Here is a 57,671-nt window from a genome sequence, read left to right on the forward strand (position 1 = left end):
TTTTCAGTTTTGCTTCTTCGGCTTTTAAGCGCTCTTCTTGTTTAACACGCTCAGCTTCTGAGGTTTCACGCGCACGCACGGTTTCGATTTCACGTTGCTGTTTAGCCTGCGCATCTTCTTTTTGACGTTCAATTTCTAGTGATTTCTCAAGTGCTTCTTGGTTTTGGATCTCGATTTGCGCTTTTTCATCACACTTTAATTGATTGGTTTTAACATTCTGCTCAGCGGTTTTTTCGGTGATACGGCGAATACCTTCTGCATCAAGAATGTTATTAGGATCTAGTTTATTGATTGAGGTTTGCTCAAGATAATCAATGGCAACGTCTTCAAGGGTATAACCCGATAAATCTTGACCAATGACTTCTTTGATTGAATCACGGAACTCATTACGGTGAGTAAATAGCTCTTCAAAATTCATTTGTTTGCCCACTGTTTTTAAGGCTTCTGAGAATTTAGCTTCGAATAGTTCTTGTAACGTTTCTGGCTGAGAAGCGCGTTCACAACCTACTTGCTTTGCAACGCGAAGAATATCGTCTTTGTTTTCGTTGACACGAATATAGAAGGTAATAGCAATGTCTGCACGAATATTGTCTTTACAGATCAGGCCGCTATTTTCACGGCGCTCTAGCACCATGCGCTTGGTTGAAATATCCATCACTTCCATTTTGTGAATAACCGGGTAAACAATGCCGCCTGTAGTAGTGACATCTGGCTCATTTTTCATTTTATTGATAATAAGCGCATGGCCCTGATCGACCTTACGGTAGAACTTACCAACAATCATAATAACGGCAAAAATAACCGCGATTGCAACGCCGACAACTGTTAAGATCGGTCCTAAATTATTAAGAAATTCCATGTTTTCTTCCTAAGTTGTGTTTTCTTGACTGGTATAAATCCAGTCTATTTTCCCAAGTGTTTAATTTTGTGTTTTAAAAGTGTGTTACCAAGGCTTTTCAACCACGGTGTAAGTGTTAGCGACATCGTTGTGTTCAATTAACACCGCAATATCACCCAGTGAGAAGGCTTTATCTTCATCACATCTAATTTCTATTAATTGCTCTGTGCCATTGATTTGAACTTTGCCCTGACCAAAGCTTGTTGTGACTTTGCCTGTAGCTATGACACATTCCAGACCAATAAAATCGCTCTTAGACGCAGCCTCTTTACTTTGAAAGAACTTACGCAATGGCTTTACTAATATGGCTGTGATAAGGAGTGAGATAAAAAAGCAGCCCAACATCATCGCAATACCCAGCACATAAAACATCACACCCTCACCTAATAAATAGGCAAAGAACTTGTGCGCATAGAAGCTACAGAACCAGCTAATCACAATCGCTAAACTTAGCGACACGGTCAGTGGTACGCCGCCGAATCCTAATGAGCCTGTATCTGACTCACCTACATCAACATCGACATCACCTTCAAGCATGTCGATATCGGCAAACCCCAATAAGGCAATTGACCAAAAGCCAATCACTATCAGTAACAAGGTACTGAAAATGGCCGTGGGGAAAGTGAGTGCAATGTTTAAAAATTCCATAAGCTCCCTATGTATTTATTAATTTTCAGAGGTTAGGTTTGTTTATTTTGCTCTGTAAATTGGATCAACAAGTCGGCCACTTGTTGCTTGATTAAGCGCTTTTTACGCGCTTCATCCGGTTCAACAATGCCGAACTGCGCTCCGAGTTGATTTAGCTCTTCATCGCTTAAGTTAAAGCTCAAACGTTGTCGGGTCTTTTTTGATTTGACTTCAAGGCCAAGAATTCGACGGATCATGTCTGAGGGAGTCACCTCGTCGTCGATCGCCTGCTTCTTGATATGTTTTTGCACCTCTGAACTAAGGTCAAAGGCAAGCTGTGTTGCCCTGACCGCACGCTCCTGCTTTTGCCAAGTATCCTTCTTGATGTTCATGGTATTTAACTATTTTTTTTCGCTTTAATGCGGGCAAGAATGTCGGCACTGCTATCATTGGCTTCACCAATACCGGCGGCTTTCATTTTCTGTTCTAATGATTGCGCTTCATCGGCTAGCTCTCTTTCAGCAGCCAATCTGTCTTGACGATCAGCTTGGCGCTGTTTGATTCGTTCAAGAGACTCTTTTGCCGAAGCCATTGAAGAATCACCCGCAGTCAGTGTATCGCTCACAGCTAATGTTGCTTGCTGTACACTCTCTGTGGTCTTAACAATACTCAGTTGGCGCTGATTTTCTTGTAGTTGCTTTTCCGCATCTTTGATCTGTTGCTTCAATGACGCAATATGCTGTTGGTACTGGCTTAGAGTGGGCGATTGCGCAGCCTTTTCTTCTTCAAACTCAGCAATTTTACCAGCAATTTCTAGTGCTAATGGCTCTTCGCCTTTATCAAGTGCTTGAGAGGCAAACTCTTCATGTTGTGCAATCTTATCTTCTAAAGTTTTGATATGGCGCGTTAGCTGCATTTCTTTAGCCATAACTTCGGTTAAGTTACGCTTGGCAGCGGTAATGGCTTCTTTGCCTTCATGGATCTCTTGTTCAAAAATTCGAATGGCATTGGCATCAACGATGCTTTCACCTGCTTCACGAGCGCCACCCTTAACTGCTGTAAATAGTTTTCTTAACATACTCATAATTAACTCTCCTTTTACTCGACAAAGTATTCGCTAACAGCTTCTAATGCATCAATGGCATTACCTGATAAAGTCACAATTTCATGACTTAGCTGCTCAAAAGTGGAATTGGTAGACAAAGCACCAAAAATGGCGACTTTATTATCTATTTTCGCAAATGCACTGAGTGGCATAGGCACATTTAAACGCAGCAAGGTGTCGTTTAATTCTGCGCGTAGTTCAGCTTTAACTTCTTGCTCTTCAAACAAGTAGCAAATACACAAAACTTGCTCATCGGTTTGAGTAACAAAAATAGGTAATTCATCGTTGCCATCAACAATGACTTGCAGCACATCTTGACCAGTACGATTGATAAAAAATGATTCGAAAGAAGCACCATCGGCTTCTTGCTTAGAAAGTTGTAGGGCGAGTTCATTGAGATCCATGTTCGCGATTCCTTAAATTTCTTTATCCTAAGAAAATAGCAGCAAGGTTTTTATCAATTGCTGCATCCTTGCTTCTCAAATTCGCACAACATGACATATTATGTCAATGCTTTTTTTATGAACAATTGAAGTTTAATTTTTACGCCTTAATGTTAGGTTAAGAATTTTTACTCTAGATCTAACCTAATTATTAGAAACCTATAGTAACCACTTACTTTCGATTGGAATGAACTTACTTGAACTATTAATCAATGAATTTGCTGTAAGTTGTTCAACCCCAATCGCCCATGTTTCAATGCCGTGTTTAGCTGCCACTTTTTGCATCAATAAATCAAAATCACCGTCGCCCGATAGCAAACAGATCACGTCTACATCTGGTGCATGTTCTAGCACATCTATAGTGATCCCCACATCCCAATCACCTTTGGCCGAGCCGTCTTTACGCTGAATAAAAGGTTTAAGCTTTACATTAAACCCTATGTGTTTGAGGGCTTTTTGAAACTTGTGCTGTGAGTCGTCGTTTGGGGCTATGGCGTAGGCGTTTGCAAGAGTAATGTCGCCTTGCTCAGATAAAAACTGCCAAACTTTTCGGTAATTGAGTTGACGTGAAAATGCGTCTCGAGTGGTGTAGTAAATGTTTTGCACATCGACAAAAACAGCTATTTTTTTCATTTGGTGCTCAGAGCAATTTAAAACCCCATGCTAACCAAAAAATTAAGTAGTTAAAACCAAAAGAGGCTCAGTTACCTAAGCCTCAAAGCTATCATGTATTAGTCACACATATTAAAGCGATTTGTGAAAACACAATCTCTGCCATTCCAACATGAAATAGCACCTGTTCTACAGTCTGCTCTATTTGTTGGTAAACAATCTGGATTATCTGAATCTAAATAACCACCAGCCACATTTGGGGTAGCGGCGTTAGCGAGTACTTTTTCAGACGTTAAGTTTTTTAATTTCTTTTTGTTCAGTTTCATAATAAATATCCTTTTAGTGCCGTTATTGGCAAAAAAAGTGTAATAAAAAAGCACGAATTAAGTAAACACTTAAATAAGAACAAGTAATTATAAAGCGAGGTAAGTTCAAGTAATTTAGTGCTATTGAGTATTTAGAATTAATAACTCAATCACACTATGCAGTTAATTAGCTTTCAGCAAAGCTCAGGTTAATTTAGAGAAAATATCTTCAGAAAGGTTTATACTGCGCCGGTTTTAGTTATCAATTTAGTGTCATTATGAAAGAGCAACATTCACCTTACTGCGCCATCGGCCTATTTAACCCTAAATCTCCGACGAATGTTGGCGGTATTATGCGTGCAGCTGGCTGTTATGAGGCCAATGAGGTGTTTTTTAGTGGTAAACGTTATGCCATTGCCGCAAAACATCAAACCGATACTAAAAATGTCAGTGAGAAAATACCGCTTACTCAAGTCAATGATTTAACTCAAGCCGTTAGCCAAGACATTCCTATCGTGTGTGTTGAACTCGTGGAAGGCGCAACGCCACTGCCTTTATTTCAGCACCCAGACCAAGCACTGTATATATTCGGCCCAGAAGATGGCAGTTTGCCACAAGAGTTTGTCGATAAAGCCTGTGCGGTCGTTTATATGCCAACCACTGGCTGTATGAACCTAGCCGCTACGGTTAATGTGCTTTTATATGACCGCGCAGCAAAACAAACTCAGCAGTTTAATAAACAGCAAATACTCGATTCACGAGATAATAATAATCGCTTGAAATTTAAGCCTTAACTTTAAGGTTCAACTAAGCCAATTGAGCTCTCTCTTGCAAGAAGCGTGATGAAGAGTTTTTAAGGTGTGACTTCTTGCAAAAAAGTGGCTTCATTGTGGTTCAGCTTAGATTTGAATGGTTAGTCATCTTGCATCCATTCAGGCATATCGTAGGTATAATCGATATTAAATTGGCCATCAGGATATAAAGTAAATGTGAAGCCCCAAATTTTATCGCCTGTGGTTTCAATTAAGTTATCTTTTAAGAAACTAGCTGCATTTTGAAGATCTGCTTCAGCTTCAAAAGAAATATCATCAATCGTTGGAATATACACTTCATTGTTAAAATACCTGTTTGCTTGACGACCTATAAAACCATCATCTAACTCAATAATTAGTTCAAGCTTGTCAAATACTTCATCTTCTGAAAAGTGTATATAGAGTATATTCGCGACCTTGTTATATGCTTCTTCTGTATTCATAAAATAGCCCAAACCGCTACCAGCTTACTCACTAAATCTATCTTTTTTAGTAGCTTACCTTAACCTAATATCAATACAAAACTAGTTAACTCAACATAAAAGACTTTATTCATATTACTGATTTAAAATTGATAGCAACTTGAAAAAACTTTTACACATAAATTCATATATGGTGCACCTACATGGATAAAATCTGTTATTTAGGTACTTAAAGCACAATAACACCCTTGGCTTTGTGAAATCACTGTTGCACCTAGGTTTTGACCTTGCATTCTTTTAATAAATGGCTCCACTAAACCATTGCCTTGTGTACAAAACATACCGGATGCATAGGGCCCTAAATAGCTTAACTTCCCTTCTTCATCAACGACTGCAACCGCGGGCACTGACGGGATAAAGCGTTTCAATTTTGAGTTCGTTACTAGATTAACTTTGATGTTCCGAAAAGTCTGACGCTCTGCCAATTTTTCTACTGAAGCAATATGGCCCTGCGCTACTGTGTGGCAAAAACAGCTATCAGTTCGAAAATGAAACACCGTGTTGACTAGATTAGCCTCAATAGTTTGTAACTGAGTCAAAAACAACTTATCGAACCGTGTTTGTAAAGCCGCTTGATGAAGCTGATTGTTTGGGTCGAACGATTTTAATTTACTGCTCGAGGCATAAAGGACTGCCAATAATAAACTGGCAGCCCAGAATAAAAATATAATTGTCGCTCGGTCAAACTTCAAATCTCTGCATTTCCTCATTTAGGCTTTTAATTTGCAACTGCATTCGTTGAAACTTTTCACCTACCTCAGCTGAGGCCGTTTGTAAGTGTTTAGAATTGCTCGCTAGAGAATGTGTCGACTCAGAAATGCTATCTGAGACACTGGTTTGTTCATTGGCTGCGCTTGATACTAAAGACATGTTATCCACGATACTTTGGATACTTTGCACCACACCACTCATCATTCCTGATGCTTCATTAGCTTGTGTCACCGTGCATTGAGCTTGCTCTAAACATTTCGCCATTTGCTCAACTGAAAGAGAAGCCTCAGAGGTTAGCGAAGCTGTTATCTCGCTGATCTGCTCTGCATTTTCACGCGTTTTCATCGCTAACTTTCTTACTTCGTCTGCCACCACGGCAAAGCCACGGCCATGCTCACCCGCTCTAGCTGACTCAATTGCTGCATTTAATGCCAATAGATTAGTTTGGTCCGAAATAGATTTAATGGCATTCATCACCTCTTCTATTTGATTACACTTACTGGCTAATTCGCTAATGGTATTTGAAGTGCTGGCGATTTCTTGTGTCAGCTCATCAATATTTTGACCTGAGCTGTCAATAATGGCGCGAGTTTTATCTGTACTGGTAAAGGCATCATTGGCGTTTTCATTGGCACTACTCACTTGCTCAACTACGTTTCCGCTAGCAACTGTCATCTCTTCAGTGGCCGTCGCAATATGGCTTATTTGACTACTGTTATCATCACTTGCTGCTTGCACTTCGGCTGTAAGCTTCGATACTTCTTCTGACATACCACTTATGTAGTCTGAAACTTGCTTTGCTTGGGTTATTAGCCCTGAAAATGAACCAATTAATTTATTAAAATCTGCAAGTTGTTCTGATTCACAGGCTTTGTAGCTGGCTAAATCAAATTTGCCATTATCAGCCAAAATTGATTTCACATTTTTAGATAGTTCATGAGCCGCAATAGCTTCTTCATGAGAGTGTTTAGCAACAAACATTAATACGCCCGCTTCAACTAAAGCGAAAACAGCGTGAATAATTAATATATAGAAAAATAAATGCCCTTCTTCGAAAATGAAGACGCCTGCACCTTGCACTTGCATGAAAAAGAACGCTATGTGGTGAACCGCAACAAATGCCACACTGGCTAAAATCACTTTCCAGTCTCTATAAAAACTCAAGAATGCCAGTACGACGAATATTTCGAAGTGAAGCTCAGTTAAGCCCATGGTTTGTTGAATATGTAATGCCGCAAACACTTGCACAGCAACACCAACACTATAACGGGTAACAGTAGCGTGCGGCGCCGTCTTTATTAAAAAGAAAGGTAACGCCAGTGCAAAAAGGCCTATCACAATAGCTTCTAACCATGTTTGAGTAAAAGCTGCAATAAACAAAGACAAAGCAAACTGCGCAACAAGTACACCCGAAAACACCCCATTCGCTTTATTGATCCAAGGGTAGTCCATTGTGCTCTCCAAAAAGTGGCTAATCACAATAAGTATAAGCTACGTTTTTGAAAGTGCTTAAGATCGTCTCGAATAGAAATTTAATAAAGATAAGTGCCGGTTATCATGTGTTGATAATCGGCACTACATAGATGTGAGTCAAAAATAAAAGTTGAGGGATAGCACTTGGTACTGATTAGTGCTTTTATAACTATTCAACCTCCTTACTTTATCTACTTTTTTAAGCGAAAACGGCGACGGTTTGTCGGCTCAATGCTAATAATTCCCCATCAGGGTGCCAAATTTTAGCCTCTTCAATGGCATATCCATCAGCGCTGTTATGTGTCACCGCTTCGAACCCAAACCACTGGCTTTGTTCTAATTGTACGGGTTTTAAAAATTCGATGTACCAGCTCATAGTACTTGCAGGCGCTGGACGAGGATACATTTGCAACATAGTGGGCGGCCATGCATCGCTCAATGCCAGTAATTGCAGCTCATTTTGAGAACCTTCATGCTCAGCAAAACGCATCCAACCACCTAAGTGAGATGTCATAGCACCCGTAAATGGCATACCACCTTGTTGTAAGCAAATTTCAACATGCTGGAAAAATTCTGGCGTCATATTTGGAATATAAGGAATGCGTTGCTCAGACTTAGGCGCGACTAGTTGGTGGGTTTCATCATTGCTAACCAGTAATTCAGACTTACGAGATTCACCAAAACAAAATTGCGCCAGTACACAAGTGTTTCCGTCTTGTTCAATACGCGCCAATACTTGAGAGGCGCTTTTACCTTCACGTAAAACTTCAACTTTAATATCGAACGGCTGCTCAGCAATCAGCGGGCCGATAAAGTTTGTACTAATAGATAAGACACGACGGGTTGGTTTTACAACTTGTTTTACTGCTTGAAAAAGGAGCGCCCCAGATACGCCACCAAATGCAGTACGGCCTTGGCACCAAGAGCTAGGAAGGACAATCTCTGACAGCCCTTGTTCTAATTGCGAGAGGACAGTTTGTAAGTTCATAGTAAAAACCTAAGGTGGAAATCAGATAAAGTGTATGTGTTTTTTATATCACAGATAAACTGGTACGACCACATTCAAGTTTGATATTTCCTTATGCTTTTTTCTCAATCTCAGGCTCTTATAGTACACACTAAAAATACTACTCAACCATATATAAAATTGCATTTTGCACAATTAAATACAGTGTTTTTATTAGACTAATTCTAAAAAGTTGAAGTTAAAAATGAAGTTATGGAATGAAGAATAACTTTGCCATAAAGGTCCACTTTATTTTAATGTGTTTTTTATAAGAACATATGAAAGTTAAGCGAACCCCTTTAGCAACTCAAAAAGTATTTAACCCCTCGTTATCCCACCATCACTATTTAAAAAATCACAACAAACACAAGCGATGTGAGACTCAAAAAAATAAACTCTTAACCGGTAATTGCAAATGCAACAATTCTTCAAAGACAAACTTGACAGCGATGTCATTCAGCGTCTAATGTTAAAAATAGGTTAAATAACCCCATTTTAGAAACATGCGATTCAAAGGAACTCAAATGAAAAACCATTCTCTCAAACTGCTTGCTTTGCAAGTTGGTTTAATTGCTTCGGCCAATGCGCTAACCATTGTTGACGACCCTAATAACCCAAACGGTTATTTACTATCGCGAGCAGAAATTAATGCTGCCCGCGATGGAAAAGCCTCAGATCCTATGTATCAGATTTGGGCCAAGGCACTAGAAACACGCGACAACAGTATTGTTGAAGCGATCACGCCTAACAATGTCAACAACCCTGAAAACGTAAAACGAGTCGAGCGTGTTTTTGGTCAGCAAGAATGGGATTTTTTAACCGGTATGGCTGCCCCTGAATATACTTATACGCGTTTCTTGCGTGCTATAGGTAAATTCCCTGCATTTTGTGGTGAGTATAAAGACGGCCGTGATTCTGATGCCATTTGTAAGAAGTCTATCATCACAGCATTTGCGCACTTTGCGCAAGAAACTGGCGGACATATTGCCAAAGACAATATTTCTGACAACCCACAGCAGCTAGAAGAGTGGCAACAGGCACTTGTGCATGTACGAGAAATGGGGTGGTCTGAAGGTCAACCTGGTTACACTACAGGGTGTGGGCAAAATGACTGGCAAAACCGTCGATGGCCATGCGCTGATGGGCAAGGTTATTTTGGGCGCGGTGCTAAACAACTTTCTTATCACTTCAATTACGGTGCTTTCTCTGAAGTCATGTTCAACGGTGATGCGACTGTTCTACTAGACAACCCAGGTTTAGTTGCTGATTCTTGGCTCAACTTAGCTTCAGCTATTTGGTTTTTCTTAACACCTCAAGCGCCAAAGCCAGCTATGTTGCATGTTATCGACCGAACTTGGACACCTTCTCAAAAAGAACTGGCAGCTGGTATTGGTTATGGATTTGGCACCACTATAAATGTGATCAATGGGGGCATTGAGTGTGGCGAGCAAAACCGTACTAAAGGTCAGCCAGTAAACCGTATTCGTTACTGGGAAGGTTTATCGAACTATTACAACATCCCAATTGAAGCTGACGAAGAAAATACCTGTTGGCAGCAAACGCCTTTTGGTAGCTTAAACCTAAACGGCTCTGCCGATGTACTTTACACAAACTGGGAAGCTGACTGGACTTATCACTCAGACCGCCCAGGAGGTCAGTCATTCGAGTGTAAATTAGTAGGTTACCAAACTGCTTATTCCGCACTTGTACCAGGCGACTATGAAAAGTGTGTCACGAATTTTTATCAATCACATGTTAATTGGCCAAATGTAACTGTGGTTGAAAAGCTTGACCCACCTAAAGATAAACCTCCAGTTGGTGGCATTGCGGCATGGGATAACACTAAGGTGTATTTAAAAGGCGATAAAGTAAGCTTCAATAATGCAATTTACGCTGCGAAATGGTGGACACAGGGCAATGAGCCAAAAGCTGATGGCGGTCCTTGGGCGCTGGTCAAATAAGCCATCCTCGCCCATATTAATCCTTAAGTTTACGGACTGGTACGCTATTAAACTACCAAAAGGTGATTGATATTTATGTTATCAATCACCTTTTTTATTGTCTTCTTTCCACCACATCTTTAAAAAACGAAGGCGTATTAAACACGCAATGTAAAATTCAAGTTAAAATAACTTTAACAATTATTTTACACCCCAACTGATATGCGCTACTTTTATGCTCGGTTCCCAAAACCATAAACAAGTAATTGTAAGGATATAATAATGAAAGTACGCCACTTCTTGCCGCTGTTAAGTGCGGTTTCACTGTCTGTAGCAGCTCAAGCGCCTCTGACAGAAGCACAAATGATGAAATACACATCACAAGCACAAAAAACCACAATAGGTAAAGCTGCACAGCTTAACCTACCGCTTAACAGTCAATTCGCAACTGCAAATGCCGTGAACCAAACGGTCATTACGCAAACGGTCTCACACCCAAATGCCAGTTACATCAAGCTGCACTTTAAGAATATCAACTTACAGAATGGCGGCAAACTTGTCGTGCGCTCTGAGGATGGTAGCGAGCGTTATGAGTACACAGAGTTCAACATGAGCACCGCAACACAAGCGCTGGGTGATGATGGCATTTCATCGTTTTATGCTATGTCAGTCTCAGCAGACAAGGTGATTGTTGAATACACGCCAGGTCAAATTAATAATACCTTCGCTGCGCAAAGCCAAATCTCACTGGCAGATGCTGAAATCGATAGTTACTTCCATGGTACAGAGAATGACTTTGCACAGTCTATTGAAACCGATGTTGGCATTGCCTCTACTTGTGGTGCGATGGAACGCCGAGACGTGCAATGCTGGGCTAATTCAAACCCAACAGAGTTTGAACGCTCTCGACCAGTTGCCCGATTACTTATGAACGGCAGTGGCTTATGTACTGGGTGGCGAGTTGGCAGTGATAATCGCATGTTCACCAATAACCATTGTGTGGAATCTGCATCTGAACTGGCAAATACAGAAGTCTGGTTTAATTACCAACACACTAGCTGTGATGGGAATACGCTAGAAAGTGTTGTAAAAGTCACTGGTAAAGATCTATTAAAAACCGACTACACTCTCGACTATACGTTATTTACCATTAATGATTTCGCAAAAGCGGCACCATTTGGTTATTTTGGTCTAGATGTACGTGATGCAACACAAGGTGAGCGCATTTACATTCCTCAGCATGGCTCTGGTAACCCAAAGGAGCTGTCGATTGAATCTGACAGAGATGCTAACGGTCTTTGCTCTGTAAATAATGCAAACGCCAATGGCCGTGGCACAGGTACTGACTTAGGCTACTACTGCGATACGATTGGCGGCTCATCTGGCTCTCCAGTACTTGCAGCAGCAACAAACAATGTTATCGCACTTCACCATTTAGGTGGATGTACTAACAAGGGCGCAAAGATCAGCTTAATTTGGCCTCAGGTTTCGAGTCATTTCAATGGTCAAGTACCTTCTGGTGATAATGGCACGATTGATCCGCAACCTATCGCAGACTTCGATATTAACTGTAATCTACTGAGCTGTAGTTTTGATGGCAGCCGCTCTACTTCCCCAAATGGTTCAATTACGCAATACGAGTGGCAATACGGTGATGGCTCTGCCAACGGTTTTGGTTCTAGTGTAAGCCATACTTACGCTTCAGCGGGTCAATTCTCTGCAACGCTCACGATCACTGATGAAACTGGCGCAACAGCAAGCAAAACTTACACACTAGCTGTCGACGATGGTACAGACCCTAAGCTACTCAAAGATGGAGAAGCTAAGACTGGCTTAAGTGGCACTAGAAACAACGAACAATTCTTCTACTTTGATGTGCCTGCAGGTATGTCAGGTGCCACCATAGTGATAACTGGCGGTTCAGGTGACGCTGACTTATATGTTCGTAAGGGCAGCGAACCAACTCGAACAACTTATGATTGCCGACCTTATCGCTGGGGTAATGAAGAGACTTGTACAGTGAGCTCTGGTGCAGGTAGATACCATGTTATGCTCAGAGGCTATAGCGCTTATAGTGGCGTAAGCTTAACGGCCACTGCTAACTAATTTTATTATTAACAACTGCTAACAAAGGCGACCATGAGGATGCATGATCGCCTTTTTTACACTTCAAGTTTTAATAGTAAGTCAGTATTGTGATGATAAATATCGAGATGGTCATCACCGGCCAGAACCAAATATTGGCCAATTGTTTATAAATACGACCGTCACCCGTTTCTTCTTTGGCTTTATAATATTGATGTGCTATCAACATAAACAATGAAGATACTAAATAAAGCAAGAAGTAAAAGATTTCAAAATAGACGACCTCATCAATTTGTAAATGCTCTCTAATACTGTAATGGGCAAGTAAAATAGTGAATACAACTGCGGTTATATTGTTACGCAAGTCACCATAAGGTGTGTACTTCATACTCACAACACACGCATATAACAGACACACCATGACCATCACTGGCAAAAGGGTCGTCACAAATGGTCCGATAAATTCACGCTCAATATTAATGTTATAGTTAAGCTCAGGCGCGACATTTTGGTTAAAGAATGTATCAAGACCAAAGTTCGTGTTGTAGCTCTCAAACCGGTACTTGAAATAGCTACTCTTTAATAACCATTCATCAAGCACAATATCGGGAGATACAGCCGGATTGTCCATCTTTGACAGCTTTTCATACGACTCAAGATCTGGCACTAAAATGACATTGCCACCCATATCTGCTTCATTAAAACTCAGCTCTATGCTCTTATGATCAAACGGGTATTTGCTGTAATCAAACTGCTGCCTTGTTTTTATCGAAAAACGCCAGCCAACTAACAAACCACCATCTTTTAAATCTTGTCGGTAAGCCTCTTCAACTTTGCTGCTAACGGTGTGATTAAAAGCCAACTTAGGCTCAATAAAGGTTTTCTGAGAAGCGGTTAGCTTTTGCCAAGCATGACCTGTCAAATGCACGTTGTTGGCATTTACAAATTCAAGAGACTCAACATACAAACCCGTTGCAACATATTCAGGCTGCGCAACATGCATTGTTTCCATCCTGTCACTATAACTTGATGAAAACGCCTCTCTTTGCGCTTGTGTTGTGATCACAACATTGTCAATTTGCTCAAGAGTTTTAAAGCTTCTTGCAAATTCAAGCACCAACGAAGTACTCAAAATCAGCGTTACTGATAAAAGTACATTGTTTTGAGTCCAAGTCAGCTTTCTTACTTTCGTCATCAATAAAATAAGAAAGATAAATGAAGCTGCGCCCCAAGCAATAATATGAATATTATTTTGGCGACGTTCGTCCCTGTCCATGTAAAACATGTCAGAAGACATCCGAGTTATCAATGTCCAATTTGTGTGAGGCACTTTTGTACAAGCAGCATAATGCTCGCTGTTATCAAGTGTTTCACCATTAAAAAAAAGGTAATCTAAATCGCTTTCAAAGCACCCTGATATTTTAGAGAGATAAGCAAACTCAGTCTCTGACACTAAGTCTTTTAAGTTTTCCATTTCTCTGACATGGCTGAATACAGGGTGAGAGATTAGGTTTTGTTGCTTAGAAAATAAAATACCATAACCACCTAAACCCAAATCAAGCTCTTTGAGTGAAGCCGTTAAATGATCCAACGATATATCAGAGGGAACCACTCCCACTGGCATTTTCCCTTCTCGTTTGGCATTTTTATATTGATAAAAAGGCACTGAATAAGTCGTCATCAACACATTGTTTTGCGGCTCATAATAAGGTTCAGTCCAGATAGGCCCCTCTTTTAACGGCCTGTGATACCAGCTAAATTCTTTATAAGGCTTGTCATAATCAACCAAGTTATATTTACGTTCGACCCCCGTTAACCTTTCATAATAAGGGCTAAAATAGCGGATATTTGGCTGGTATTGATAAGGATGAAAGGTCACATTTAAAGAATAAATATCTTCATTGACGGCAAACTCGTCTTCTAACAGCTTTAACACAAATGTTTTATCTGGCGTTGCCGTCACTTCACGGGCAAACCTATCAACACTTGTCATGATTTTTTCTAGTTCACTACCCACTTCTGCTGCGGCATTTAAAGTCTGGGTTTTGACTTGCTCACGAACGGCTTCACTAAAAGACCGTGTCTGCTGGATTTGATAAAAGCTATTTAAGATTAAACCACAAACAGAAATAATTAAAAATAAAGTCAAAAGTGGTTTCGTTAATTGGTTATCCCAGGGATCTTTTACACGCACGCTGTTTTTCCAACCTGTGTTCAAATTTTCAAAAATATTAATTCACTAAACTTCAGGCGATATTGCCCTATCAAAACAAGTTTAATATGGAATTAAGGTAGAAATATGAAGCCGAAACAATACATATTGTTAACATTTTAACTAAAACAGAGAAATAATTTGAGTTTTGCGCAGACTTTTATATGAAAGGATTATCAAAAATAAAAAGCGCATAAAGCAAACTGCTTAATGCGCTTTTACTTAACGACTTAATTAATTGGATTTAAAACGTTCAGACTTAGTAGCTAGCTTGTAGCGTCAAACCATTATAAGCGCTATAGCCACGAAGCATGATGTAGTAAGTACCGCCAGTGCCAGAACTCAAGCTGCAGCTCTCATTGTTACCACTTCGGTAAGGACGACAATCATACGTACCTGTTGTTGGTGCAGCTCCTTTACGAACATAAAGGTCTGCATCACCAGAGCCGCCTGATGTATTTACATTTAGTGTTACACCCGCTGGTACATCAATAGTGTAAACAACCTCAGAATTACGTGTTCCAGAAAGGCTCGTTACTGGTACACCATTATCTAGGCAATTCGCACCGCAACCGCCACCTGATGATGTTTGGGCTTTCAGTGACACACCTGAATAAGCACTGTAGCCTCGAACCATTACATGCCAAGTGCCAGCAGTTGGGTTATTGAAAGTACAGGTTTCTTCATTGCCATTTTTGTATGGGCGACAGCTATATGAAGATTGTGTTGGTTTAGTACCTTGTTGAACATAGATATCAGCATCACCAGAACCACCAGTCATACTGAAAGCCACATTTGAAGTACCAGCAGGTACTTCAAATGTGTAGAAACTTTCAGAGCCTCTAGCACCAGAGATGTTCACAGCAACACCATCTTCAAGTGCTGGATCCGGGTCAACTGGGTCAACAGGACCACCATCACCAACTAGGCTATATAAAAGTTCATTTGGTGAACCCGATTTCGCATCATTAATTTTGTTTTTAGAACTGCGGTTACTTAAAAGTGAATCAATTTGAGCTGGAGAGCGCGAGCTGTCTTCATCTAGATAAAGCGCAGCAACACCTGCAACATGAGGAGCAGCCATTGATGTACCACTGATCGTATTCGTAGATGTATTAGAGTTATACCAAGCTGACTTGATGCTTGAACCCGGTGCGTAAATATCTAAACAGCTACCATAGTTAGAGAAGCTTGAACGGCTATCACTGCTCGTTGTAGAGCCTACCGTGATTGCATCTGCCGCACGTGCTGGTGAGTAGTTACACGCATTTGAGTTGTCATTACCCGCAGCAACAACAAACGTGACACCAGAAGCAACCGCTGCGTTAACGGCGTCATCAAGTGCTTGTGATCTTCCACCACCCAAACTCATGTTTGCAACAGAAGGGCCAGATGCATTGTTCTTAACCCAATCGACGCCTGCAATAACACCAGAGTTAGTACCTGAGCCAGAACAACCTAGTACTTTAATACCTACAATATTAACGTTTTTTGCGACACCATATTGGCTACCACCAATTGTGCCAGCAACGTGTGTACCATGACCATTACAGTCTGTTGCATCTGCATCGTTATCTACGAAATCGTAACCATGTGAAGCTCGGCCACCGAACTCGTTGTGCGAAATAAGTACACCAGTATCGATAACGTAGGCCGTTACGCCTGCACCATCATAGTCATAGTGGTAGTTAGAATTTAGCGGACGATCACGTTGGTCAATACGGTCTAGACCCCAAATTGCATTGCTTTGATCAGCATTTGTAGCTGCTAGAGGAGACACACTCACAATCTGATCTTGCTCGATATAGTCAACATCAGGGTTGTTTAGTAAGTCTTGAACTTGGTTTGCAGATGCATTCACAACCACACCATTTAAAGAACCAGCAAACTTGCGTGATACATCTACGTTATAGCTATTTACGAGTTTTTGGCTGGCCTGCTCAGCATAACTTGCTACTGCATCAGCGCTTTGAATATTTAAAACTGAAGGGGTTTTAAATACTACAATGTATTGATTTGGAATGGCTTTGCTTTCAGAAACTTGTTTTAGTTCCGCTTGAGCTAAAGCTTGACCAGATACAATTGCACCGATAGCAAATGCTAGAGTCGATAATTTACGCATAATGATTCCTTTTACTTTGTTGTTTGATTAAAAATCACTCAAACCATAGCGCAAGGAACCATAAAGATCACATTTTATTTACATAAATTTAAACTTTTTCATCTTTAAATTTGTACCTTTAACTTTACAATTAAACTATTTTCTATTTTAAATCAGTTGCTTAATTTAATAAATTTGACACAATTTAACTTTGTTAAATTTTAGTTACGAGTTAGATGAAAGAGACTTTCACCAAAGTGTTTGCATAAATTGCTTCTCTGAATTGAAAATTTCTCCAATTATTGGTGTTCTAATCACAGCATTATGCTCATCTGCCGCTTTTGACACTCGCTCTAACGGCTCAAACCATGCATGAAATGATAAATCAAAGGTACCGTTATGTACTGGCACCATCACTTTCCCTTGTAAATCAAGGTGTGCTTGTAAGCTTTGCCCTGGTGTCATATGGATATCGGCCCAGCCTTTATAATATGTGTCTTGTATATACTCTAACCATCTTAAAATGAATGTTTCATAACCCTAAGTAAAAGAACGCATAGTATTAAAAATGCACTTTCCTAGATCCTTGACGCTGAAATGGAACTAAAGACACTTACTCATTTTTAAAGAAATAAAGCTCATTCCAAACCATTTACTAATTTCCATAATCTATCAGAGAGAATAAACTTAGCTTAATCGCAGGACTAAACAGCAATACAAGGACAAAACATGATCAGAGCAATGAGACATGACGACTTTATGAACTTTTGGCCGACTTTTCGGTATATTATTCAAGCACAAGAGACTTATGCATTTGATCCAGACATGAACGAGTCGAGCGCATATGCTCTATGGTGTGAAGCGCCGTTAAAATCTTTCGTTTACGAAGAAAATGGACAAGTGCTGGCCAGTTATTACTTAAAAGCCAATGCCATGGGACCAAGCTCACACATTTGTAACTGCGGCTATATGGTCTCGCCTTTAGCAGCAGGAAAAGGTATTGCCAGACAACTTTGTGAGCACTCTCAGCTTATCGCCCTAGAGCTTGGTTTTAAGGCCATGCAGTTTAATTCTGTGGTCTCGAGTAATACCGTTGCTGTATCGCTTTGGCAAAAGCTTGGATATGAAATTATCGGCACAATTCCAAAAGCCTATAACCACCCGAAGTTAGGTTATGTTGATAGTCTCATTATGTATAAATGGCTCTGCGACGAATAAACCGCGTGTTTTTTTAAGTAATAAATTTATTTAACAAGCTTTGTTGCGACTTCACATCACTTAGCAGTCGTTCATTTGCAATTACCTGTAAACGCACAAAGCCTGTCAGCTAGTTTGCTGTATGGTACCTTTATTCGCTTAGTTCTAAGATTAAAAAGGGGCTACTCGCCCCTTACAAGCATAATGATTTTTAGTCTCTAAAGTTACTCGGCGCAGGTGGCACAACAAGCGGCTTTTTAGGGTTAGCTTCTAATTCTTCAAGAAGCTCTTTAACTGCGCGCTCGACCGATGGGTCCTTTCCTGCATGAATAAGCTCTGGACGATCAACCACTTCGATATCTGGTGTTACACCTTCATTCTCTATGATCCAGTTGCCATCATTATCAAGAATACGGAAAGTCGCAGCTATTACTTGCCCGCCATCAACAAGGTATGGGTTGCCAGAAATACCAATCAAGCCACCCCAAGTTCGTGTGCCAATTAACTTACCAAGACCAGCTTGACGGAAATAGTAAGGTAATGCATCACCACCAGAACTCGAATAACCGTTAATTAGCATAGCTTTAGGGCCATCATGAGCAAACGCTGGCGTTTTAGTTGGCTCAACACCACGACGTTTCCAATAATTTAATGGCTTGCGAGATAACCAAGTAATTAGATGTTCAGGAATAAAACCACCACCGTTGTAACGATCGTCTATGATCATGGCCTCTTTTGTCGTCTGTGGCATAAAGTTCTTGAATAAAGAACGATTACCTTCGTAGTGTGTATTTGGTAAATGCACATAGCCAATCTTGCCATTTGACAACTTGCTGACGTATTCAGCTCGGCTGTTCACCCACTCTAAGTAACGCAGACCCTGCTCACTGGCTACGGGTTTAACTGTCACCTTCCAAGCTGCATCAAAACTAGGCGAATCAGACAGCATTAGCTCTACAGGCTCGCCCTGAGTATTTTCAAGCAACTCAAAGAAGTTACTCACCTGATCTACTGCTTGGCCATTCACCGATAGAATGAAGTTACCTACTGAGGCATTAATGCCAGTTTGACCCAATGGCGAACGGAAATCTTCATGCCAATCTTCGCCTTGATAAATCTTGTTTATCTTCACAAAGCCAGACGGGTGACTAGCTACTTCAGCACCTAATAGACCATGTTTTTTACGTTCAGCGGTAGGCGCATCGCCCGATTGAACATAAATATGACCCGCATTAATTTCACCCGCGATTTCACTAAGCACATAATCTAAGTCAGTTCTGTGTGCTACTGCATCTGCCATTGGTTGATACCGTTTTAAAATCGCATCCCAATCTTGGCCATGATGATTTTCATCATAGAACCAATCACGTAATGTGCGCCAACCCTCAACATACATTTGCTGCCACTCAACTTTAGGATCAATCTTTAGATTCATCTTCGAGAGATCAAGCTGATTCGCTTTTAGATCTTGTTTTGCTTTCGGCTTTATAACACTGATGTTTTTACCCGAGCGAGCAATGATGTGTTTACCATTCGTAGACACTTTATACTGACTAACGCCAGAAGCGACTGTAGCCACTTTGCCATCAGGCTTGTTCGAAATAAGCTTAAGGGCACCACCTGATAGCGTTAAAACCCCACCTTCTACACCCGTTAAGCCACGATAATTTCCTGCTGGTGCATTTGTAGCGACGACACGCTTCATAAAACCTTGAGGCTCAAGCGCATTCGTATTTTCTTGTTTAGATTTATCTTCAGTCTTTTCAGTAACAATGCCCGCTTCATCAGAGCTTAATGCGTTAATGGGTGTGATTTGATTATTCACAGCAACCGCATAAACTCGAGTGGCACGATTAAACATATAATCAAACTCATACGAGCTGAACGTTAAGTTGTAATCACGTTCAGAGCTGAAATACAGATACTCACCGTCAGGAGAAAAAGTCGGGTTCCTTTCAGATGTCATCTCATCTGTTAAGCGTGTTACCTTCTGTGACTCAATATTGAAATGAAATAACGATGAGTAGCGGTTTTCGTTATTTTTTACATACACAATATCGTTTGAATTTGGCGACCAAACGTATTGAATAAGACCGTTTTCATCAAACTTTGCCACATCTATTTTTGTTTGTTTGCCAGATGAAATATCAAGTAACCAAAGTGTATGGTTTTTATCTGCAAAAAGTAGTTTGCTGTTATCAGGTGACCACTTAGGTGTAAAACGCCAAATTGTGCCATTACTTGTTAACTGCTTAACTTCATTATTGTTAGCACGGTCTTTAATATAAATTTCGTACTCGCCAGTTGCATCGCTCATATAAGCGATATATCGACCATTTGGTGACCAACTTGCCTCTATCTCTCGGCCTTCAGGTGTGTAGCTTAAGTTACGAGTCGGGCCTTGTTTTACAGGTACTGTGAAAATTTCACCACGGGCTGTAAACACCGCGCGATTACCATCATGAGAGATGTCCATCGAGTCAATAAAGTCACTTACATTTTTACTGTAAGGCAAAGTGTGCTCTCTGATCCCCTCCACATTTATCGTTAGTTTCTCAGAGGACTTTGTCGCTTCATCGAAACGGTATAGATACCCCCCATTTTCATAAACAATCGCATCAGGACCCGCAGAAGGCCACAATACATCGAAGTCATCATGCGTTGTCATTCGAACCGGTGACTTACCTTCACGGTATTTATATAAATTAAGTGTGTAGTCTCTATCTGAAACGAAATAAATACTGTCATTTACCCAGGTAGGCTGTTGATCTGTAGCACGATGAGACGTAAGTTGTTTTGAGGTGTTATTTTCTAAATCATACACCCACACATCTTGAGCACGACCACCGCGTGAACGCTTCCACGTTCTAAACTCCCTGTCTATTGGGGTATAAACGTACTTGCTACCATCTGGAGAAAGCATACCGCCGCCCGTTTCAGGTATTGCCATCGGTTGCTCTAAGCCCCCTTCTGCTGGCACCATGTATGGGCGGCCCATTCGCTTACCCCAAGGGGTTCTATTTGCTCTAAATACGATATTTTTTCCGTCTGGCGTCCAGTCCATAACACGGTAATCATAGCCACCTCGTGGTGGCATAGGACCAACATCATTGTAGTAAGTTAATTGTTTCAAACCTGAGCCATCGCGGTTTATAACATAAACTTGGCGACTTCCGTTGTACTGTGCTGAGAATGCAATTTTACTTCCATCTGGAGAAAACTTAGGAAAAGTTTCGAACCCCTCATGATAAGTTAACCGCTGACTCTGTCCCGTTTGGGTATTCGCAACGTAAATATCACCTGCATATACAAATGTCACATGCTCTTTGTGAATATCAGGGAATCGTAAGATACGGGTATCTTGCGTTTGGAACGCAGAAGCCAAAGGCGCAACGACGGCAGCCATGGCCAAAACAAGATTTTTAATTTTCATTTTTCACTCGTTTTCAAAACAGGTAGTGTTACATAATAACATTTAAGTCTAATGTGAAAGCTTTTTGAGATAAATTGGTTGTGACAAAATGTAACGACTACAAATGAATTGATGCCCCCATGCTTTTTGCTCATATAAAAAACTCAAAAGTAAAATTTGCTTAACTGACTATGATTAGTAATATGGCGGGAAAGTTACATCTTGTGAGTAGTCATGATTCGGTTTTTTGTTTTTTTCATTCTATTTTGTTTTTTGCCCAGTTTCTTCGTTCAGGCAAATCAGCTTAATGTTATGTTTTTGAACCCGGGTCACCCATCAAATAATCCAACCGGGCATTTTTGGCCGAATGTTAATTACTTCATGCAAGAAGCTGCTGATGACTTAGACATCAACCTCACTACCATTTATGCCAACCGCAATCATATTTTAATGAAATCATTTGCTAAAGATGTCATCGAAAATAAACCTGACTTTGCAGTTATCGTAAACGAAAAAGGGGTGGCGACTAGCCTAGTCAATAAAATTACAGCACAAAAAATCAAAGTATTCATGTTGCTAAATGATCTCACTAATGAAGAGCTTAACGCTCTAACTCCTGAGCAAAGAGAATATTATGCAGGTAGTCTTACCCCAAATAACTTTGATGCTGGTTTTACACTTGCCGAGCAACTTCATCAATCGATTAATTTTAGTAACTCAGACTCTCAGTCAAAAGTAAATATATTGGCCTTGCATGGTGATGAAACCTCCCCTGCCTCCATAGCCAGAGCCGAGGGATTACAAAGCTTTATCACTGATAACCGCAACATCAATTTAATTGATAGTACGGTTGCTAATTGGTCAAAACAACAGGCCTACGAAAAAGTCTCTGGTATTTTAAAGCATCAAAAAATAGATATTATCTGGGCAGCCAATGATGCGATGGCATGCGGTGCGACATCTGCAGTCATCAATGCAGGTAAAGCTGACTCAATGCTAATTGGCGGTATTAATTGGGATGATGATATACCGCTAGGTAGATTATCAGTATCAGTCGGAGGTCATGTGACACTAGGTGCATACGCGATGGTATTACTTAAAGAGCAATGGCTTGGGGTTAGTAAAGCTAAAAGGGTTAAACACTCTATTTTCCAACATAGTAATGTTGAAGCTTATGAGACTTTTATGACTGCCTTAAAGCAAAAGCGCTTTCACCGATGTGACTTTACGCAATTTCTTAGTAACCATACAAAAGCACAGACATTCTCTATCGAAAACCTTATTTGTCATTAAATTGCTTGCAGCTCAATTTATAATTTGACAGGGCTAATAACAATGCCATTTTCATCTACATATAGCCAATCATTTTTAGACATCTTTGCGCCTAGTAAGTTTATCTGCTCTAAATATTGCCCTTTTCATTGCTTCTGTGTTTTTCGTGGAGTGTGGCCTAATGCCATCACACAAAATGGTGACCCTTTTAAATTTCAACATCTCTGACACAGCCATTTATCACTACACCAGCCCACTGATTTTCAATACCAAATAAAGCTAAGTTATCACCTAAAAAAGCAAACGTTTTAGAATCAAGCGCATCGACAACCAATATTTTGTTATCTCCTGCCTGCTTTAAAGACTCTGCTACAAGACTGTTATCATCTGGGCACTGAACAATCACAACTTGCCCTTTCATATGCTTTTTTAGACCGAAATGCATTAATCTATGATGCATCACTTGTAATGCTTCGCCATGCTCATCATATAAATCGGGTGTAGAAAAATCAGACATAAGTTGCTCTCACTAAGCTTAAATTAATAAACCTTAGCTAAGCGTCTAAATCTGATATGTGACAATCTTTTCGAGAAATGTTTGTCATTCATAAAAAGCATATTATTGATGCAAACAACGAGTTTCTAGAGTGAGATCTTGCTCTAAGATTTGCTCTGTCGTGTCTAAATACAGCTGCTTAATTGGAATGTGTTTGGCCTTAGCATAAATCTTATCTACCGCGTTTTGCAGCTTTTGAACAACTTCTGGATTTATCGTTTTATTTAAGGCTAAATAATTTCCGCCTAAGCGTGGATCATCGATAAAATAAGCTGGCACAACTTGCTCTGGTCGAAGTCGGTAATTCTGAATATGGAATTTCAAACTATTTGCAGAGGCAATAAATAAATCAAGTTTACCTTCGGTAAAGGCTCTTATTTCGGCAAATTTTTCTGAGAATGGAATGTAGTTGATATGCTCTTTAAATCCCCAGTGCCTTAAAATCTGCTCATAAACATCACCTTTATGCAAACCAACAGTGTAATTCGCCAATTCCTCTTTATTGGAAATGTGAATATCATCTCGTTCAATAAGTTTATAAAAACATGCCGGGCTAGAAATAAGTGGCCCTACCCATTGATAATTTTGCTCTCGACTTGGCAAACGAGAGGTTGAAACCAAGCCCCCTTTTGGATCTTTAAGACTTAATGTCATTGCTCGCTTCCAAGGGAAAAGGGAAAAAGTACATTTTATTTTTGCCATCTCACAAGCCATAGCAACTATGTCTGCGTTGACACCAACAACTTTGCCTTTTTGTAGAAAGTTATAGGGAGGGAACTCTTCTGTATATATGGTCAGTGCCGTTTCTGATGAGAAGCAACTTGCTGAAAAGATCAATATCACAAACAACAAACTTCTTATTCTCATCAAACAACACCTTAAAAAGCGCTTATTGTAAAAACCCTATATTTCAAAAACATGTCTAACTTCATGTTTATTGAATATATACTTAATCATAGGAAGGAAACCGAGAATTGCCATTTTCAAAACTAATTTTGAAAATGGCTTAGCAAGTTAGATAAGATATATTGAGTTTAAAAGCTGAAGGTTCTGGCGGCCGTGAATAAAATTGTTGAATCTCCGTAGGTATCTAGGTTGGTGTCTTCATATCCCAATGATAAATCCCACCCACTAATAGAATAGTTTCCAGTAATGCGCCAATGCATATAGCCATCATCTCCTTCTTCCCACGTCCATTTATCATCATCCATACTCATTGAATAATCGACCCCTACATCAACCGAAAATGCCTCATTAATTGGGAAGTTTTGAGTCAGCATCACTATGCTGTGGCCCGCACCTGTGCCAAAATAGTCCCATGCATACCAAAAGTTTAGGTTAGTGTTACCGTAATTAAACTTTGCATAGGCTTCTGCATAGTTATAGCTAGAGCTCACATCAGCACCATGGTAGGTGTACTGCGCAATACCGACATCTAAATTGAGTACATCATTCAGAGCCGTGTAGTAACCTACATAACCATCAAACTCGATGTTGGTATCTTCGCCAAAATCAACATTTGAACCCCAGACACCTGCATACCACCCGGTATCTCCCGCCCAATCAAAGCTTGCCTGAATGGCTGGGTCTTCTTGAGTTTGGCTTACCCCATTAAACAAATAATCAGACACACTCGTCACTGTAATTGAGGTATCAGCCAAAGTCGGAAAAGCGCATAAACACAGTGTATATAAAATCGATTTCTTCATTATTGAACTCTGAAATAATTTTCCTTTATGAAATGAGAGTAGTACAAAAATGACTGCTGTAAACAAATGAACAGACTATTTCTAAAACAGAAACACTTTACCTTTAAGTAACATTAAGCAATACCTTGTTGCTAATACCAAAATATCTACACTTTTATAGCTAGCCATACTTAACCCTATTTTTAAGGTATTTAACATAACAGCACCTGAAAATTTAGGGTTGTGGACTAATATAAACTTATAACTTCCCCAATCGCTCCGCTCGTCGGGGCACTTTTTTGAGCTAAGAAATATTTCACCCAGACTTATCATCTTTGTATATAAAAAATAAATATGTCTCTTTATGTCGTTTTTATGTTTTATCCGACACATCTCATCGCGTTAATATAGGTTTATTCCCTGAGTAAATTCTTAAAAAACAACATATATGACCATCAGACAAGTCTATTTCATCGCCGATGGCTTTCAGGCCCTTGACCTCTTTGGTCCGCTTGATGCCTTTATGGAAACAAACAACATTCAAACCGCCTATCAATGCAAACTGTTAGGCATAAGCAAACAGCCTGTAAAAACCGCTTACGGACAAAGCGTGTCTGTCGACTTCTGTTTGAGTGATGACTTTGAGTATGATGACTTGATCATTTGTGGGGGCATAGGCATGCGTACCCTTGAACTTACTACAAAACAGCTCAATGCGCTTACTGGCATAGCTAAAAGAGCAAAACGCGTCTTTAGCATTTGTACAGGAGCATTTATTCTCGCCAAACTCTTTGATGATAAAGCACTTACGATTACTACGCATTGGCGCCATTGCGAAAGTTTAGCCAAGCAAAATCCAAATAAAACCATCTCGCCAGAGCCGCTCTTTATTCGTGATGAAAACATATGGTCATCAGCCGGTGTGCTGTCGGGTGTTGATTTGGCACTGGCAATTATTCGCGAAGACTATGGTAATAGCGTGGCAGCCAAAGTGGCTAAAGAGTTGGTAGTGTACCTACAACGGGCAGGAAAGCAGCGGCAATATTCTGATATTTTGGAACTACAGTCTGGTGAAAGTTTGAAGCTCTCGCCACTGATTGATTGGTTAAGTACGCAATTAGATAAGTCCGTCACCGTCACTCGTATGGCAGAGTTTTGCAGCTTGAGCGAGCGACAACTCACACGACTATTTAAACAGCATCTTAACTGCACACCTAGTCATTACTTTCGGGTACTCAAACTTAATCAAGCCAGAGATCTATTGTGTGAGGAAAACATCAGCCTGCAGTTTATCTCGCAAAAATTAGGTTTTAACAATTACGACAGTTTCCGCCGTGCTTTCATAAAGCAATTTGGCCTCTCACCTTCACAGTATGCTAAGGGCACCCACGCATGAAATTCGTTTTTAAATCAATCGTAATCGCCTTGTGTAGCTTTGCCACCTATGCGAACACCCTTTCGACCGAGCAACAACAAGCTTGGCTAGAAGACATTAACTTTTATGAAAACCAAGTCAGAACCAAGCATATTGAAACGTTTCATACGCTTGCAGAGAGAGACTTTGCTAAGCTTTTAAAAGAACTCAAACAAGATTTACCACTGCTCAGTGAGCCACAAGTCGAAGCACGGTTAATGGCGATAACAGGTGCTATTGGGGACGGACACACTAACTATTTTATGATGTCAGGGCCTCACCAGCACTTTCCACTGAGGTATAAATTCTTTGACAATAAATTACGTGTCATTGATGCAACTAAGCCATATCAGCACCTTATCGGCGCAGAGCTCAAAACCATCAATGGCTTAACCGTTGAAGCACTATTTAAGTTAATCACACCTCTGTTGCCTGGCGTAGATAACCAATTTAGTGCCAAAACCCGCTTTGAATTTTATTTAACCCTACATAAGTTATTATTAGGCCTGGGTCTTGTTAAAGAGAATGCTGCGACAAAGTTTGAGTTTAACCTTGAGGGTAATACACTCATCGAACAAATAACCCCAGTTGCGATGAGTGAGTTTGCTAAACTCAGCTCAGCTTTTAAAAGTCACTCAGATAAATTAAATAAGCTAGATATCGGCATGCCGGGTATAAACCTCAGCTTATTAAAAAAGAATAAAGCCGCTTACTTTGATTTTAACGCCTACCCTAGCTTTGAGCAGGTAATTGCCAAGTGCAAAGCACTGCAAAAGCAATTAAAGGCAGCTAAATCAAAATATCTGATTATCGATTTCAGAGGCAATGGCGGCGGCAGTTTTTACACAGGTTTAGCTTTTTCATCTTGCCTGTTAACTCTGGACCAATTTGATTGGAAAGCAGGTGTGTTTGTTCTCACAGATGAACATACTTTTTCTGCGGCAATGAGTAACACCGTACAGTTTAAACAAATTCTCAATGCGCGTATTTTCGGCACACCAACCGGAGGGGATCCAAACCAGTTCTCCGAAAGCTATCGCTTTGTTTTACCAAACTCGAAAAGAAAGTTGAGCGTATCAAAACGCTATTACCCGTTTCTTTTTGAAGATACAGATGCTGTGTACCCTGATGTGTTGATTGAAACTTCATGGCTAGATTACCAGCAAGGCAACGACCCTGTGCTATCGGCTGTGCTGGCTGAAATCGAAAAATAGAGAACAACATATGCTCCAATTAAAACCCAATTGCGAATGCTGTAATAAAGCTTTACCTACCAATTCAACTGAGGCAATGATATGTAGTTATGAATGCACTTTTTGTAGAGACTGTGTAGAAAAAGAATTTCGTAATGTGTGCCCCAACTGCGGTGGCAGCTTTGAAGCAAGGCCTATTCGTCCTGTAAAAATTCGCTGAACAAACAGAGTAGGGCGAGCACAATCGTTTAATTTCACTACAAAACAATATGCTGATTTCTATTTTTGCGAGCAATGTATTTATAGTTACAATGACCATTAAATACTGCTCGCAACGCCTAAAAGAGCGAGTAAAGATATATCAAAGGAATACTCGTGGAAAGACAAGAAACACTGCTTCAATATTTCAAAGATCATGACGGATGCGCTCCTACACTTGAGCTCGCAAAACACCGGAAAATGGTAAATAGTCCATTTCAGTTCTTGCGCGGCTCAGCACCGCTTATGTATCGTGATTTGGCAAGCCAAGTAATAAACTTACCAGAGAGTTTGCTAGAAATCCCTCTCACAACAATTATGGGCGACTGCCATACCAGTAACTTTGGTTTTTTAAGTGAAGAAGGCTCACATGGTGAAACTGTGGTGTTTACACCCAATGATTTTGATGATGCCTGCTTTGGCCATGCTAGTTGGGATCTATTTAGATTCTTAGTCAGTCTGCCACTGTCACATGCCGAAGCTGCTCAAATTCAAGCTGAGTCTGATTGTGAAAAACTAACAGCAAAGCCCCTTGCAGATGAGCAACAAGTACACTCAGCACAACAAGCTTTTTTAAGTGCTTATATCGAAACTTGTCAACGCTCATTAGAAAAGAAGAACGACAGCCAAACTGCACTTACTGAATTTTCAAAAGGTCATATTTTGCATAAACGCTGGCAAAAGGCGCTTACTAGGGTAGTGGGTGGCGAAGCCTTTATGACTAAAAGTACTTTGGCTAAAGAGGTCGATTTAGTGCAATGGCGATTCAAACAAAATCCTGACAAGTTTATTCCTTTGCCTGATAACATCTATGAAAACCTGTATATGCAATTCAGGCCATTTATGGATGATGAAATTCTCGATATCGTCATGCGACATAACGCAGGCACAGGCTCAAATAATTTAGGTCGCTACTATGTTTTAGTTGGCCCAAGTCAGCCCCATGATGCTGCTAAAACGCATATTGTCGAAATTAAACAGCAAAGAGAAGCTGCACCTATTAAGTACTTCCCTATGGTATCAGTAAACAACCGACTCTCTGCGGCGCATTTAACAGTAAATTGTCAAAGAAAGATGCAACGCCGACCCGACCTAATTCTCGATGATGCTATTTGGCAAGACAAACATTGGTTACTTCGCTCTCGTCACCATGCGCGTGTTGGTATTGACTCTGAGCACTTTATGTTAGGGAAAAGAGCTGCCGAAAAAGGCGGTGTTATTCAGTATGCGCTGAGCTGTGGTGAAGCACTGGCACTCGCGCATATGCGAGGGGATCGCCGCTCTACAGACTTTCAAAAGGCCATCGTTGCTACTTTACCGCAACAACAAAAAGGATTAATAAATGCCGCCAACAAGTATATGCAACAAGTTAAGCGGGACTGTCTAACAATAAAAAGCCTACTAGAGACGACGCCTCAGTAACCATGACGCAGATAAAGCATCTTGCTTTGTCTGCTCTTTTTATAGGAGGAACTAATTAGTCATTTCTCCCTCACTGCCTTAAAGGGCAAATTCTCATTTAATGCCCACTTAAATTGAGCTTCAATATTTTTATTTTTACTGTTTTCACACTATGCTTTTTGTACTGTTTTTTGATTTCAATATAATTATGCTAGTTGAATTTATTTATACAAGTACGGCGACAGCGCCTTTACAATGGACTGAGTTAGAAGTGCTTAGGCATGAATGTGAACGTCGTAATCAGCTTGAGAAAATCACCGGAATGTTGCTGTATGACGGCAAACATTTTATGCAGGTACTTGAAGGTGAAGAGAAAAAAATATTAGCCCTTTTTAATTGGATAAAAGCAGATCCTAGGCATAAAAATGTAGAAGCTGTCATTAACAACCCAATCGATAAGCGTAATTTTTCTGATTGGGCTATGGGTCTTATCACCTGTGATGAAAAAACTCAGTTGCAAACAGTCACAGAACTCAGAGGCAAACGCAAAAAACCGCTCAGCTATGAGCTACTTTATGCTTTTGCTCATCATGAAATCGAAATTGATGATATGTTAGACGCCGATTAGTGCTCGAAGAATATATTCTTATGTGAGCTGTAAAGCCCCTTTACAGCTTGGTTTTTGACTTTAGATTACTACTGGTAGCTACTCTAATAATAGTTACTTCAAAAAAATATGCTCAGCAGACGGTGATTTAACCGCGCCGACTGAGTTTAATATTGTTTGGTACTTGCCTGACTCTTTAATGGCTGTTAAGCCCATATTAAAAGTCTCAAGTAACTGCTTAGACTCTTTGGATTGTCTTAAAAATAGTAAATGACTGCTTTCAATCATTAAAGGTTTTGGGTGGAAATCAATTTGCTCAATTTCTTGCGCTGAAAAATGCTCTTTCAGAAGATGCTTAGCAGGAATAGTTGCCATAGGAAATAAATCGATCCTATCTTTGAGCAACTTCTTAAAGTTTTGCAAATCTGTTGTGACAGTATCAACGTTTAAAACGCCACGTTGAGCAAGCTGCCAAAACTCTTCGCTATAGCTATAACCCGTCGTTGCACCTATATTAAAATTGCTCAGCTCTAACAAACTTTGCCAATCGTGTAATGGCTTTCTCTTATGAAAATAGAAATGAATCGCTTCGTAATGAAGAGGGTCTGAACAATAAAAATCTTTCTGCCTTTCAGGTGCACAAAACCAAAAAGCCGCTGCGTCATAGTTGCCTTTTAAAGAAGATGCAAAACTTCTTCCCCATGGCATAAATTCAAATTGAACAGTGTGTCCTTGTGTTTCAAAAGCTGCGCGAATAACTTGCGGCACAATACCTTGTTGTTGCGCATCTTGACTTGCAAAAGGGGGATATTCTCCTATGGAGATTTTCAGTTGCTTGGATTGAGCAAAAGTACTCAGTAGCAAACAGAGCAATAAAGCAATACGCACACTTTCTTCCTTAAAATGATTACCAAATAAGTTTAGAACAAAAAAACAGACTATGAACATAGCAAAAAAAGGTGAAATTAATTCCCGACACCAATAATTTACAAATTACTAATGCAATAACCAAATAATAGTAAGAAGTGCTTTCGCGTCTTTTTACTCACCTTGCTATTACCGAAATACCTTATCTATATGTTTGGTTTTCTGCATGTCAGATGGTAAGTACCAAGTTTCGTTTTTTTGTTCTGGATTTTTGCGTGTAATTAAAAAAATCTATAAGCATCTCCTATATTGACGCTCTCTAGGGGCGGAGAAAAATCATCAGGAAAGATCTATACATACACAACCAGGCAGCACTTGATCGATAACATCGACCTATAAAATGATTAAAAAAATTAAGTGTTCTAAAACAACAAGCTTTAGTTGATAGCTAAAACGCTCACTGCACACCAAAGTCTGCTAGATGCTGACTTTATCATCGACTTAACCTGTCACGTCACTTTGCATAAGATGCTAGACAATTTAGCTAGAACAACTAAAAATAATATGCATAACTTTATAAGGTACCTCACTATGCATCTGTTAAAAAAAATCGCTGTTTTTTCAATTCTTTTACTGACATTTGCCGCCTCTGCAAACGTTAAAGTGTTATCAGTTGGTGATAGCATTAAACTCCCTACTCTGAATGACCAATTCGATAACCCGCATTCATTTAAACCAAGCACCCAATGGCTAGTGCTTGCCCACGATATGGACAGCAGCCGAGTGACACGCGATGCGTTTGCAGGTCAAACCAATGAAGCGCTTCAACAAGCCAACATTCAATACTATGCAGACATCAGTGGAATGCCTGGGCTAATTAGCAGCTATATTGCAATTCCAAAAATGCAAAAGCAAAAGTACAATATCGTACTGGCCAAAGAAGATGATGAACTGGCATTTTTGCCAAGCGAAGACGACAAAGTGAGTATTTTCAAAATCGAAAATGGCAAAATCGTTGAGTTTATTACTACTGATAGTGCTGAAGTGTTAAAGAAAACCGTACTTAAATAATCGAATAAGAACACTCTACTCGCTCTTAATCGATACCTAATGCAATAAGGCAAATCTGCTCAGCCTTATTGCATACTTTTCGTATTATACCAATCTCGCATTCTTTGAACGCAAACCCTAGCCCTGCACTGGCTTTCTTAAGCATCTAAATTAATTCAACATTTAAACCTTTTACTCATTCTTATCGTCTAATGAATGATTTTGATGATTGTAAAAGGAAAACAATGAACCGCTTAATAACCCGCACCATACCGTCTATATTGGTTGCTTCATTAATCTCAGCCTTGGCCGCATGTAAAAGTCATGATGCAATAAATTTTGCAGACAATACAAAAGATGAGCTTATTGAATTTATTGATGGAAATACTGGACAGGTCGTCTCAATTTCTGTGGTAGATGCAGACAAAACGTATCAATATCACTTAGGAACCTTAAGTAATGGTGATACGCCTAATAACCAAACACTCTACGAAATTGGCTCAATCACCAAAACGTATACAGGGTTAGTTGTTGCGAATGCAATTCAGGACGGTAAAGTTGAGCTTGATAAAGATATTCGCCAATACCTTAAAAATTTCGAATACAAAAATTTAGAACTTTCCAACCAATATATAACTTTGCGACACCTTTTAACCCACACCAGTGGGCTACCATATAGTTTTGCTGTCAGTCGCGAAGATATAAAGCAAGGCAGATATTTTGACAAAATATCAAAATACACCAGAGCCGATTACTTTAACGACCTTAAAGCAGTGACGCTTAGCTCTATACCTGGCGAGGACTATGTCTATTCAAGCGTGGGGACTAATTTAGCGGCTTATATTGTTGAATCAGTATATCAAAAACCCTTTGAAACACTTCTCACTGACATAATCACCAGCAAATCTGGAGAGCTGAATACTAAATTCAGACGCGCACATTCTGAGGTGAGTAAAGTTACAATCGGATCAGATGGAAACGGTAATCAGATGCCCTTGGCGAGTGCATATTGGTATGCAGGCGGCGGGTTAACTTCAGACCTTGAGTCCATGACACATTATATGCGCCATCAATTATCTTCGGAGCCTGAAGTAGCTATTTCTCATCAACTTTTGGAACAAAGTTGGATGGGTCATGGCACAGCGTTTTATTGGAACACAACTCAAGACAATTCAAATGAAATCATGCTATATCAAAGTGGTGGTTCAATGGGCACGTCTAGTTGGCTAGCTATTTATCCGAAGCAAAATATTGGTATTTTCATCGTCACAAACTTAGCAAAAGGCAATACCCAAGAAGCGCTAGAAGCCATTTCAGAGCAGGTTTTTGACCATTTAATCGCTTACAAAGAAGCCATAAAGCCAAATTCATAAATTTAGCTTTACGTCTTCCCTCTGCTCAAATTTACTAACAACTACTACCCCACCGTAAGATAAGTAGTGTGTTTACTGACTAAACAAAATAACCACTGCTTATTTTGGTGCTATATTTATTCAATATCATCTTTTATTTCAAAAGTATTGAATGAACTTATCACTAGTTCTCCAAAATTTATACTTAGCAGCCTCTTACGTTATTGCTGCCAAGCTATGCCAATATTTTGCAATTGAGCCTGGAAATGTCACTCCTATATGGCTTGCTTCTGGCATTTGTTTTATTTGGGTCTACCTAATGGGCAATAAGCTATTGCCCGGTGTCTTTCTTGGGGCGTTTATAGGTAACGTTTCGGCTTATATCTTCAATGATGAATCGCCTTCTACCTTACTTAGTATATTTGCAGGTTCAATGAATGGTTTGGGTGACTTACTATGTATTTGGGTGGGTGTAAGTACAATGAAAAAGCTATTCCCCAACAAATACATCCTTGATAATGTTAGTAGCGTTGCAGTTTTTATTATTGTACCTGTAATTCTTGGCTCATTAATTAGTGCAACTTTTGGCGTAACAGGGTTGTGGATAGCCGAATTAATTCCTAGCAGTGCCTTCTTAAATGTATTCGTCACATGGACAATCGGTGACTTTATGGGGATCTTGTTATTAGTTCCTTTCTTAGAGTCATTTTTGATAAAAAAACAAAAGCTCCACCTTAATAACAAATACGAAGCGTTAGAAATACTCTCCATTCTTTTTACTGCAATCATTTTAATTTTTATAGAAATCAAATTTCATGGACAATTTTTGTCACATATTTCAATCTTTATTTTGATCCCTTTGTTGACACTTTATTCTGTTAGGCAAAAGGAAGTGATCATTACTTTCTCAGCATTTTTCTTAGGAATATTCGCAATATTAGTTTTGGCTATAAGCCCTCCAGCCAATTTACTCGAATATAATAAAGTGATTTTACAGTACCAGCTTGCTTTATTTTCTATCATATCGACCATGATGTTTATCGCTGCTTCAGTTAACAATATTATTGAACTCAACCAAAAGATAAACAAAGAAAAGTCTATGTTTATTGCTAAGATGTCACATGAAATTAGAACGCCTTTAACTGGTGTATTGGGCTTAACTGACATCCTAAAAAAAACTCAACTAAGTGATAAACAGTTTCAAATACTAGGCAATATTCAAGACGCGGGGAGAACATTAAGGCAAGTCATTGATGACATTTTAGACCAGTCTAAAATTGAAGCTGGTAAGTTGAAAATCAAAAAAAGTAAATTCAAATTAAGAACGGTTCCTGACTTGGTTGTTTCAATTTTCTCTTCTGAAGCTACCAATAAATCTGTTGTTCTCGAACTAAAAATCGACCGCACCGTTCCAGAATATGCATACGGAGACCCAAACCGTATACGACAAATCTTATTCAATCTTGTAAGCAATGCTCTTAAGTTTACGTCTAGCGGCTCAGTAACTATCACATTAAGCTGGGAAAATAAAATGCTTTCGGTTGAAATAACAGATACAGGCATGGGTATTGATGAAAAATCACTATCAAAAATCTTTTATCCATTTGAACAGGCTGAACAGACACTCTCAAGAAAACATGGTGGAACAGGGTTGGGACTTTCTATCTCTAAGAGTTTGGTTGAACAAATGGGTGGTGAAATTGGTGCGCGCAGTCAGCTATCTAAAGGTACAACCTTTTGGTTTCGAATTCCGTTACCAAGTGCAGAACGACTAGACAACAAAGGGTCAGAAGTTTTAGTTAAATCAGATAGTAAGGACTATCTTAGAATTTTGGTTGCCGAAGATGTGAAAATAAATCAAATTATAATCGAAGCAATGTTAAAAGCAGAAGGACACCAATACACGTTTGCAAATGATGGGCTTGAGGCTTTAGAGCAACTAGAAACAAATAACTATGACGTGATTTTGATGGATATACGCATGCCCAACATGGATGGCTTAGAAGCTTTAAAAGCAATTAGAAAACTTAAGGATGATAGGCGCTACCTGCCTGTCATTGCGGTCACAGCTGAAGTAGAAGAAGGCAGTATTAAAGAGTTTATTGAAAGTGGCTTTGATGCTGTAGAGCATAAACCGATCGACTCAGATAGTTTGTTTAACACAATAAATTATGCTGTTAATCAGCATAGATCTAGCGATAAAAAACTTTCAAATACCCCTTGACCTTAGCCTTACTCGAGGTTTTGAGTACAGCCCGATTTCACTTATTAAGCTTAGCTTTTTAGTCACCCTAAACTTGTTTCAGGGTCTATGAATAACTAGTTGGATCCCGAAGCGAGTTCGGGATGGCAGTATTTCAAGTTCAGGATAACTGCGTTACGAACTTGGAATAGCAACGAAACAAACTCTAAACGGCAAAAGCTATCCTTTTGTTAACTCTCTGGGTTTATTTAATAAGCAATTTTTAAAATCAAATAAGTAAGGGGGCTGCCTGTCATTGGTTGACAAAACCCAAGGGAAACTAGAATAACCACATTCAAATGTGATTATTCTAAAAGTTTAAGAGAAATGAAGTCATAGAAGCAATTATCGTCAGTGGCTGGGCGCTAACGGCAAGTTACGAGCAAGTTTTATGGGTCAAGGTACAGCAACAAATTATTGAGGGTACAGCCTCGCTACTAGAGCCTTTAGTCGTCAATTAATTGTGATGTCAGTTTTTTTTGCAGACTTCACTCAGTTTACTAAACCTAGATCCATTATCTTTTTAGCGCTGAGCCTGTCTCTACTCATATTTATTAGCAACAATACCATTAGACTAAAAACCACATAGATTTAGTTGAAGAATTACCACATATAAGTTGCGTAAGCAGAAGTTACTCTTCCTTAGATTTGGGATGCTGTCATCAGAGCAGACAAAGGTGTCATTGGGGTAAGGTTAAAACATGCAATGGCCGTTCAACTAGTTTGTAATGCCCGCTTATCTTACAAGCAGGACATAATGTATTGATTCAGGTTAACTAAAAATATAATGTTAATGAAATTAACAGGGATCATACCCGATTTCGTTCTGACAAAACTAATCATTATTTTTATAAAAAAGCAGTTAACTCCAAAGGCAAATATGTTGAAAATCAGTAGTCAAATATTATTAACCTTATTATTCCTAACATCATGTTCAGCGATACCAGTTGACGAGATTTCAATTGAAGAAGATAAAATTAATTATTTTAATGAGTTAGTCTTCGGTTCAGAGTTTGGAAACTCGAATCACAAAACAAAAAAATGGACTGAAGACATTAATATATTTGTAGCAGGTGAAGTAACAGTTGATTTGAACTCTGAATTGGATCTATTAATAGTTGAAATTAACTCTCTTATCGAAAATGTAAAATTAAATAGGGTTAAATCACCGAATGAGTCAAATTACATTATTTACTTTGGAACTGGTGAAGATTATGCCAAATTAGAACCTAATGCAGCCTCATATGTTAAAGATAATTGGGGGTTGTTTTGGGTGTATTGGAACTCAAAAAATGAGATTTATAAAGGTTCCATGTACGTTGATACAATAAGAGTCAAAAGTAAAGCTGCTCGAAAACATCTTCTCAGAGAAGAATTAACGCAATCACTCGGCATCATGAATGATTCCTATAAATACCCAAATAGCATTTTTTATCAAAAATGGAGTAAAACAACAGATTACTCTGATCTCGATGAATTTATAATTAGTACGCTTTATAGTAAAAAGATCAGCGCAGGCATGACAAAAGAAAAAGTAATTAATATATTGATTCCTTAAATTTAGAATAGGACTGATAATAGTGACATATGGAAGTTGTAATACCAATATTCAAATTACAGGACTTAACCTTGTTTGTTCTGAATCAAGCATGTTCCAGGTGCAACACTTTTTATGTCAGGCACCCCCGCCTTTAGTGGAGTTCAAATGGAAAATTTAAAATTAAAGTGTAAATGTGGGGAAGTAACAGGTGTCGTTAGTAATGTAAAACCAGGGTGCGGTAATCGATTGGTTTGCTACTGCGAGGATTGCCGAAACTTCGCCAAACAGTTCAATAAGACTGACGATATTTTAAATGAATTTGGTGGTACAGAGATATTCCAAATCGACCCTTCTCGGATAACAATTAATCATGGTTTAGAAAATATTTCCTGCCTTAAGCTTAGTAACAAAGGTTTATATCGTTGGTATGCATCATGCTGCCAAACGCCAATAGGAAATACCGTTGGGTTAAATTTACCTTTTGTGGGATTGATACATTCTTTTATCGCATCAGATCAAAATATCGACTTTAAAATAGGCCCTATCATTGGCTCTGTATATACAGAGCATGCCACAGGAAACCCTTCAGACGAACTTAAAGCTGGTAAATCTAAGGTAAGCCTTTTGTTTACTATCTTGAGAAAGCTACTTATCTGGAAAATCCTTGGAAAAGGTAGCCCTAATCCATTTTTTCATAAAGACGGTAAACCAATTGTCGAACCTACCTTAGTTAGTCGAAATAAAATCTAACATATTAATTTAAGTACAATGTTCAACGCTTGGCGTTTCTCGTGCAATCGTTGGACTTTGTACTTGCATTACAATGGTTCATATTCAGTGAAGGTGTTATTCACTACTTAGTCATTTGTAAAGCGCTTCAGACTTCGGAAATGAAAATTAGCAGCCAACAATCCCCTCTTGCTCAAGATGCAAAAAGTTAGTGCTTTCCCTGCTCATTACTTTTTGCCCTTAAATTTATACCAGTCCTCCTAATTAAGCGGTCTATTTTGAGGCAAGAAAAACTAGTCGATAACGAGGCGAGAGTTTTGCTATTTAGTTGTTCTAAATAAGAAATTTTCAACGAAGTTAGCGTCAGTTTTAGTCCCTCAAAATCATTGAGTATTATTGAAGATTGGTATTATCAATAAAACCAAACAGTTACTGCATAAAACAGCACTTTTAAACATTCTTAAAAACTTTCAAATAAGTCCTTGACCTTAGGCTTACTCGAGGTTTTAGAGTACAGCCCGAGTTAACTTAGTAAGCCTAGCTCTTTTAGTCACCCTGAACTTGTTTCAGGGTCATGAATAACTAATTGGTTCCTGAAATGAATTCGGGATGACAAGACAAGTGAGTATTAGGTTAACTCTCTGAGTTTATTTAATAAGCAATTTTTTAAAATCAAATAAGTGGGTTTTCTAGCCAGTCATTGGTTGACAAAACCCCAAAGAAAACTAGAATAACCACATTCGAATACCATTCGAATGTGGTTATTCTAAAGCTTTAAGAGATGAAAAGTATGGCGCCAGCACCAAAATTCAGCCCAGAACAGCAACAAGCAATGATCCTTGATGCGGCTGTTCAGTGTATTCAAGAGTCCTCAATTACCGATTTCACTATGGCAAAGATTGCCCGACTTGCAGGCTTGTCGATGGGTTCTGTGTATAAGTTTGTTCAAAGCAAAGAAGACATTGTACTTGCGCTTGCATTTCAATCATTTAGACATGCCTCATCGGTATTCGAGCGTGTTTTAAACCTGCCTCTGTCTACCCCAGAGAAAATGCTGGCAATCACTCTCATTGCCCCTAAAAAGCTACAATGCTTTGAGTTTGATTACGAGCTACAGTCTTATGCAACCAACGAAGCGGTGATCAAACGTGCCTCATCATTGTGGTCAGGCAAAATGATTGAAGCCTGTAACCTTTGTGAGCAAGGTTTCAAGCTTGCCATCATGGAAGGGATCAATGCGGGCGAGCTCAAAGAAGTGCCTAATTTAAGTGAAGTCATTGAAGAAATTATCGTTAGCGGCTGGGCACTAACCGTGGGTTATGAGCAAGTTTTACGCGTTAAGCAACAGCAACAGATTATCGAGGGTACAGCCTCACTGCTAGAGCCAATTGCCTTCAACGCACCAATCATTCGCAGCACAATTCGCCTTCTCAACAGTTATCCCTGGCATTCTCCAATCACGCCAGATTCTCTTGAACGAATTGAGCAAGCACTTATTAATTTAGAATTACGTTAAGGGAGCAACACCATGAATATTAAACGCTGGATTGTCAGCATTCTCATTATCCTTACGGTTATAGGCGGATTAGGACTTACCAAATTTAACCAAATTCAAGCCATGATCGCCTTTGGTGAATCTTTCCCTGAGCCTTCTGCGTCAGTGACTAGCGTTTACGCTGAAACGATTGAGTATACGCAAACGAGCAAGGTGATCGGCCAGTTAAAAGCACCGAGCATTATTGATATTAGTAATGAGTATCCGGGCCCTATCACTTACGTTGGCTTTAAACCCGGTGACATTGTCGAAAAAGGCCAAGTGTTACTGCGCTTAGATACCAGTGTCGAAAAAGCACAGCTTGCTGCTGCAAAAGCACGTGTTACTCTAGCTGAATCAACCTATGCGCGTGTAACTAAACTTCTACAACAAAAGCGCATTAGCCCAGATGAAGTCGACAAAGCCCGCGCTGATGTAGCCGTTGCTAAAGCCGAAGTACAAAACCTCAATGCCGTTATTAACAAAAAAACCGTTTCCGCTCCTTTCAAAGGCCAAGTTGGCCTAAACCAATATCAAGTTGGTCAACTTATCGATGCAAATATTCAAATCACCACGTTAGTAGGCCTGAACGATACTATTTGGGTCGATTTCTCAGTGCCGCAAACACTTCGCCAGCCTAAAATCGGTGAAGAAATGAAAGTCGCACTGGTTAATCAAAAAACATCAGAAGTTGCAGCAAAAGTCATCGCTAAAATGCCGATGCTAGATGCCAACTCTAGACAGCAAAGCTATAGAGCCGAAATCGCGAATCTAGATGGCGCGCTCAGTCATAACCAAATTGCCAGTGTGCGTGTGCCGTTATACACAACCAATGCGGTTGTCGTGCCAACCGCTGCCATCACTCGCAGTCACTTTGGTGAGTTTGTCTATGCACTTGAAAAAGATGAGCAACAAAACTGGCGCGCTAAACCGATTAAAGTGACATTAGGTGAAAAGTTGGGTGACCAACAAGTGGTGTTATCTGGTCTAAATGGCGGTGAGTTTATTGCTGGCGAAGGCGCATTTAAATTAAGAGAAGGTATTTTAGTTTATACCGCGCCATTCGATGAGCAATTAGCCTCGACGGACGACAACACCGGAGGTCAGTAATGAGTGCATTACATGAAAACAAACCTTCTTTTATGGACATTTTTGTCAATCGCCCCGTACTTGCGATTGTACTGTCTGTATTGATCATCTTAGCAGGCTTAAACGCCGCGCAAAAGATTTCAGTACAGCAATATCCTAAGATTGAAAGTGCGTCACTGGTTATCAATACGGTGTATACCGGTGCATCTGCTGATGTCGTCAAAGGCTATGTGACAGAGCCGATTGAACGCGTAACCTCAACCGTACCCGGCGTTGATTATGTTGATTCAGTCACCACTGCTGGCTTTAGTAAAGTCACAGCTTGGCTTGAGCTAAACCATAGCACCACAGATGCACTTGCCGAGTTAACCACTAAGCTCAACCAAATTAAGTTTGAGTTACCAACTGGGGCTGAAGACCCGGCAATCCAAATTGTGCGTGCCGATAGCCCCTATGCCGTGTTCTATTTAGATGTGCAGTCGCAAGGCTTACCGCGCAGCGAAGTCAGTGATTATCTTATTCGCAATGTTGTGCCAAGCATGAGTGACATTGAGGGCGTACAAAAAGTCACCCTTGAAGGTGGCCGCGACCCTGCAATGCGTATTTGGTTAGACGCAGATAAACTCGCTATTTATAACTTAAGCGCCAGTGATGTGTTTGCTGCACTTCAAGCAAACAACACCATTGCGACATTAGGTTACAGTGAAAACAATCGTCAACGTATCGATTTAATGGCCAATACCAGCCTGAAAAGTGTGGCTGACTTTGAAAACCTAATTATCAAAGAGCAAGACGGCTCGCAGCTTCGCCTTGGTACGGTTGCCGACATCGAAATCGGCGAAGCCGAAGGTATGGTTACTGCGCGTTTAGATTCTCATGATTCAATTTTTCTGGCTATTTGGGCGCTGCCTGGTGCGAATGAAATCGACATTGGTGACGCGCTTTATGCCAAGTTACCGCAGATCAACGATGGTTTACCGAATGGTATGAATATCGAAATTGGTTACGATGGTACCTTGTATATGCGTGACTCAATTAAAGAGATTTTCACCACACTTGCTGAAACAGTGTTACTAGTAGGCATTGTAATTGTTGCTATGATGGGCTCTTTCAGAACCGCGCTAGTGCCATTGGTGACCATTCCTATTTCGATTTTAGGTGCCATCGCCGTTATTTCGATGATGGGCTTTTCATTAAACCTATTAACCATTCTAGCCATCGTATTATCGGTTGGTTTAGTGGTCGATGATGCCATTGTGGTGGTTGAAAACGTAGCGCGCCACATGCGTGAAGGCAAACCTCGATTGCAAGCTGCGCTTATCAGCTCACGTCAGTTATTAGTGCCCGTGATTGCCATGACCTTAACCCTTGCTGCGGTATACGCCCCAATTGGCTTCTTAACAGGTTTAACTGGTTTCTTATTCCGTGAGTTTGCATTTACTTTGGCTATCGCGGTCCTGATTTCAGGTCTTGTGGCTATTACGCTGTCTCCTATCATGAGTGCTTATGTGAACCCTGAAGGGGGTAAAGAAGGCAAACTAACACGCAAAGTGAATTGCTATTTCGACAAGCTACAAAACTTCTACTTTAAGTCATTAGATAAGTTGTTTGCATGGCGTCCACAAGTGTTCTTTATTGCCATTGTGTTCTCTCTGTTGTCTGCCCCCTTTTATTTATTGTCGCAAAAAGAGCTTGCGCCAGTTGAAGATCAAAGCAGTATTCAAGTCGTGGTTGAAGCGCCACCTGAGTCTTCTCAGGCCTATACCTCTAGTCGAATGAATGACACAGCAAAGGTCATGAATGAAACTGAAGGTGCAAAATTCACTTGGCAAATTATCACTGCAGCCGCAGGTTTCGGAGGGGTTCAATTAGCACCTTATGAAGAACGTGAAAACTCGGTTCACGACTTATACTTCGACCTATTTGCGCGCCTTGGTAGTGTAAATGGCTTGAGTTTGTTCCCTATTCTGCCAGCTTCTTTACCGACTGCGGGCCAGTTCGATATCGAAATGGTAGTCAGAGCCAATGACGACCCAGTAGCAATGAAAAAATATGCTGACGAGATCATCGCAAAAGCGAATGCCAGTGGTAACTTCTTGTTCGTGAATACCGATTTAAAAATCGATTTACCACAAGCTGAACTCGAAATAGACCGAGAATTGATAGCTGATTTAGGCCTAAACCTTCAATCGGTGAACGAGCAGCTTAGCATTTTAATGTCGAACAATTTTGTGAATTACTTCAACAAAGATGGTAAAGCGTATCGTGTTATTCCAGCGGTTGATAACGGTGACCGTTACAATCCTGAAAACATCTTAGATATGAAGATCCGCACAGACTCTGGTGAGCTTATTCCTGTGTCAGCATTTGCGAGCTTAAGAACCTTCACAAGCCCGCGCGTATTGGGGTCTTTTAATCAGCAAAGTTCATTTAGGATCTTAGCGGGTGTTTTGCCACACGTAACCAAAGAGCAAGGTTTAACGGCCGTTGAAGAGATTGCAGCAGAAGTATTGCCTGCAAGCTACTCAATCGATCATGCCGGCGAATCGCGCCAGTTACGTAAAGAAGGCAATACCATGGTTGGCGTACTGTTAGTGTCGATGATTGTGGTGTATTTCTTACTGACGATTCAGTTTAACAGCTTCCGCGACCCACTTGTGGTGTTACTTGGCTGTGCGCCATTAGCGCTTGCAGGTGCTCTGATGCTGCCATTTTTACAGCTTACAACCATTAATATCTATAGCCAGATTGGCCTAATTACTTTGATTGGTCTGATTGCTAAGAATGGTATTCTAATCGTAGAGTTTGCCAACCACCTGCAACTTGAAGGTAAGTCAAAACTTGAAGCGGTTAAAGGTGCTGCAGCGACACGTTTACGCCCAATATTAATGACAACAGGTGCAACGGTACTTGGTCACTTCCCACTAGTATTAGTAACCGGCGCTGGCGCAGAAGCACGAAATAGTATTGGTATTATTTTAGTGGCAGGTATGTTGATTGGTACTTTCTTCACGCTGATTGTATTGCCACTGCTTTATCAAATGTTGGCAAAAGACCACCGTGGTGAAATGGAAACTGAAGCCTCGTTAACTGAGACCAAGTTTGCTAATTCACTATAAGTAAACCGTGCAAATACAAAAGGCGCATTTCGTGAAGAATGCGCCTTTTTGTTTATCCAAATATGCTCAAAATCAATCGGACAAATAATACTCAACCGTTGATACAACCCGTACTTTCTTAATATGCGGGTTGTTTCTGTCTCGTGCCGAAATGCTAAATTGACCTTGTGAAGCACGTTTAATCTTACCTAACTTACTACCTGAATCTTCGGCAAACTTAGTCGCCACTTTACGGGCGTTTTTTGTCGCTTCTTCGATCATATCAGGCTTAAGTTCATTTAAGCTTGAGTAAATATATTCGGTTTGAAATTGGTAACTGCCCGAAGTAAATACTATGCCTTGTTTGCCCAGCTCAGACAGCTTACCCATAACATTTCTTACCGCGTCTAAGTCTTGCGAATAGACGGTGACATTTTGCTGTGCGGTATAACGAAACTCAGCGCGGGCATTATCACCCCATTGCTGTGCAGATTTGTCAGTAACCGACGGAGAAGTAAACGAAATATCTTCAGACTTGATGCCATTCTTTTCTAAAAAGTCTTTGATATGCGCAGTTTTCTCATCAAGTGACTCATACAAAGCTTTTAAGTCATTTTCAGCAGCACTAAATTGAATAGGCCATATCACCACATCAGACAGCACTTCACGCTCAGACAAGCCTTTTACGGTCACGGTGCGCTCATATTCTTTAATTGAAATTGCCGCATTCGAGGCAATAACCGCAAATAATGTCAGGCCCAAAAAGATCCCCGCTGCCAATAGCAGATTGTTGTTTGCTTTAAGTTGCATCACACGTCCTTAAATTTTAGTTATTTCTATTTCAACAGCCTAAATCATAGCTCAGCTAACTTAACCAAACATGAGCGATGAAGACTAAGTACTTAAAAAGAAATTAAATAGGCAAAACTTCAGCCAACTCATTATCAAGCATGTCGATTACCGACTCGAAACCATGTTTTGGTTGCCACCCCAACTTTTGCTGTGCCGCAAAAGAATCATAAACTCGGTCTAGTTGATTGGGTAACGTCCACCCTCGCTGTAAAAACATCTCAGCCAGTTCTGGAGCTTGCTCTTTTATTAAACCTGCAGCGTCATTGAATAAACGCGGGCAATCTGATGCTTTAAACGGGGTTTTACCTGACACAATAAAACGATTAAACCCAGCAAGACGCATGTCTAGCGCCGCTAAATGTGCACTTGCAACATCACGTGCGTCGATACCCCGAGTAAGTCGATATACCGCCATTAAGTCGGCCGGCTCAGGAAAGCAGCGAGACATTTGTAGTACGGTCACAGGCAGTTTAAAAACATCAGAAATACTTTTCAGCTTGTCTTCTGCGGCAATTTTACTGCGGTGGTAGATAGTTTTTGGCTGTGGAGTGGTTTGCTCATTCACCCAACCAGCGGTGTGTTCAGGGGTCGATGCATGACCATACAGAGCTGTTGTACTGGTGAAAATAAACTGCTTTACTCCTAGCTTGATACCCTCAAGGGCTAATTGCTCTGTGGCATCGACATTAATAGATTGAAACTCATCGTCAGATAATAATCCGACATGAGGCGCATGTAAGGCTGCGGTATGAATAATGACATCAACCCCTTCAAGGGCTTGCTGGATCAGCGTTTTATCTCGAATATCACCAATGTAATCGGCGGTAGAGCAAGGTGTTTTATCTAGGCCTACAACTTGATGGCTGCGCATTAACTTAATATAAATTGCACGTCCTACCCTGCCCGCAGAGCCCGTCACTAAAACTTTCATGGTTATCTCTTATTTTAAAATGACGATCACTTGCAGTTGTCATGCAACCAATCGCATATTGAGCTTTGTATGGACGCAATTGTAGCAACATTTGTGATGAGAAGGTCACTCGATTGACGAACTTGATTGGCTGCGGCAATGTAAACAGCTCGTAAGTGGTCGTCATATTTTTGCAAATAGTTACTTAGGGTTGTAGACGAGTCATTGCTGTGTGTGAGATGGCGCTGGATCACTCTTGATAAACACACTTCCATAGGCATATCGAGCATGATCACATAATCAATTAGATGGGCGATTTCAGCCCTCTCTCGCCCAAAGGGTTCTTCAATGAAAATCATCTGCGAATCACATTGTGTTTTTAATTCACTGAGCGCTTTGGTAAATCTAGGTGACTTTATTTGCGAAACATCTGCACCTTGATGCAGCCATGTCTTCATATCTAAAGGGTAAGTGTCCGGCTCAACAAAATCGTCGAACAATAATGTCGGGCTATTAAACTCTTCAGCAAGACGTTTAATGACTGAGGTCTTCCCTGCCCCCGATACTCCGCTTAGAGCGATAACACGTGTTCGTTGCATTCCTTTCATCCATTGATTGGTCATTTTGTTTATTCATTTTACTAAGCGAACTTTTACATCGGCATATTTAGCACGACTCACAGGCACCGCCTCACCATTTTGCATATATAAATGATATTGTCCGCCACCAGCCACCTTGAGGCTTTTAACAAAATTTAGATTAACAATAAACGAGCGATGCACGCGAACAAACTGCTCTGATAATAACTGACTGAGTTTATCTAGGTTTTTATCGTGCAGCTTTTGCTCATCGAGTAAATGTATTTGGCTATAGTGCCCATCAGCTTGAATAAACTGAATATCGTTGATTTCAATATACGTCAATAAACCCGCTGACTTGATTGCGAGCTTTTTTAATTGCTCATGCCCAACATGCTTTTGTTTATAACGCGCCAGCGCTTTGAATAGCCTTTCTTCACTGAATGGCTTTGCAACAAAATCTAACACACCATATTCAAATGCATTAATTGCTTTGTCACTATAGGCCAAAATAATGATGGTATGAAAGCTCTCTGCACTCATGGTTTTGAGTACCTCAAAGCCATCTTCACCATGTAAGTTGAGATCTAACAATAATAAGTCGATTTGGTTGTCGCTGAGATAGTCGAGCGCATCATCTATGTCTTCGACCCATTTTATTCTACAGGGTGAATGCGTAAAGTAGGTGCTCACTTGGCGTGATATACGCTGAGCTATGACAGGCTCATCTTCGACGATCAATATCTTCATGCGGGGATCTGCTTCTGCAAAGGGATTAAAAAAGTACTCAACCAAATCGTGTCTTTTTGAACGGACTCAAACTCATAGTCATCATCAAAACATTGCTGTAAACGAGAATGAATGTAAGCGCTGCCAGTACCTTGCCCTTGATGTTTACGTTGCCTGTAAGGGGTTTTAACACATAGCTTAAGGCGATTATTTTGCTCACTTGCGGTTATTGCAAAGCTGTCTCCGGCTTTGATGCGATTATGAGAAAAGGCGTTTTCAATCACAGTATGAATAATTGCTGGCGGTAAGTAATAACTGCTTGAAGGCACATCAATGGTCAACGAAAGCGCTTTTTGTTGACGCTTTTGCATAATGGAAAAATGCATCTGGCATAGTGCGATTTCATCCTCCAGCGACCCCCAAGTTTGCGCCGACATTTTATTGAGTATTCTAAACTCTTCGGACAACTGCTCAACCAACTCTATGGCTTGTTTAGGCGATGTTTCTATCCACTCACAGATAAGCGTCAAGCTATTCATTAAAAAGTGCGGCTGTAGGTTTCTTCGCAGCAACTCAGCTTCTAATTGCGACTTCTTTAAAGCGGCTTGTCGTTGTAAATTAAAGTGCCCGATTAATGCGTACAGATTCACTAAAGCAATCACCGAAAACAACGCAGCAAACCAAGTATCTATAAAGCTCATCGGTATTAAAAACATCGCCGCGATGCCTGACGCCAGCATAAGTAAATGTGCTTTGGCTTGTGCTTGCTTTTTCAGCGCCAGCAAGCTTATAAGTGCACTATTTAGCAGTGATGAAATGAACACCACATAATTACTCATGTCGAAGCTTTTAACCGTCAAAACAGTTAGCAGGTTTAAAGCCAATGTGCCTGCTAGCCAATACTTTAAATACTTTGATTGGAAGAAACTGGCGTAAAAGCTCACTAAACAAACACCCGCTAAGATCACACTGACTAAAATAATTCGCAAACGCCAAAGGTGTAAATTCCATGGGTAAGACCAATAAAACTTAATCAATTCCAGTGCGATGATAAATGCCGACATCAAGCACAAACAACTAAATGCCAAATAACTCAATGCGCGCTGATAGCGGAAGAATAAAAAAGCAAAACACGTTGCGAGCAGTATCATGGCACCAATCAGCATAAGCGGCACAATATGATTGGTTTTAAGTCCAAGCTGATTATTTGATAAGGAAGCACGGTAAAATAAAGTATGGAAATCACTCTCATGGTGCTGAGTAGATAAATCTAGTGTGAGCCAATGCAAGCCTGCAGATATTTGCTCAGGAGACAAGAGTAACGAACGACTAATAGGACCGACTTGCTCTTGTAAACGGTTATGCCCAGGTAAACCTTTATTCGCTAGCCATTCACCATCCCAATAAACCTTTGCTGAGCCCAAAAAGATTAGGTCTAGCCTAGTACCGAGCGGTGCATTGTCATTCAGCTCTACAGGTATATAGACACAATAGCGCTGCCATTCTTGCAAAGTACGCAGATGGGTTTGCGCACTGAGATTTTCATTGCTTGGCAATGGCGCACACTCGCCCGTTGTAATTGGCTGCACCACAGATGCTTTATTCAAACTGAGATAAAACGACTGCTCGCTTGCCTGTGTGCTCATGCTTAAACACATGAGAAATATATAGAAAATTATTTTTAGCATTCTTCTAGTATATCTGATGAAATTTGCTTTTGGGTGCTGTTTATGCAGCTCAAGTGCAACTGATGAAATATTCCCGCACTAAGGCTCATACACATGGCTAAATGGCTTCACAACGTTAAGGAGTCAATTATGAAAACCGTGATCAAAAACCTATTAGCCTTGTCTATTGCCAGTATTATTACCTGTCAAACTGCGCATGCGACTGTACCTTTAAGCGACTATGAGTACGTTGGATATCAAGGGCAAAAAGTTGCAGCTAAAAAAGGGACATTTATAGTGCCTGAAAACAGAGCAAAACCGAATGGTAAACAACTTGAATTAACCTTTGTGAAATTTCCAACCACCAGCAGAAACCCTGGTAACCCAATTGTTTACCTGTCAGGCGGACCGGGTGGCAGTGCCACTGGCACAGCAAAAAGAAAGCGTTTTGAAATGTTTAAGCAACTGACGCAGGTATCAGATGTCATCTTATTTGATCAACGTGGTACGGGGTTATCAAATCAAAACAGAAGGTGCGCTGGCACTCAACCTGATCTGGCTTCACCTACCATTTGGCAAGAGGCGGTCACACAAGTCAGAAAAGACATCAAAGATTGCGTAACTCACTGGCAAGAGATGGGGATAGATTTAGCAGGCTACAATAGCAAAGAGAGCGCCGCTGATTTAGTTGCTTTGAGCAAAGCACTAGGCTCAGAAAAGATAAACTTATGGGGCATTAGCTATGGTAGTCATTTGGCATTTACCACAGCGAAATACCACCCACAAATAATCGATAAAATGGTACTTGCTTCATTAGAAGGGCTTAGCCATACCATTAAATCTCCGCAGCGAGTAGACGACCTGATTACGCAAGTCAGTGATTTATTAGCAAGTCGTGAAGACACTAAAAAGAAATATCCAAATCTAAAAGCGGACTTAAGCCAAGTAATGCAGCAGCTTAAAGCCGAACCTCAAATTGTTACTACCCGTATTATGGGCAGCAAAGAGCTTGTAAAAGTCGGCATCAGTGATGTAGATATACAGTTTACGCTTAGTTATGTGTTTTTAGTTGACCCGCAACACCTAGCAAAGCTACCTAGAATTGTAGCCGATATGAAAGCAGGTAACTTTGCCGAAATTGGCTCCTATGTAGGCACTATAAAATCAAGAGCGGGTAGCTATAACCCAATGTCAGTGGCAATGGACTCGGCATCTGGTATCGACAAAGCTCGTTGGCAACAAGTGCTGCAAGAAGCGAAAACATCATTGGTCGGCAGAACCACCAATTTCCCCTATCCAGATATTAATGACTTAGTACCTGTCGATGATTTGGGTGATAATTTCAGACAAGAGATCACCAACAGTACTATTCCAAGTTTATTTGTGGCGGGTACTTTTGATGGCAGAACTCTATACCAAAGCCAAGTTGAACTGGCTAAAGGTTTCAAAAATGGCAGTGTGTTAACTGTAGAAGGTGGCGGCCACAATGTGTATATGACCAGTCCGAAAATAGGTGAAAAGGTGGTGCAGTTCTTACAAGGGAAATCAGTACCAAGTCAAACTATTCAATTAGCCGCTCTGGATTTTGAATAAAATTTACTAAGCAGTTGATTTAATCATTAAATCAACTGCTTAACTCGATATATTTTCAGCAACGCCTAAAGACTAGCAAGCGTGCAAAAGTGTATCTTGCTTACCATAACAAAGTACGTTTTCGGAAATACCCGTTATATTTTTTACGTTTTCTAACAGCTCTGGATTAATTTCTAATTTACCCGCTCTAACTTTTTTTCCATCTCCTGCGAGGCCTGTTTCACCTAACCACTCTATATCACAGCCATTATTAATAAACACACTCTTCCAATATGGGGGAACCATTAAACCTATGATTGAAGAAATGTTATGAGCAAGGCAATATTCTATATAAGCAATAACTAACTCTTTAATTACTCTGCTTCTTTGCTCGACAGGTAAATTTTTGTCTATACAAAACCGGCTACCTTCCCAAACGCTCTGATCCGAAGGCAAATCAGTAAAAGAAACAAGGTGTGGAAAAACATCTTTAAGCATGTATGGCTTAATGGTTGGGTATAACCTAGCGACTGCTTTTACCTCACCTTTATCTCGCCAAACAAAATAAATCGTTGCAGGGTTATCGTACTGGTCATATTCCATATTATTGAAGTATGGGACATCCCAAGACTGTCTTTCTATTAAACTTTTGTATCTCAAACGGTGTTGACTTGCGATAGGGTTGCCATCAAACCTATGCGCGCTAGCGATGGTTACGCATTCAATTGTCATTCTAATCCTTTATATTTTTGATTATATTTTTACATAGCCAGTTGAGTAGGAAAGTGAAGTTTCCTTATCAGTTATGGCATGTATTTTACAATCATTGAAAAATACACCAATGCATTAGCAAAAATGCTTTATTTTTAATGAAATTAATCTCATTAATCAATCTACAAGAGAATAAAGACAGATTAAGTTAAATTTCGCTGTAAGTAACTTACCAGGATATTTACGTAATACTTCTAAAACTAACTAAATTAACGATAAGATTGCCTGTAGAATCTTGCCTACTCTTTTTTGCTGCTAAGCATTTTTCAGATTTATGCATAATCAAAATAACCATCGATTATAAATACCCCAGATTTAATGAGTTTTTTTAAATATTACTTTGTCATCGTTTATGGTCATTAGCACTTTGATGTCTTTTATTTTTAGAGGCGAAATACGCGTCGGATCATTATCTAAAACCACAAAGTCCGCTTGCTTACCAGGCTCTATAGACCCTTTTATATCTTCTTCAAAGTGCTGATAAGCGGCCCAAATCGTCATTGCTTTGATGGCCTCGACAGGGGAAAGTTTATGGTTTTCACCTAGTACCTTCCCTGTGCGAGTGACACGGTTTACAGCACTGTCAATTAATCGCATCGAATTGGGAAAAGTCACAGGGGCGTCAGAATGAATAGTAAAAGGCATATTTGCAGCTTTCATCCAACCTGTCGGTGAAATATTCTTTGCCCGCTCAGGACCTGCTACTGAGTCTCTATGCCAGTCACCCCAATAAAATGTGTGCATAGGGTACAAAGCTGGAAAAATTCCCAAAGCTTGTAACTTTGCAACTTGATCGTAACGTGTAAATTGACCATGGATCATGACAGTACGATGATCGCTCAACGGCGTCTTTTGATTTATTTGACCAACAAGGTTGGTTAACTGATCTATCGCGGCGTCGCCATTGGTATGAACAAGTACCTGCCACTCATTTTTATAAGCCAATTGTAGTAATGCTAAAGCGGCTTCATCAGTAAATGCAGGGTAACCAGCATAATCATACTCTTGCCCTGCAGGAGGAATTAAATAAGGTTGAGTGAACCAAGCTGTTTTACCTTGAGGAGAACCATCGAATGTTAATTTTACCCCACCGATCCGAAAGCGATTTTGATAAGTTTTAGACATTAAATCACTTTTCAAAACAGGTGCATCTTTTAGCTCTTTGAGGTCAGCATAAGAAATAATATCAATATCAAATCCCTCTTTAGCGGCAATTTCCGGCAATAATTTCAATGTTGATAAGTCTGACTTTCCATCTTGTACTGTTGTAAAACCATTAGAAGCATAACTGCGCTCACCTGCTTTATACAAACGGATTAAATCTTCGGCTGTAAACTGGGGGATCATTTTAAAAAAGACCATAAAATGTGCATTTTCTTGCAGCACGCCATTAGGCGTTTTGCCATCGGCTTCTCTCTCTATAACGCCACCTGGCGGATCCGCCGTTTCGGGTGATATTCCCATTAATTCGAGGGCTTTACTGTTATACACACCAATATGCCCTGACTGATGCATTATCACTACAGGCAACTCAGTGCTTACCGCATCTAGATCATGACGGGTTGGGTGACGCTTTTCTGCCAATTGAGAGTCATCATAATTAAAACCAAGTACCACTTGATAGTCTTTCACGATAGACGAGGTGTCTCGAAATCGGATCAGAGCATTTTGTAGTTCGGCAATGTTATTTACGGGACCATCTGGTGCAGGCAGAAGATTAGCAACTATTGATTGTGTACCTACACCAGCAAAATGACTATGGGCATCAATAAATCCTGGCGTTAATGTCTGCCCTGTTAAGTCAATTACTTTTGTGTTCTGACCTTTAAGCGCCAAAACTTTTTCATTGTCACCTACTGCTAATATTAAGCCATTTTGAGTTGCCACAGCCTCAGCACTTGGCTGCCTATCGTTTGAAGTGATAATGGTGCCATTGATGTAAATGGTATCGGCAATAGAAAGTTTAGACTTATGCGTACATGAAACAATGCAAAGTACACTGATTAATAATAAAAATATATGCCTCATAACATTCTCTAGAATAAGTTTGGGTTAAATTTATGCTAGTTGAGCCTGAGGTTATACGCCAATTTCTGTGAATAAATACACAAACTTGCCAAGTTTATAACCCTTGCAAGGCAAGCTCTACGCCTTTTTGGGCATGAATCTCAGTCGTGTCATACAAAGGAATACAAGTGCTATTTTGGTTTACGAGCAATGCAATTTCAGTACACCCTAAGATCACCGCTTGTGCCCCTTGTTCATGGAGGTGGGCAATAACTTTAAGGTATTGCTCTTTGGAATCTGCTTTGATGATCCCGCGACATAGCTCATCATAGATAACATGATGAATCGTTTCTCTATCACGCTTGTCAGGCACGATAACTTCAATGCCAAACTTATCACTCAGACGGCCTTTGTAAAAGTCTTGCTCCATGGTGAATTGAGTGCCTAGTAGACCCACTTTTGTAACACTATCTTGAACTAAACGCTGTGCTGTGGCATCGGCAATATGAAGAATGGGAATGTTAATTTGTGCTTCTATTTCTGGCACTACTTTATGCATGGTGTTAGTACAAATCATCAAAAAGTCTGCACCAGCACGCTCTACTGATTTTGCAGCATCGACGAGAATCACTGCGGTATCGGTCCATTTACCTTGATGTTGTAACTGTTCAATCTCGTCGAAGTTAACACTATACAAGCAAATTTTTGCCGAGTTTAAGCCGCCAAGCTTCGCTTTAATGCCTTCATTCAAAGCTTTGTAATAACTTGCTGTAGACTCCCAACTCATTCCACCTAAAAGGCCTATTGTTTTCATGGTGAGCACTCCTATTGATATATTTTTATATACTCACTTTTTCAGAAAATATCTAAAGCAGTAACCCTATTTGTCCATTTAACTTTTTGCCAACTTGTTTCTGTCTCTTTGCTTTTTGCCACTTTATTTCTGGGCAACGATAAAAGTGTGCAACTCAGGATATTGGTCAAACTCCAGATGCTTAATGGTACAGCCCAACTCAATTAACAACGCCACAAAACCATTAGTGCCCAAAGAAGAGTAATAAACCTCAGGGCCCATAGCACAGTTAGTATGTGCGCCTTCTGACTCTGTGCCACCGAACGAAAAAATAAACACGCCACCCGCATTTAAACTGTCGACGATTTTAGCGATAACATTGCGCTGCTCATTTAAAGGAATATGCCAAATACTATCCCACGCAGTAATAAAGTCATATTTATGGGGTAAGTCGTAACTGCAGATATCAGCGTGCACAAAAGCGATTTGCGGTTGTCGCTCTTTTGCAAGCGAGAGCATCTTTTCAGAGACATCAAGCCCTGAAACATCAAAACCAGCCTGAGACAATAATGTAATAAAACGCCCAGTTCGCCCACAGCCAATATCGAGCGCTTTTCCTCTGTTGTTGGAAAAAGCGATTGCTTTTTCATGCTGCGCGATACCGTTAGACATGTTGAAAGTGTCTTCGGCCCATCGCTCGGTTATTTGATCATAGGCTTTGCCTATTTCTTCAGGTTTCATGGCAAAGCCTTACTTGCTGGCAAATTCTTCTAGTGCAGTCATAGCATGCTCTGCCTTTTCGGTTTGCACAAAAATATGGTCGTGATAGAAGGCTGCAACTACATTCGCACTAATACCATGTTTAGCCAGTTTAGTAGAAACAGCAGCGGTTAACCCCACAGCATCTAAGCTTGAGTGCACAGTTAAGGTGATGAGTTTAAATACACCATCGAATTCTAGGTTTGCTCGCTGTGCTTGTTGCTTTTCAACAATTACAGTGAGCCCCTCCTGCTCCATAAAGGTTGCAATTGGTTGCAGCGAAGCAACCTCTAAAAGCGATTGTTTTACAGTACAAAACACAAACTCACCTGCGTGTAATTCAGGTGACATACTTTGCAAAAGTGTCTCTAATTCTTTAATACCAGACATGTTTGTCCTTTATTTATCAATATTACTACAATGTTGACCTTATCAATGACATTGGCACAAATCGTATGCCATTAAACTCACCTTCTTGCTCGGTTATTTCAAAACCATGTTTTAAATAAAAGTCGACGGCATTAACTGCTGAACGAAGCTTTATCTCTTGCGCATCAGTTGAATTAAGTAAGTGTTGCAGTAACGTTTGACCAATACCTCGCCCTTGCACTTGATGCGAAACAAATAAATGTGTGAGGTAATTTCCGGCTCTCATTGCGGCAAAACCTAATAAGGTGTCGTTTGATATTGCTTTTACAGTAACAAAATCATCATTGTCGAATGTCGTTTTTATATCGGGTAGCACCTGTGCAATATATTCTTGCTTTCCCTGCTCATTAAAATGCGGCAGCACAGCAACCTGAGACACAGCTTCGACTAACTTTGTAATAGCGGTTAAGTCTTCGTTGTTAACCCTCTGAATTTCCATATCTTTACTCCTAAACTTAAGAAGTGAGTGCCTTTTGAGTCACATTTGGCTCATAAAAAGCCCATGAGTCTGCACCATCAAAATAGCGAATATTGACTTGCTCTAATATATCTCGTTTGAACATTCTTAGATTTACGGCCATTCGGTCAGCATTGCCTAACTCAGTCGGGGTGTAATGGGTTATACACCCACAACCGACACAATGATGAAAGTCGATTAACTTATCACCATGGCTGTAGGTTTTTGTCTCGCTTTTTACCGAACTAATTTTGACGTTTTGAGGTAAGAAATAGGCCCAAATTGCTCCATACCTATAACAAATTGAGCAATTACAACTCGTAACTAAATCAATGGGTTGTAACAGCTCTACGTTGACATCACCACAATGACAGCTCGCTTGCATAATACTTCCTTATTATCACTTTATTAGAGCACCTTAACATTAAATCATTGAGATGCTCGCCAAAATTTTTAAACGCCTTACAATAAAGCGTTTTTTATACTTATACCTTAAGGTCAGGGCTAAATTTTGAAACTCAGCAAACGCTTAAAATTAATCGAGTCGATGGTGTCACCTCACTATGATCATATTTGGGACTGCTGCTGTGATCATGGATATTTAGGTGCTGCACTTTTAGATAAGCAAAACGATGAAACCGTACATTTTGTCGATATTGTCCCTGAACTGATGCAAAGCCTCGAAAGTAAGCTGCAAGCGTTTTATGACCAGCATAACTGGCAAGTTCACTGTTTAGATGTGTCTCATCTGCCTTTGCAAAATCATGAAGGCAGACATTTAGTCATTATTGCTGGCGTGGGTGGCGATTTAACCGCGCAATTTATCTCAAGCATTAATGCGCAACATCCGAACTTAGATATTGATTACTTAATTTGCCCAGTACATCACCTATTCACACTAAGAGCCAAGCTTAATGAACTGAAATTAGGTTTAGTGCAAGAGGCTTTAGTTGAAGATAACAAACGTTATTATGAAGTCATGTTACTTACATCTAAGCAAAATCAACAACCCGTCTCAGCGGTCGGTGAGCAGATTTGGCAAGCTGACAATGATGTACAACTCGACGCAGCCGAACGATATTTAAAACAAACACTCAACCACTACCAACGCATTGCTAAAGGCAAAAGTAACGATGTTACACACATTATTTCTGCTTATGAGCAAATCGTGCCGTCGATAAAGCCCTAACACTTGAACTTTGTGCCTAAGACTTCTACAAAGACATAAAACTAATATGCAGACCAATGCTACTATCAAACCCTTCATCGTTAAGGTAGTGGCTGTAGCCAAGCTGCACATGAATACGTTTGGTAATTTGATACTCAATAAATGGCTTTATATAACTCGAGCTTTTGAAATTATCGAGCTCTTGCTCTTCACAGCTGCTACAGCGGAAAATGGAGCGACTGATGTTGTTATAACGATAGCCGCCAAGTACACCTATGGTGAGGTTCTCGACTAAGTGATCTTTTAAAATCAAACCCAACTCACCATAAATGGCTGTGCCGGTTACATCAGATTCACGGCTCAACTTATTTCCCGTTACCGAGTTTTTAACCTCCTCAGTAAAAGGGTTATCATCTTTGATGTACACGTAATCTATGCCGATGGCGAATTGATAAAAGCTACGCGGTTCCCCCTTGTAATAAATGCCAATCGCGTGTGCTAAATCATCCACTTGCATATCAAGCTCGGTGCCTTGGTTAATATCATTGACACTCAGAGCTTGATAACTCACACCATAAGAATAATTATAAAAATTGACGTTTTCAGCTTTACTTACTCCACTTAACAACAGGGCACCAGCAAATAAAGCATATTTAGCGTATTTCATACTGCTCTCCTTCTATTTGGTATTCGCGGCACAGCTTTTTACGGGATGCACAAAGTGCTTAACGGTGCGAGCGCTATAAAAAATAATGCTGTTTCTGTATTCGTAATTGTAACTGCTGTCTTCAAACTTATTATGCGGTGTACCACTCCAAACTTGCCCCATGGGCACATTGGGAAATACAAAAGGGTTCAGTGCTGGTTCTTCGCAAGCTAACTCATTATTGGCCTGTAACTCTTTAATACTCGGTAAACGCCAATTCGCTCCAGTATCTTCGTCATTGAGTTTAGCAACATATTCATAGGCTTGCTGCCAATCTAGCCGTTCAGCACTGCCCTCTTTACACTCCTCACCTGAGAGACCAGCCGCACATCGTTTCCATATCAGACCTGTTTGTTTGTCTAAAATATGGCCTTTTTCGTCTTGAAGGTATCTTGTGGAAGGGGCCGAAAAACTCACACGTTGGCTACAACGTTGATTATTAGCAAACGCTTGCCTGTTAGAAATCAGGCTTTCTAATTCACTGACAACCTCATTGTTCTCATATAGATTTTGCTTACCTCTAACTGCTCTGATAAATCTAGGTTCAGAACTCAACCCTCCAGCCACGCGACCATTACCAAAGTCCACCGACCAAATACTATTTTTATCATCAGTATCTATGTTGCTTGTCCAATAAAACCCACCCTTTGTATTAGGAAAAAGCTGCCTATCTATACTTGGCTGTGACTCGCTATAGTTAACTAGATCTTGAAGCTCTATCTTATTTGGCAAGCGCCAATCATCGAAACCACATAGCTTTTTTCGATTAAGCTTTTCTATAAAAGAGTCTGTATCGCAGTTGCTATCACATTTGCCTAAATCTTCACTTGAATAGCTTGCAAAACTTTCAGAATACCAAGAATAAGAAAAGCCACTGTCTTGAGACAAGCCAGACCCTTCAGGGCTTTTCACTTCCCAAATTAGACCCGTAACATTATCAAGAACACACTTCCACTGATCTG

53 protein-coding genes (2 of these 53 cut by a window edge) are annotated in these 57,671 nt (G+C 40.1%); 20 read left to right on the top strand and 33 right to left on the bottom strand.

Translation table 11 applies throughout. The annotated features are described in order from the left end of the window. From ACGHEH_RS06265 to ACGHEH_RS06295, 7 genes are all read right to left on the bottom strand, one after another. Positions 1-859: the start of a flotillin family protein gene (locus ACGHEH_RS06265; RefSeq protein ID WP_058031984.1), read on the bottom strand. The gene continues 1,304 nt to the left of window position 1, outside the view; the window shows 859 of its 2,163 coding nt (coding positions 1-859); the start codon lies at positions 857-859; the stop codon falls past the left edge of the window. Between the two features lie 84 nt (positions 860-943). Then, complete coding sequence (locus tag ACGHEH_RS06270) at positions 944-1,546, bottom strand: DUF1449 domain-containing protein (protein WP_390442978.1); 603 nt, start codon at positions 1,544-1,546, stop codon at positions 944-946. 32 nt (positions 1,547-1,578) lie between these two features. Then, positions 1,579-1,917 (bottom strand): hypothetical protein, encoded by a 339-nt coding sequence (locus tag ACGHEH_RS06275; protein WP_390442981.1) that lies wholly within the window; start codon positions 1,915-1,917, stop codon positions 1,579-1,581. A 5-nt stretch (positions 1,918-1,922) separates the two neighbouring features. After that, complete coding sequence (locus ACGHEH_RS06280; protein ID WP_390442984.1) at positions 1,923-2,609, bottom strand: PspA/IM30 family protein; 687 nt, start codon at positions 2,607-2,609, stop codon at positions 1,923-1,925. A 14-nt stretch (positions 2,610-2,623) separates the two neighbouring features. Next, entirely contained in the window at positions 2,624-3,034 is a 411-nt protein-coding gene (locus ACGHEH_RS06285) for a YjfI family protein (RefSeq protein WP_130255955.1), read from the bottom strand. A gap of 198 nt (positions 3,035-3,232) precedes the next feature. Continuing rightward, on the bottom strand, positions 3,233-3,706 hold the full coding sequence (locus tag ACGHEH_RS06290; protein ID WP_058031979.1) for an NYN domain-containing protein: 474 nt from the start codon (positions 3,704-3,706) through the stop codon (positions 3,233-3,235). Between the two features lie 98 nt (positions 3,707-3,804). After that, positions 3,805-4,011, bottom strand: coding sequence for a hypothetical protein (locus tag ACGHEH_RS06295; RefSeq protein WP_130255957.1), 207 nt, complete (start codon positions 4,009-4,011; stop codon positions 3,805-3,807). 257 nt (positions 4,012-4,268) lie between these two features. On the opposite strand from ACGHEH_RS06295, the gene ACGHEH_RS06300 reads away from it, so the two are divergent. Beyond that, the gene (locus ACGHEH_RS06300) at positions 4,269-4,784 is read left to right on the top strand and encodes an RNA methyltransferase (protein WP_390442988.1); all 516 of its coding nucleotides are present in this window, start codon (positions 4,269-4,271) and stop codon (positions 4,782-4,784) included. 119 nt (positions 4,785-4,903) lie between these two features. On the opposite strand, the gene ACGHEH_RS06305 is transcribed toward ACGHEH_RS06300, so the two are convergent. The 4 genes from ACGHEH_RS06305 to ACGHEH_RS06320 all read right to left on the bottom strand — a co-directional run bounded on the left by ACGHEH_RS06305 (position 4,904) and on the right by ACGHEH_RS06320 (position 8,456). Then, positions 4,904-5,245 (bottom strand): hypothetical protein, encoded by a 342-nt coding sequence (locus ACGHEH_RS06305; protein WP_390442991.1) that lies wholly within the window; start codon positions 5,243-5,245, stop codon positions 4,904-4,906. A 200-nt stretch (positions 5,246-5,445) separates the two neighbouring features. Further along, positions 5,446-5,976: a DUF6436 domain-containing protein gene (locus tag ACGHEH_RS06310; RefSeq protein WP_390442993.1), complete on the bottom strand. Its 531-nt coding sequence runs from the start codon at positions 5,974-5,976 to the stop codon at positions 5,446-5,448. Further along, the gene (locus tag ACGHEH_RS06315) at positions 5,966-7,447 is read right to left on the bottom strand and encodes a methyl-accepting chemotaxis protein (protein ID WP_390442996.1); all 1,482 of its coding nucleotides are present in this window, start codon (positions 7,445-7,447) and stop codon (positions 5,966-5,968) included. Before ACGHEH_RS06315 ends, ACGHEH_RS06310 begins: the two co-directional genes overlap by 11 nt. A gap of 220 nt (positions 7,448-7,667) precedes the next feature. Then, on the bottom strand, positions 7,668-8,456 hold the full coding sequence (locus ACGHEH_RS06320; protein WP_390442998.1) for a thioesterase family protein: 789 nt from the start codon (positions 8,454-8,456) through the stop codon (positions 7,668-7,670). Between the two features lie 542 nt (positions 8,457-8,998). Between ACGHEH_RS06320 and ACGHEH_RS06325 the strand changes: the two genes are divergently transcribed. Further along, the gene (locus ACGHEH_RS06325; RefSeq protein WP_390443001.1) at positions 8,999-10,435 is read left to right on the top strand and encodes a chitinase; all 1,437 of its coding nucleotides are present in this window, start codon (positions 8,999-9,001) and stop codon (positions 10,433-10,435) included. Between the two features lie 261 nt (positions 10,436-10,696). Beyond that, positions 10,697-12,520 carry a PKD domain-containing protein gene (locus tag ACGHEH_RS06330; RefSeq protein WP_390443004.1) on the top strand — a complete coding sequence of 608 codons (1,824 nt, stop codon included), beginning with the start codon at positions 10,697-10,699 and terminating at the stop codon, positions 12,518-12,520. A 70-nt stretch (positions 12,521-12,590) separates the two neighbouring features. Here the strand turns inward: ACGHEH_RS06330 and ACGHEH_RS06335 are convergent, their stop codons facing one another. From ACGHEH_RS06335 to ACGHEH_RS06345, 3 genes are all read right to left on the bottom strand, one after another. Beyond that, positions 12,591-14,693, bottom strand: coding sequence for a cache domain-containing protein (locus tag ACGHEH_RS06335; protein ID WP_390443006.1), 2,103 nt, complete (start codon positions 14,691-14,693; stop codon positions 12,591-12,593). A 277-nt stretch (positions 14,694-14,970) separates the two neighbouring features. Continuing rightward, positions 14,971-16,833 carry a S8 family peptidase gene (locus ACGHEH_RS06340; RefSeq protein ID WP_390443008.1) on the bottom strand — a complete coding sequence of 621 codons (1,863 nt, stop codon included), beginning with the start codon at positions 16,831-16,833 and terminating at the stop codon, positions 14,971-14,973. Between the two features lie 228 nt (positions 16,834-17,061). Further along, entirely contained in the window at positions 17,062-17,277 is a 216-nt protein-coding gene (locus ACGHEH_RS06345; RefSeq protein WP_390443011.1) for an MBL fold metallo-hydrolase, read from the bottom strand. A 264-nt stretch (positions 17,278-17,541) separates the two neighbouring features. On the opposite strand from ACGHEH_RS06345, the gene ACGHEH_RS06350 reads away from it, so the two are divergent. Beyond that, entirely contained in the window at positions 17,542-18,030 is a 489-nt protein-coding gene (locus tag ACGHEH_RS06350; RefSeq protein WP_390443012.1) for a GNAT family N-acetyltransferase, read from the top strand. Positions 18,031-18,220: 190 nt separating this feature from the next. Here ACGHEH_RS06350 and ACGHEH_RS06355 read toward each other — a convergent pair whose 3' ends face one another. Then, on the bottom strand, positions 18,221-21,442 hold the full coding sequence (locus ACGHEH_RS06355; protein WP_390443015.1) for a S41 family peptidase: 3,222 nt from the start codon (positions 21,440-21,442) through the stop codon (positions 18,221-18,223). A gap of 291 nt (positions 21,443-21,733) precedes the next feature. On the opposite strand from ACGHEH_RS06355, the gene ACGHEH_RS06360 reads away from it, so the two are divergent. Beyond that, a complete protein-coding gene (locus tag ACGHEH_RS06360; RefSeq protein WP_390443018.1) occupies positions 21,734-22,714 on the top strand; it encodes an ABC transporter substrate-binding protein in 981 nt (326 codons plus the stop codon). Positions 22,715-22,901: 187 nt separating this feature from the next. Here ACGHEH_RS06360 and ACGHEH_RS06365 read toward each other — a convergent pair whose 3' ends face one another. The 3 genes from ACGHEH_RS06365 to ACGHEH_RS06375 all read right to left on the bottom strand — a co-directional run bounded on the left by ACGHEH_RS06365 (position 22,902) and on the right by ACGHEH_RS06375 (position 24,958). Next, the gene (locus ACGHEH_RS06365) at positions 22,902-23,210 is read right to left on the bottom strand and encodes a hypothetical protein (protein ID WP_390443020.1); all 309 of its coding nucleotides are present in this window, start codon (positions 23,208-23,210) and stop codon (positions 22,902-22,904) included. Positions 23,211-23,312: 102 nt separating this feature from the next. Beyond that, positions 23,313-24,116, bottom strand: coding sequence for a substrate-binding periplasmic protein (locus ACGHEH_RS06370; RefSeq protein WP_390443023.1), 804 nt, complete (start codon positions 24,114-24,116; stop codon positions 23,313-23,315). A gap of 167 nt (positions 24,117-24,283) precedes the next feature. Then, entirely contained in the window at positions 24,284-24,958 is a 675-nt protein-coding gene (locus ACGHEH_RS06375) for a TorF family putative porin (protein ID WP_390443025.1), read from the bottom strand. Positions 24,959-25,385: 427 nt separating this feature from the next. Between ACGHEH_RS06375 and ACGHEH_RS06380 the strand changes: the two genes are divergently transcribed. The 5 genes from ACGHEH_RS06380 to ACGHEH_RS06400 all read left to right on the top strand — a co-directional run bounded on the left by ACGHEH_RS06380 (position 25,386) and on the right by ACGHEH_RS06400 (position 29,831). Next, on the top strand, positions 25,386-26,333 hold the full coding sequence (locus ACGHEH_RS06380; RefSeq protein WP_390443027.1) for a GlxA family transcriptional regulator: 948 nt from the start codon (positions 25,386-25,388) through the stop codon (positions 26,331-26,333). Continuing rightward, positions 26,330-27,565 carry a peptidase S41 gene (locus ACGHEH_RS06385; RefSeq protein ID WP_390443029.1) on the top strand — a complete coding sequence of 412 codons (1,236 nt, stop codon included), beginning with the start codon at positions 26,330-26,332 and terminating at the stop codon, positions 27,563-27,565. The genes ACGHEH_RS06380 and ACGHEH_RS06385 overlap by 4 nt, the downstream gene beginning before the upstream one ends. Before the next feature lie 10 nt (positions 27,566-27,575). Further along, positions 27,576-27,764 carry a DUF1272 domain-containing protein gene (locus ACGHEH_RS06390; protein WP_390443031.1) on the top strand — a complete coding sequence of 63 codons (189 nt, stop codon included), beginning with the start codon at positions 27,576-27,578 and terminating at the stop codon, positions 27,762-27,764. A gap of 155 nt (positions 27,765-27,919) precedes the next feature. Continuing rightward, positions 27,920-29,224 carry a DUF2252 family protein gene (locus ACGHEH_RS06395; protein ID WP_390443033.1) on the top strand — a complete coding sequence of 435 codons (1,305 nt, stop codon included), beginning with the start codon at positions 27,920-27,922 and terminating at the stop codon, positions 29,222-29,224. Positions 29,225-29,411: 187 nt separating this feature from the next. Further along, positions 29,412-29,831, top strand: coding sequence for a BLUF domain-containing protein (locus ACGHEH_RS06400; protein ID WP_390443036.1), 420 nt, complete (start codon positions 29,412-29,414; stop codon positions 29,829-29,831). A 93-nt stretch (positions 29,832-29,924) separates the two neighbouring features. Here ACGHEH_RS06400 and ACGHEH_RS06405 read toward each other — a convergent pair whose 3' ends face one another. Then, positions 29,925-30,698: a substrate-binding periplasmic protein gene (locus tag ACGHEH_RS06405; protein ID WP_390443039.1), complete on the bottom strand. Its 774-nt coding sequence runs from the start codon at positions 30,696-30,698 to the stop codon at positions 29,925-29,927. 570 nt (positions 30,699-31,268) lie between these two features. Between ACGHEH_RS06405 and ACGHEH_RS06410 the strand changes: the two genes are divergently transcribed. From ACGHEH_RS06410 to ACGHEH_RS06445, 8 genes are all read left to right on the top strand, one after another. After that, a complete protein-coding gene (locus ACGHEH_RS06410) occupies positions 31,269-31,748 on the top strand; it encodes a hypothetical protein (protein WP_390443042.1) in 480 nt (159 codons plus the stop codon). A 224-nt stretch (positions 31,749-31,972) separates the two neighbouring features. Then, positions 31,973-33,100, top strand: coding sequence for a serine hydrolase domain-containing protein (locus ACGHEH_RS06415; RefSeq protein ID WP_390443044.1), 1,128 nt, complete (start codon positions 31,973-31,975; stop codon positions 33,098-33,100). A 151-nt stretch (positions 33,101-33,251) separates the two neighbouring features. Then, on the top strand, positions 33,252-35,303 hold the full coding sequence (locus tag ACGHEH_RS06420; RefSeq protein ID WP_390443047.1) for an ATP-binding protein: 2,052 nt from the start codon (positions 33,252-33,254) through the stop codon (positions 35,301-35,303). 811 nt (positions 35,304-36,114) lie between these two features. After that, a complete protein-coding gene (locus ACGHEH_RS06425; RefSeq protein WP_390443050.1) occupies positions 36,115-36,879 on the top strand; it encodes a DUF2927 domain-containing protein in 765 nt (254 codons plus the stop codon). 147 nt (positions 36,880-37,026) lie between these two features. After that, positions 37,027-37,611 (top strand): DUF6151 family protein, encoded by a 585-nt coding sequence (locus ACGHEH_RS06430; RefSeq protein WP_390443053.1) that lies wholly within the window; start codon positions 37,027-37,029, stop codon positions 37,609-37,611. A 769-nt stretch (positions 37,612-38,380) separates the two neighbouring features. Continuing rightward, complete coding sequence (locus tag ACGHEH_RS06435) at positions 38,381-39,106, top strand: TetR/AcrR family transcriptional regulator (protein ID WP_390443055.1); 726 nt, start codon at positions 38,381-38,383, stop codon at positions 39,104-39,106. Between the two features lie 12 nt (positions 39,107-39,118). Next, the gene (locus ACGHEH_RS06440; protein WP_390443058.1) at positions 39,119-40,234 is read left to right on the top strand and encodes an efflux RND transporter periplasmic adaptor subunit; all 1,116 of its coding nucleotides are present in this window, start codon (positions 39,119-39,121) and stop codon (positions 40,232-40,234) included. Next, on the top strand, positions 40,234-43,332 hold the full coding sequence (locus tag ACGHEH_RS06445; protein ID WP_390443060.1) for an efflux RND transporter permease subunit: 3,099 nt from the start codon (positions 40,234-40,236) through the stop codon (positions 43,330-43,332). Before ACGHEH_RS06440 ends, ACGHEH_RS06445 begins: the two co-directional genes overlap by 1 nt. Positions 43,333-43,404: 72 nt before the next feature. Here the strand turns inward: ACGHEH_RS06445 and ACGHEH_RS06450 are convergent, their stop codons facing one another. The 5 genes from ACGHEH_RS06450 to ACGHEH_RS06470 all read right to left on the bottom strand — a co-directional run bounded on the left by ACGHEH_RS06450 (position 43,405) and on the right by ACGHEH_RS06470 (position 48,026). Then, positions 43,405-44,121: an SIMPL domain-containing protein gene (locus ACGHEH_RS06450; protein WP_390443063.1), complete on the bottom strand. Its 717-nt coding sequence runs from the start codon at positions 44,119-44,121 to the stop codon at positions 43,405-43,407. A gap of 103 nt (positions 44,122-44,224) precedes the next feature. Beyond that, the gene (locus ACGHEH_RS06455) at positions 44,225-45,094 is read right to left on the bottom strand and encodes an NAD-dependent epimerase/dehydratase family protein (RefSeq protein WP_390443065.1); all 870 of its coding nucleotides are present in this window, start codon (positions 45,092-45,094) and stop codon (positions 44,225-44,227) included. Positions 45,095-45,120: 26 nt separating this feature from the next. Beyond that, positions 45,121-45,672 carry a hypothetical protein gene (locus ACGHEH_RS06460; RefSeq protein WP_390443068.1) on the bottom strand — a complete coding sequence of 184 codons (552 nt, stop codon included), beginning with the start codon at positions 45,670-45,672 and terminating at the stop codon, positions 45,121-45,123. A 33-nt stretch (positions 45,673-45,705) separates the two neighbouring features. Further along, a complete protein-coding gene (locus ACGHEH_RS06465) occupies positions 45,706-46,401 on the bottom strand; it encodes a LytR/AlgR family response regulator transcription factor (RefSeq protein WP_390443070.1) in 696 nt (231 codons plus the stop codon). Continuing rightward, positions 46,398-48,026 carry a sensor histidine kinase gene (locus ACGHEH_RS06470; protein WP_390443073.1) on the bottom strand — a complete coding sequence of 543 codons (1,629 nt, stop codon included), beginning with the start codon at positions 48,024-48,026 and terminating at the stop codon, positions 46,398-46,400. Before ACGHEH_RS06470 ends, ACGHEH_RS06465 begins: the two co-directional genes overlap by 4 nt. A gap of 171 nt (positions 48,027-48,197) precedes the next feature. Here ACGHEH_RS06470 and ACGHEH_RS06475 point away from each other — a divergent pair, with 171 nt between their 5' ends. Next, positions 48,198-49,640 carry an alpha/beta hydrolase gene (locus tag ACGHEH_RS06475; RefSeq protein ID WP_390443076.1) on the top strand — a complete coding sequence of 481 codons (1,443 nt, stop codon included), beginning with the start codon at positions 48,198-48,200 and terminating at the stop codon, positions 49,638-49,640. Positions 49,641-49,712: 72 nt separating this feature from the next. On the opposite strand, the gene ACGHEH_RS06480 is transcribed toward ACGHEH_RS06475, so the two are convergent. The 7 genes from ACGHEH_RS06480 to ACGHEH_RS06510 all read right to left on the bottom strand — a co-directional run bounded on the left by ACGHEH_RS06480 (position 49,713) and on the right by ACGHEH_RS06510 (position 55,220). Continuing rightward, a complete protein-coding gene (locus ACGHEH_RS06480; protein ID WP_390443078.1) occupies positions 49,713-50,351 on the bottom strand; it encodes an acyl-homoserine-lactone synthase in 639 nt (212 codons plus the stop codon). Positions 50,352-50,705: 354 nt separating this feature from the next. Next, a complete protein-coding gene (locus ACGHEH_RS06485; RefSeq protein ID WP_390443080.1) occupies positions 50,706-52,418 on the bottom strand; it encodes an amidohydrolase in 1,713 nt (570 codons plus the stop codon). 94 nt (positions 52,419-52,512) lie between these two features. Next, on the bottom strand, positions 52,513-53,211 hold the full coding sequence (locus ACGHEH_RS06490) for an aspartate/glutamate racemase family protein (RefSeq protein WP_349287691.1): 699 nt from the start codon (positions 53,209-53,211) through the stop codon (positions 52,513-52,515). Between the two features lie 123 nt (positions 53,212-53,334). Further along, positions 53,335-53,931 carry a class I SAM-dependent methyltransferase gene (locus ACGHEH_RS06495; RefSeq protein WP_349287692.1) on the bottom strand — a complete coding sequence of 199 codons (597 nt, stop codon included), beginning with the start codon at positions 53,929-53,931 and terminating at the stop codon, positions 53,335-53,337. A gap of 9 nt (positions 53,932-53,940) precedes the next feature. Next, positions 53,941-54,339 (bottom strand): ACT domain-containing protein, encoded by a 399-nt coding sequence (locus ACGHEH_RS06500; protein ID WP_349287693.1) that lies wholly within the window; start codon positions 54,337-54,339, stop codon positions 53,941-53,943. 25 nt (positions 54,340-54,364) lie between these two features. Continuing rightward, positions 54,365-54,817, bottom strand: a complete 453-nt coding sequence (locus ACGHEH_RS06505) for a GNAT family N-acetyltransferase (protein WP_390443084.1) — start codon at positions 54,815-54,817, stop codon at positions 54,365-54,367. A 16-nt stretch (positions 54,818-54,833) separates the two neighbouring features. After that, entirely contained in the window at positions 54,834-55,220 is a 387-nt protein-coding gene (locus ACGHEH_RS06510; protein WP_390443086.1) for a GFA family protein, read from the bottom strand. 126 nt (positions 55,221-55,346) lie between these two features. Here ACGHEH_RS06510 and ACGHEH_RS06515 point away from each other — a divergent pair, with 126 nt between their 5' ends. Beyond that, positions 55,347-56,024: a tRNA (adenine(22)-N(1))-methyltransferase gene (locus tag ACGHEH_RS06515; protein ID WP_390443088.1), complete on the top strand. Its 678-nt coding sequence runs from the start codon at positions 55,347-55,349 to the stop codon at positions 56,022-56,024. A 25-nt stretch (positions 56,025-56,049) separates the two neighbouring features. Here ACGHEH_RS06515 and ACGHEH_RS06520 read toward each other — a convergent pair whose 3' ends face one another. Both ACGHEH_RS06520 and ACGHEH_RS06525 read right to left on the bottom strand, forming a co-directional pair. Beyond that, positions 56,050-56,670: a hypothetical protein gene (locus ACGHEH_RS06520; protein ID WP_390443091.1), complete on the bottom strand. Its 621-nt coding sequence runs from the start codon at positions 56,668-56,670 to the stop codon at positions 56,050-56,052. Between the two features lie 12 nt (positions 56,671-56,682). Next, positions 56,683-57,671 carry the 3' portion of a DUF1566 domain-containing protein gene (locus ACGHEH_RS06525; RefSeq protein WP_390443094.1) on the bottom strand. 412 nt of this gene lie beyond the right edge of the window, so only the last 989 of its 1,401 coding nucleotides appear in the window; its start codon lies beyond the right edge, outside the window — the gene reads right to left on this strand; it ends in the stop codon at positions 56,683-56,685.

This window comes from Pseudoalteromonas sp. MTN2-4 (assembly GCF_042848605.1).
Classification (GTDB): domain Bacteria; phylum Pseudomonadota; class Gammaproteobacteria; order Enterobacterales; family Alteromonadaceae; genus Pseudoalteromonas.

Excerpts from the sequence above, each read along its gene's own strand:
- ACGHEH_RS06270 (WP_390442978.1), bottom strand. The coding sequence starts at position 1,546 with ATGGAATTTTTAAACATTGCACTCACTTTCCCCACGGCCATTTTCAGT.
- ACGHEH_RS06275 (WP_390442981.1), bottom strand. The coding sequence starts at position 1,917 with ATGAACATCAAGAAGGATACTTGGCAAAAGCAGGAGCGTGCGGTCAGG.
- ACGHEH_RS06280 (WP_390442984.1), bottom strand. The coding sequence starts at position 2,609 with ATGAGTATGTTAAGAAAACTATTTACAGCAGTTAAGGGTGGCGCTCGT.
- ACGHEH_RS06285 (WP_130255955.1), bottom strand. The coding sequence starts at position 3,034 with ATGGATCTCAATGAACTCGCCCTACAACTTTCTAAGCAAGAAGCCGAT.
- ACGHEH_RS06290 (WP_058031979.1), bottom strand. The coding sequence starts at position 3,706 with ATGAAAAAAATAGCTGTTTTTGTCGATGTGCAAAACATTTACTACACC.
- ACGHEH_RS06295 (WP_130255957.1), bottom strand. The coding sequence starts at position 4,011 with ATGAAACTGAACAAAAAGAAATTAAAAAACTTAACGTCTGAAAAAGTA.
- ACGHEH_RS06300 (WP_390442988.1), top strand. The coding sequence starts at position 4,269 with ATGAAAGAGCAACATTCACCTTACTGCGCCATCGGCCTATTTAACCCT.
- ACGHEH_RS06305 (WP_390442991.1), bottom strand. The coding sequence starts at position 5,245 with ATGAATACAGAAGAAGCATATAACAAGGTCGCGAATATACTCTATATA.
- ACGHEH_RS06315 (WP_390442996.1), bottom strand. The coding sequence starts at position 7,447 with ATGGACTACCCTTGGATCAATAAAGCGAATGGGGTGTTTTCGGGTGTA.
- ACGHEH_RS06320 (WP_390442998.1), bottom strand. The coding sequence starts at position 8,456 with ATGAACTTACAAACTGTCCTCTCGCAATTAGAACAAGGGCTGTCAGAG.
- ACGHEH_RS06325 (WP_390443001.1), top strand. The coding sequence starts at position 8,999 with ATGAAAAACCATTCTCTCAAACTGCTTGCTTTGCAAGTTGGTTTAATT.
- ACGHEH_RS06330 (WP_390443004.1), top strand. The coding sequence starts at position 10,697 with ATGAAAGTACGCCACTTCTTGCCGCTGTTAAGTGCGGTTTCACTGTCT.
- ACGHEH_RS06340 (WP_390443008.1), bottom strand. The coding sequence starts at position 16,833 with ATGCGTAAATTATCGACTCTAGCATTTGCTATCGGTGCAATTGTATCT.
- ACGHEH_RS06345 (WP_390443011.1), bottom strand. The coding sequence starts at position 17,277 with ATGACACCAGGGCAAAGCTTACAAGCACACCTTGATTTACAAGGGAAA.
- ACGHEH_RS06350 (WP_390443012.1), top strand. The coding sequence starts at position 17,542 with ATGATCAGAGCAATGAGACATGACGACTTTATGAACTTTTGGCCGACT.
- ACGHEH_RS06355 (WP_390443015.1), bottom strand. The coding sequence starts at position 21,442 with ATGAAAATTAAAAATCTTGTTTTGGCCATGGCTGCCGTCGTTGCGCCT.
- ACGHEH_RS06360 (WP_390443018.1), top strand. The coding sequence starts at position 21,734 with ATGTTTTTGAACCCGGGTCACCCATCAAATAATCCAACCGGGCATTTT.
- ACGHEH_RS06365 (WP_390443020.1), bottom strand. The coding sequence starts at position 23,210 with ATGTCTGATTTTTCTACACCCGATTTATATGATGAGCATGGCGAAGCA.
- ACGHEH_RS06370 (WP_390443023.1), bottom strand. The coding sequence starts at position 24,116 with ATGAGAATAAGAAGTTTGTTGTTTGTGATATTGATCTTTTCAGCAAGT.
- ACGHEH_RS06375 (WP_390443025.1), bottom strand. The coding sequence starts at position 24,958 with ATGAAGAAATCGATTTTATATACACTGTGTTTATGCGCTTTTCCGACT.
- ACGHEH_RS06380 (WP_390443027.1), top strand. The coding sequence starts at position 25,386 with ATGACCATCAGACAAGTCTATTTCATCGCCGATGGCTTTCAGGCCCTT.
- ACGHEH_RS06385 (WP_390443029.1), top strand. The coding sequence starts at position 26,330 with ATGAAATTCGTTTTTAAATCAATCGTAATCGCCTTGTGTAGCTTTGCC.
- ACGHEH_RS06390 (WP_390443031.1), top strand. The coding sequence starts at position 27,576 with ATGCTCCAATTAAAACCCAATTGCGAATGCTGTAATAAAGCTTTACCT.
- ACGHEH_RS06400 (WP_390443036.1), top strand. The coding sequence starts at position 29,412 with ATGCTAGTTGAATTTATTTATACAAGTACGGCGACAGCGCCTTTACAA.
- ACGHEH_RS06410 (WP_390443042.1), top strand. The coding sequence starts at position 31,269 with ATGCATCTGTTAAAAAAAATCGCTGTTTTTTCAATTCTTTTACTGACA.
- ACGHEH_RS06415 (WP_390443044.1), top strand. The coding sequence starts at position 31,973 with ATGAACCGCTTAATAACCCGCACCATACCGTCTATATTGGTTGCTTCA.
- ACGHEH_RS06420 (WP_390443047.1), top strand. The coding sequence starts at position 33,252 with ATGAACTTATCACTAGTTCTCCAAAATTTATACTTAGCAGCCTCTTAC.
- ACGHEH_RS06425 (WP_390443050.1), top strand. The coding sequence starts at position 36,115 with ATGAAATTAACAGGGATCATACCCGATTTCGTTCTGACAAAACTAATC.
- ACGHEH_RS06430 (WP_390443053.1), top strand. The coding sequence starts at position 37,027 with ATGGAAAATTTAAAATTAAAGTGTAAATGTGGGGAAGTAACAGGTGTC.
- ACGHEH_RS06435 (WP_390443055.1), top strand. The coding sequence starts at position 38,381 with ATGGCGCCAGCACCAAAATTCAGCCCAGAACAGCAACAAGCAATGATC.
- ACGHEH_RS06440 (WP_390443058.1), top strand. The coding sequence starts at position 39,119 with ATGAATATTAAACGCTGGATTGTCAGCATTCTCATTATCCTTACGGTT.
- ACGHEH_RS06445 (WP_390443060.1), top strand. The coding sequence starts at position 40,234 with ATGAGTGCATTACATGAAAACAAACCTTCTTTTATGGACATTTTTGTC.
- ACGHEH_RS06450 (WP_390443063.1), bottom strand. The coding sequence starts at position 44,121 with ATGCAACTTAAAGCAAACAACAATCTGCTATTGGCAGCGGGGATCTTT.
- ACGHEH_RS06455 (WP_390443065.1), bottom strand. The coding sequence starts at position 45,094 with ATGAAAGTTTTAGTGACGGGCTCTGCGGGCAGGGTAGGACGTGCAATT.
- ACGHEH_RS06460 (WP_390443068.1), bottom strand. The coding sequence starts at position 45,672 with ATGCAACGAACACGTGTTATCGCTCTAAGCGGAGTATCGGGGGCAGGG.
- ACGHEH_RS06465 (WP_390443070.1), bottom strand. The coding sequence starts at position 46,401 with ATGAAGATATTGATCGTCGAAGATGAGCCTGTCATAGCTCAGCGTATA.
- ACGHEH_RS06470 (WP_390443073.1), bottom strand. The coding sequence starts at position 48,026 with ATGAGCACACAGGCAAGCGAGCAGTCGTTTTATCTCAGTTTGAATAAA.
- ACGHEH_RS06475 (WP_390443076.1), top strand. The coding sequence starts at position 48,198 with ATGAAAACCGTGATCAAAAACCTATTAGCCTTGTCTATTGCCAGTATT.
- ACGHEH_RS06480 (WP_390443078.1), bottom strand. The coding sequence starts at position 50,351 with ATGACAATTGAATGCGTAACCATCGCTAGCGCGCATAGGTTTGATGGC.
- ACGHEH_RS06485 (WP_390443080.1), bottom strand. The coding sequence starts at position 52,418 with ATGAGGCATATATTTTTATTATTAATCAGTGTACTTTGCATTGTTTCA.
- ACGHEH_RS06490 (WP_349287691.1), bottom strand. The coding sequence starts at position 53,211 with ATGAAAACAATAGGCCTTTTAGGTGGAATGAGTTGGGAGTCTACAGCA.
- ACGHEH_RS06495 (WP_349287692.1), bottom strand. The coding sequence starts at position 53,931 with ATGAAACCTGAAGAAATAGGCAAAGCCTATGATCAAATAACCGAGCGA.
- ACGHEH_RS06500 (WP_349287693.1), bottom strand. The coding sequence starts at position 54,339 with ATGTCTGGTATTAAAGAATTAGAGACACTTTTGCAAAGTATGTCACCT.
- ACGHEH_RS06505 (WP_390443084.1), bottom strand. The coding sequence starts at position 54,817 with ATGGAAATTCAGAGGGTTAACAACGAAGACTTAACCGCTATTACAAAG.
- ACGHEH_RS06510 (WP_390443086.1), bottom strand. The coding sequence starts at position 55,220 with ATGCAAGCGAGCTGTCATTGTGGTGATGTCAACGTAGAGCTGTTACAA.
- ACGHEH_RS06520 (WP_390443091.1), bottom strand. The coding sequence starts at position 56,670 with ATGAAATACGCTAAATATGCTTTATTTGCTGGTGCCCTGTTGTTAAGT.